Origin of the sequence: Aphanizomenon sp. UHCC 0183, assembly GCF_009712065.1 — a bacterium.
GTDB lineage: Bacteria > Cyanobacteriota > Cyanobacteriia > Cyanobacteriales > Nostocaceae > Dolichospermum > Dolichospermum heterosporum.
In genome coordinates this window covers 39,051-91,241 of sequence record NZ_VILC01000004.1, presented here as the reverse complement: position 1 = coordinate 91,241, position 52,191 = coordinate 39,051, and the positions used below count along the sequence as shown (strand labels likewise).

The following is a 52,191-nucleotide window of genomic DNA, read 5'->3' as shown; positions in this document are numbered from 1 at the left end:
ACCCCTACAATTCCTATTGAGAATAGCTGGAGTTACAATTTTTGAAACAATTGTTGTACCCATTCTAGCTGGGATGTTAATTGGGTTGTTTCTTTGACAATTAGGAAAATACCTAATCCTAAAAGTAACACTAAGCCAGTTTGCATCACACCTTCTTGAATTTTGTTAGGTAAAGGCTTACCAAATAATCCTTCAATGAGTAAAAATGCTAATTGTCCACCATCTAAAGCGGGAAGAGGCAAAATATTAATAATTGCCAAGTTAATACTAATAATTGCCGCAAAAGAAAATAAATTGGTACTATCACTAGCTGCTAATTGTGCGCCAATTTGGACAATTTTTACAGGTCCAGAAACTTGTCCCACCGTTTGTCCAAAATTAGTAATTAACTGCCCAAAACCTTGAAATGTTCCTACAACTAACTGTTGGAAGCGATTAGCAGCAACTTTGATAATCTCGACAATATCTTGAGGACGACGATAAATTGCTTTACCATTTGGACCCAATTCAATTCCTACCACACCTTTACCATCAGCACCTTGTTTGGGTGTTAGTTTCAGGTTGGTTTGTTGGGTTTCGTGTTGAATTTTCAGGTCAATTTCTTGATTAGGGTGGGTTTGGATTTCCTTGGTTAATAATGTGGTTGCATCTTTACCTAGTGGAATTTCTTGACCATTCACAGCTATAATAATGTCTCCTTCCCGAATCCCTGCTTGATAAGCGACGGATTGTTCGTTTACAGGTTTGACAAGTACACCTGGTTGATACTGAAATTCTTGGGGTATACCAACGATTCCCAGTTGTAAAGCCAACATTAAATACGCAAAGATTAAATTGGCGATTACACCAGCACTAATGACTATAGCACGGTCTAAAACTGGGCGGTTACGCAGCAAGTTTGGGTCATTGGGGGGAATTTCGCTATCTGGATCATCATCGGGAAAGCCGACAAAGCCACCCAAAGGGAAGGCACGGATAGTGTATTCTGTTTCTGATCCTTGGTACTTTAAAAGAATCGGACCAAAACCCAAGGAGAAGCGGTTAGCATAAATGCCTTGAGAACGGGCGGCTATGAAATGTCCCAACTCATGTACTAAGATCAAAATAGCCAAGACTGCGATCGCTGCTAAAACTGACATAGAGCAAATTAATCAAAATATTCGGATATATATTCTTATTGTAGTTTGGGAATGGGCAGACAGAACCCATTTCCTGTATTAGTTTTGTCTCAGTTGGGCTATCCTTGCCCAGATAATGCAGTTACGTTACTTTTTTGATATAATCATGGGCTGCAAATATGATATGGTGTGATCCACTTGAATGGAGTATAAAAATTAGGTCAAAAGCCATATATCACGGTACTCTTATGGTTAAACATAGCTAACTCACTCTACAATTTTATAGGCGGGTAAGTAGGTGAACACAATAAAACCAATCTGTGTAAAGAAAAGTAAAATCGCCCAAACCCTCTTCACTCTTGCCTCTTGCCTCTTGCCTGTTGCCTTGCCATAACGACGATTTTCAATGCTAACCTACTTAAATTATGATTCAAGCTTTACCTCAAACTAAATTAGTCAGCTTTGAAGAGTTTACAGAGTGGTATCCAAATACAGGAGTCCGCTATGAATTACATGATGGAGTAATTGTAGAAATGACACCACCCGTAGGAGATCATGAAGAAATTGTTGGATTTTTAGCTACACAAATTACATTAGAGTTTAGTCGGCTAAGACTTCCTTATTTCAGCCCCAAAACAGCTTTAATCAAATCAGCAAACAGCAAATCAGCATACTTACCAGACATAATACTGTTAAATCGGTCTAATCTCGTCAATGAACCTTTGTGGAAAAAACAGTCTACTATTAGTGAATCTGCGTCTGTTCCTCTTGTGGTGGAAATTGTCAGTACAAATTGGCGTGATGATTACCACAAAAAACTGGCTGATTATGAACAAATGGGGATTGTTGAATATTGGATTGTTGATTATGCTGCTTTAGGTGGTAGAGCATTTATTGGCAATCCCAAACAACCAACTATTTCTATTTATCACCTAATAGATGAAGAATATCAAGTTAGTCAGTTTAGAGATAATGACCTGATAATATCACCAAGTTGGCCAGAGTTAAATTTAACTGCTAATCAAATTTTTAAAGCCGGTGTTTAGATGACAATCACAAAAAAGCAATTACCCAATTTCTGGAAATTTCCCAAAAATCCTAGCCTCTCCCAGCGATTAATGCAGATTGGGTTGGGTATGACTCTATTTTTCATCTTTTTAGCCTTTTTTGCTCCTGTTTTTCAAGGTTGGGGGTGGTTGCAAAACCCGAAGGAATTTCTTGCTAACCCTATTCATGAAGCGCCTTCGGTTAAACATTGGTTTGGTACAAGTCGTTTAGGCTATGATGTCTTCTCTCGCAGTGTGTTTGGTGTGCAAGCGGCGTTGCAAGTTGTGACTTTAGCAACATCTTTGAGTATGATTATTGGTGTGCCATTGGGAATGGTTAGCGGTTATTTGGGAGGAAAATTAGATAAAGCTCTGTTGTTTCTAATGGATAGTATTTATACACTGCCAGGATTACTACTGTCGGTAACATTGGCTTTTGTCGTGGGGAGAGGTATCTTAAATGCTGCGATCGCCATTAGTATAGCCTACATTCCCCAATATTATCGCGTCGTTCGTAACCACACCGTTAGCGTCAAAACTGAAGTGTACATCGAAGCTGCACAAGCAATGGGGGCTTCTACCTGGGTTGTCTTATCTCGGTATCTATTTTTCAATGTTATTCAAAGCGTCCCCGTCCTCTTTACCCTCAACGCCGCAGATGCCATATTAGTCTTAGGCGGTTTAGGATTTTTAGGTTTAGGATTACCCGAAGAAGTACCGGAATGGGGATATGATTTAAAACAAGCTCTAGAAGCACTACCTACAGGCATTTGGTGGACTACCTTATTTCCTGGTTTAGCAATGACAACTTTAGTTGTAGGGTTATCACTACTTGGTGAAGGCTTAAATGAATTTGTCAATCCTCGTCTGAGAAGAGAAAATAGGCAATAGTCATTGGTCATTGGTCATTGGTCATTGGTCATTGGTCATTGGTCATTGGCAAAAAATAACTAATGACAACCAACAACTAACAACTAACAACTAACAACTAACAACTGACAACTGACAACTGACAACCTGAGAGAGTTTTGTGAACGATAATATTACTTTAATTGCGGCTGCTACAGGTGGATTCATGATTTCTGTAGCTTTATCTGGTATTTTAAAAGGCGCACCCATCACAGATTGGCAACAAGCACACAAAACTTCATACCCAATTGCAAATGTGCAAGTTATGAAAAAGGGTAATGGGTAATTGGTAATGGGTAATTGGTAATTGGTAATTGGGAAAAATAACAACTGACAACGAACAACTGACAACTAACTAATGACAAAACAAGTAATTGGAATTGACTTAGGGGGGACTGCGATTAAGTTGGGACGATTTACAGCAGATGGTAATTGTTTACAATCTTTATCTGTGGATACTCCCCAACCGGCAACACCAGAGGCGGTATTATCTGCTATTGTAGATGCGATCGCCGAAATTGACCCCAATAATGAAAGTATCGCCATTGGTTTGGGTACTCCGGGTCCTGCTGATGCTACGGGACGCATTGCCAAAGTTGCCATTAATCTCGTAGGATGGCATGATGTCCCCTTAGCAGATTGGTTAGAAGCCAAAACGGGTAAACCGACAATTTTGGCAAATGACGCTAACTGTGCAGGTTTAGGAGAAGCTTGGTTAGGTGCAGGTCGAAATTTCCCCAATTTGATTTTACTAACTTTGGGAACTGGCGTTGGTGGGGCAATTATTCTTGATGGTAAATTGTTTGTCGGACATCAAGGTGCAGCAGCAGAATTAGGTTTAATTACCTTAAATCCTGATGGACCGATGTGTAATAGTGGCAATCAAGGTTCATTAGAACAACATACTTCCATATCTGCTATCCGTCGCCGCACAGGCAAAGAACCAGCAGAATTAGGCGCACTTGCCCAAACCGGAAATCCAGAAGCCTTGACTTTTTGGCAAGAATATGGTAAAGACTTAGGAATTGGTTTAACCAGTTTACTCTATGTGCTGACACCCCAAGCAATTATTATTGGTGGTGGTGTCAGTGGGAGTTTTGAATTTTTCTTACCGTCACTAATAGCAGAAATCGAAAACCGAGTTTTACCAACATCTCGCGCAGGTTTGCAAATTCTCCCAGCAGAATTAGGAAATGCAGCAGGAATGGTAGGCGCTGCTAAGTTAGCATTAACAATTAGACAAATATGCGTATCCTAAAACCTTTGTAGAGACGTTCCATGGAACGTCTCTACATTATTTCTCGGAGATGTCTATTAAATAATGGGACAGAGTTAATTATACAACTGAATTTTTCTGTTCCCTGTTCCCTGTTCCCTGCTCCCTGTTCCCTGTTCCCTGTTCCCTGTTCCCTGTTCCCTGTTCCCTGTTCCCTGTTCCCTGTCACCTGTTCCCTGTTCCCTGTCACCTGTTCCCTGTTCCCTGTAACCTGTTCCCTGTCACCTGTAACCTGTTCCCTGTTCCCTGTCACCTGTCACCTGTCACCTGTTCCCTGTCACCTGTTCCCTGTCACACTTGTACAGGCTTAGGTGTAGCAGTTGCAGAATGAGATTGAGAAATGGCAGCGGTCATAAATCCTTTGAATAAAGGATGAGGTGCATTAGGGCGAGATTGAAATTCAGGGTGAAATTGACAAGCGATAAAGAAGGGATGTTTGGGATATTCGACAATTTCCACTAATCTACCATCTGGAGATGTGCCACTCACTAAGTAACCAGAATCTAATAATTGACTGCGGTAAACATTGTTGAACTCGTAACGGTGACGGTGGCGTTCGTAAATGACTTCTTCTTGATAAAGTTGGAAAGCTAGAGTGTTGGGAAGTACCCGACAAGGATATAACCCTAAGCGCATTGTTCCGCCTAAATCTACCACATCCTGTTGTTCTGGTAACAGGTTAATAACTGGATTGTCCGTATATGGGTCAAATTCGGCACTATTGGCATTAGATAAGCCTTCGACATTTCTCGCCCATTCAATCACGGAACACTGCATTCCTAAGCATAAACCTAAAAAGGGAATTTGGCGATCGCGTGCGTATTTAATCGCCGCAATTTTCCCGTCTATTCCCCGACTACCAAAGCCGCCAGGAACGATGATACCATCAACACCTGATAGATAGTTTTCCGGTGGTTCATTTTCCAAAACTTCCGAATTTACCCACCGCAGACGCAAATCACCATGAGTTGCAATAGCCGCATGACGTAAAGACTCAACCACAGAAAGGTAGGCATCACCTAACCGCACATATTTACCAACAATGGCGATTTCGACGGTGTGTTGAGGATTATACATCCGGTCTACCATCGTTTCCCATTGGGTCATATTGGGTTGACGTTGTTCCATTTGCAGTAAGTTGAGAACTTGTTCGGCTAATCCTTCCCGTTCTAAAATTACTGGGACTTCATAGATACTACGGGCATCTGGACTGGTAATAACACATTCTACAGGGACATCACAAAACTCTGATAACTTTTGTTTCAAGCCCACAGGAATGGGGCGATCGCTCCGACATACTAGAATATCTGGTTGAATGCCAATGGATCTCAATTCTTTCACAGAATGTTGAGTAGGCTTGGTTTTCATCTCTCCCGCCGCAGCAATCCAAGGCAACAAAGTAACGTGCATATATAACACATTACGCTTTCCTACTTCCTTTCGCAATTGGCGAATTGCTTCTAAAAAAGGCAGTGATTCAATATCACCCACAGTTCCACCAATTTCCGTAATCACGGCGGAAGGATTAGTTTCTTTAGCAACTCTGAGAATTCTGTCTTTGATTTCATTGGTAATGTGCGGAATTACCTGAACAGTGCCGCCATTGTAGTCGCCTCGGCGTTCCTTGTTAATAACTGACTGATAAATCAAGCCAGTAGTAACACTGTTTAATCGAGACATAGAAGTATCAGTAAAGCGCTCGTAATGTCCCAAATCCAAATCTGTTTCTGCACCGTCTTGGGTGACAAAAACTTCCCCATGTTGAAAAGGACTCATTGTGCCTGGATCAACGTTAATATAGGGATCGAGTTTAAGAATCGAAACCGAATAATCCCGCGATTTAAGCAAACGTCCCAGACTTGCTGCTACAATGCCCTTACCAATACTGGAAACAACGCCCCCAGTTACAAAGATAAACTTAGTCATAGTATTTTCAATTTCTAGCAACTCTTAATAGATTTTGTTCCCGCAGGAGAATTTGTGTAAACAATGTTGGAGGCTTGTATGCAGGATGAATTTTACCCGATTGAATTCTCTTATTTGAGACCAATGTATTGCCACTTTTGCATTCATATTTGATTCCATCTTGGCTATTGTGCCACAGTCTCTATCCTCAAATCTTCTGTGTTTGTCCATGAAAAAACTCTTAGGGTTAGTATTATTTAATTTCTTAGTCACCTCCTCAGTTGCATTAGCACAAGAACCACTTTTAGTAGTTTTTCCCCCGACAAACTACCAAACCAGCACAGAAAAAATATTTTTTATCGGTACAGCCCCCCCCAAAGGTCAGGTTTTAATTAATGGTAAGCTGATTAACCGTAGCAAAGCTGGGCATTTTTCCCCTAGTTTTCCCTTGCAGTTAGGGGAAAATATATTTAAAGTCCGTTACCAAAATCAAGAACGAGAGATTAAGATCATCAGGGTGTCTACTCAACCTGAGTTACCCCAAGGTTTAGGCTTTGCTAAGGATTCCTTGACTCCTGCTGCTGATATTGCCAGATTACCAGGAGAATTAATTTGTTTTAGTGCAGTTGCACCACCTCAAGCTACTGTCTGGGTGAATCTGGTAAATCAAAATATTGCCCTTTTACCCCAACCTTCCCAGGCACAATTACCTCCAAATTCAAGTGTCTTGACGGGGTTAAATCAGCCTAATCTTTCTAGTCTTACCAAATACCAAGGTTGTACAACAGTCACAAATGCTGCTGATTTAGGAAAACCTCAATTTAATTTACAAATTAATGATCAAAGAATAACTCAAACTGGTTTAGGCAAAATCGAAATTCTGTCCCCGACACAGTTACCAGTTGCAGAAATTGCATCAGAATCAGGCGTTACTCGCACGGGATCTAGTACCGATTATTCACGACTTACACCATTGCCAAAGGGAACTATGGCGAGTGTTACGGGTAAGAACGGTGAATGGTTGCGCTTAGACTATGGGGCTTGGATTAATAGCAAGGAAACTAAAATTATATCAGGTGCGGTTGCACCACAGACGGTGATTCGGAGTGTGGGTTATCGGCAATTAGCTGAAGCGACGGAGATTCGTTTCCCTTTAGAAACTGCTGTGCCGGTGAGTGTGGAACAGGGAAATAATGCTTTCACTCTTACCCTTTACAATACCACTGCCCAAACAGACACAATTCGCCTAGATGATAATCGCCTGATTTCTCGCCTAGATTGGCAACAGGTAAGTCCCACACAGATCAAATATACTTTTAACCTCAAAAACATCCAACAGTGGGGCTATAAGCTGAGGTATGACAATACAACTTTGGTTTTAACTTTACGTCATCCACCCGATCTGAAAAATAGCAAACGTTTACCTTTATCTGGCATCAAAATTGTACTTGATCCTGGGCATGGTGGTAAAGAATCTGGTGCTAGTGGACCAACTGGGTATTTAGAAAAAGATGTGAATTTGATAATTTCTCAATTGCTGCGAGATGAGTTGGTGAAGCGCGGTGCTAAGGTGGTGATGACGAGGGAGGATGATCGAGATGTGTCTTTGGTGGAACGTCAGACGATAATTAATAAACAAGAACCTGCGATCGCTCTTTCCGTTCATCATAACTCTTTACCAGATAATGGTGATGCGGAAAAAACTAAAGGCTTTGGTACTTTTTGGTATCATCCTCAATCACACAGCCTCGCAGTATTTTTACAAAATTACGTAGTTAAAAAACTTGGTAAACCTTCCTACGGTGTATTTTGGAATAATTTAGCCCTGACTCGTCCTAGTGCTGCACCGGCGGTATTATTAGAATTGGGTTTTATGAGTAGTCCTGATGAATTTGAAGAGATAGTTAATCCTCAAGCACAGAAGAAAATGGCTAATATTTTAGCTGACGGGATAAGTGAATGGTTTAAAACGGTGAAAGAATAAGAATCAGATCCCCGACTTCTCTAAGAAGTCGGGGATCTAAATATCACTAAGTTTCAAAATGTCGTCGAAACCGATTGTCAATGTTATTAGTTTTTTGCTGATTACAAGTTACAGCAAATTGTCATCAAACCTGGAACAAGAACCCCACCCCCAACCCCCTCCCCGCAAGCGATGAGGGGGCTAGGATGTACCTTATATGATTGGAAATCGCTGTAAGCAGAGAGTTTGTAAATTACTAATATCGTTTTTTCCCCCACGAGATAAGGGGATAATATGATCAATACTGAGTTGAGTTTCTTGGGAGATTTTACCGCAGCTTTGACATTGATATTTGTCTCTTTGGAAAACGTAGTTTCTGACTTCTTGAGGTATGGGAATGCGTGGGGTTTTATTCATAGATTAAAATTTCTGTCAGAATCAGGATATCCAGGATTTGAGGATGTACAGGATGTGATTTGGTGTTTATATTTTGGGATTTTTTGATTTGATATTTTGTCTGAATCAGGATGTCCAGGATTTGAGGATTTACAGGATGTGGTTTGGTGTTTATATTTTGGGATTTTTTGATTTGATATTTTGTCTGAATCAGGATGTCCAGGATTTCAGGATGTACAGGATGTAGTTTGATATTTATATTTGGGGATGTGAGGATTTCTTGATTTAATTATTTGAGAATAAAGGTTTTACTGTTTACTATCTTCACTAATCATACTAATAAATATATCATCAATTATCAATCTTAAAATAAATTAACTTTTTAGAAAATCCTGATTCAGACAATTAATAATCCTGTAAATCCTTAAATCCTGGACATCCTGATTCAGACAAAATATTAAATCGCATCTACACAAACAAAGTCCACCTGCGTGGACTAATTTATTTATGATGTAGCCTCATTTATCTTACGTCGTAAATCATCAAGAGGTGATTCAGGTTCTTTGATTTCTGTGTGTTCTTCTTCAACATAAAATTCAATGCTAAGTTTAAATCTCAATTTTCCTTTCTTCCAAGATTTAGAACCTAAGTTTAGCATTTTAACCTCCATACCTTCCTTGAAGCATTCAGTATTATAATGTCTGTCTTGTAAATAATGAATTTTTTGTCTTCGTAATGCTTCCCATAAAGAACTTAAAAAGTTTGTATCACTCCCTATAAATTCAAATGCTTGTTTCAATTTATTAACTTTGTAAGTTAAATCATTACATTCAATCACATCATCATCATTGCATTCTATCAACTTAAAATTATCTTCCATCTCTTTCTTCCTTTGCGTTTTTACATGATAAAACTCTGATTTGGACAATTAATAAATTAATAATCCTGAAAATCCTTAAATCCTGGACATCCTGATTCAGACAATTAATTAAAATCGCATCTACACAAACAAAGTCCACCTGCGTAGACTAATTAATTTATGATGTAGCTTCATTTAGCTTACGTTCTATCTCCTGAAGGAGTGATTCTGGTTCTTTGATTTCTGGTTCGTCAGGACAAAATTCTAGAGAAACTTTCATTCTTAATTTTCCTTTTTGCCAATTTTTACTAGGTTTTAAAATCTGACAATCAACACCATTATTTATCCAATCATCAGGTTTTTTCACAGATGGTAAAACACGACTATTTATAGATTCTAGTTCATGATTTAAGTGCTTTAAACTACCCTTATCTAAGATTACTTTTGACAAAGCTAAATCTAATTGACTGGCTTTTAAAATATAACCATCAAAATCAATCACAACATCACTTTGTTCAGAACTTATAATTTCAAAATTATCTTTCATCTCTTTCTTCCTTTGCGTCTTTGCGCCTTTGCGTGAGAAAACTCCTATTAGGTGAACACAGAAAAACCTCGTATTCACCTAAAATATTATACCTATTCTTCCCCAATTATCGGCAGTAAATGTTCATATAACTGCATCGCTTGTAAACAGCCATTAATTCCCGCAACTGCTGTATTATATTCCTCAATTTTCCCCTCAACCTGACTCAACAAACGTTGATTATTAGCAATCTTTTCCTCAGCTTCTTGTTGTAAAGTCTTCTCTAAATAACCCCGCGCATGAGTATATTGTTGTAATATCTCATCTGCTTGTTTTTCCCCCATTGGTAATAACTGAGTTTTGATAGTTTGGTTGATAGTTTGACGGAAGGATTTACGAATAGTATCAGAAACTTTCGGTTCAAAATCTAACTTCAATAATTGTCTAATTGCAGGTTCAGCTTCAATTACACTTCCTGCGTCGTAAGCTTGGGAAGTTTGTTCTAATACTTGTCGAAATTGATAGATAGAAAATGTGCCTTCGTTGTAAAATCTAGGACTTTCTCTGACAAATCTATCGCACTCCACTCTAGCAGCACTAATTAAAGCTTGAGAAACCCGTTCTTCTATGACTTTTACCTGTAATTCTATTCCTCCATCATTCCCTAGTAAGCGATATAATTGACGGTAATATTCTGATTTTCTAATCTTTTCCATTACCTGTTGAAATAGATTAGCAACAACTTGTTGACAAGACTCTATAAAAATGTCTTCTAACTCATTTGATAGATAATAAAAAGCCTCTACTAAAATAGCTAATAAAGGTGCAGTTGCATTGCGGGGATGACTCAAAGTAGCGCGACGGTAAGCATCAGCTACAGAAAAGGTATCTAATAATTCATCAAGACGACGAATCATCCGTGATTGTAATTGTCGAAAATCTGCTTCAAAGTCTTCGCAGTTATTATTAATAATCTTGTTGATTTCATCATTAATATGCTGATTAAATTCTCTTCCAACTTGCTGGAGTTGCTGATTTAATTTTTGCAACTCATATTCTTTCATACTCTCGATTTCTCGCGGTTGACTATCTAAATTAATTTGCACACTTTGATAGTGTTTTTTGAGTTTGATACAAATATCTTCTAAATCATCTGCGAGATTTTTGAATAATTGGGGACGTTTCTCTTCTGTGAGATAGCGAGTAATTGATGTGCGAAATTCTTCAATTCCACTATCTTGAATGAGTTGATTAATTAACGGTGTTCCCTGTTCGCTTAAAATTCTCACATAGTTGTGATTAGAAGTTTCATAATTATGGAGAGAAATTCTAAATTGACTGGGAGAAAGTTTACCTGAAGCAACGCAGTAGCGATTAAATTCATTGACAAATTGTGGTGTTTCTTCTCTACTATCTAAACCTTTAACACTTTCTGCAAAAATCGAATCTAATCCAAATCTATCCTGTATGCTTGTTTTTTTTAGTTGACTTCCATAAAATCCTAACAAACCACTGGTTTTATAAACTCTGTTAGTATCTCGAAATTGACTGTTAATTAAATCTTCTAAACGTTGTCTAAGTTGATTCTTGTACCAAGTTTCATCAATGCGATTAAAGATATAAAAAACCCTATCTCTAATCCCTGCATTTTCCCGCATTATTTCTAATAGTTCGGTTTCTTCTTTCGTCATATCTCCTGCTGACGCAGGTTTGAGAACACAAACTACTGCTGAGGTATCTGAATGTTGAATTTTTTGATATGTTAATTGTGCATCTTTTTCTACTGGTGCATCAATTCCTGGTGTGTCTATAATGACGTTACCATCTTCCAAAAGCGGATGATAACAATAATACTCAATTCGTTTCAAAACCGCGCTATTACTACCTCTTCTAGCATATCCTGCGGCTTCTTTGAGGTTAGTAAAATTAAATTGTTCCATCGAGTATGTCGCATTATTGATTGTATTAATGCGATCTCGATTTGTGACATATCCTTCTAATAGCAAAATTAATGCTTTTGCTTGTTTTGCACGTTCTGATTTACTTTCTCCTCCCTCTTGTTGAATAATTGCTGTACAACCTTGATGCAATAAATCAACTACATCTTGTTTATGGATATTCTCTACGGTATTAAATCCCAATTGTTGACACAAAAACACCGCTTGTTCTTGAATTTCTTTTTCACTCAAAAAGGTTAAAACAACTCTTTCTGAATCTACAGGTGCATATTCAATTTTACATTCTGTACCAGTTGCGTGTCCTTCTGCACTATATAATAATTCTCTCTCCAAAAGTGCATTAATCAACATTGATTTACCCGCACTAAAAGCACCCGCAAACACAATTTCAAACTTGGGAGAAATCGCTTTATCCAAAGAAATTTGCACAGATGTAATATCTTGAGAACGCAAAGCTGATTCTTGCTGTAGAAGTTGGAGAATAGATTCAACTTGTGCTTGCAATTGCTGGCACTGGGGCATTAAACTGGACATAAAAAGTAGTAATCAAGGTGCATAAGTATTGTAATACTACTTATTGCCATTTAGCTACATTATCCCCAATGCACCACGAGTCACACCTAATTGGTTTTGTAGCTTCAATTCTCTCCACAGTTGCGAACCGATGATTTCTCCTTGGAGTAATTTCTGATAGCTATGTATGGTTTTTTCCACTTGTTCTGGTGTTTCGCTGACAAATTCAATCCGTAAGTGCTGTAAACCCAATGAAATCAGCCGTTGTACGTATTCTGCTCCGGTTTGTGCTGTGGCGTTATATACTGTATTTCTGCATCCTGCGTCTGCTTTAAGAATGTGTTCACTACCTACTCTGTCTCTGATTATAACCGCTTGTGTATCACAAGGTCTACCACAATTGGTGTAATCTGTTCCTTCAGATAGAAAAGCGCAGAATACACAATGTTCCATGTGAAACATTGGTATATGTTGATGAATTGTGACTTCAAAATTTTGTGCTGGGTAATTGGTAATTAGATCTTCCAGTTGATTAATATTTAAGTCGTAAGATGCTGTTAATCGTTCTAAATTAAAGCGGTTTTTAAAGTAATCTGCGGTTAAAGGGTTAGCAATATTTAAGGAAAAGTCACCAACACATCTTTCATTCGCAAAATATTCTAATTGGTCATAATTTCTAATTAAATAACCATCAGCTTGGGAAGCAAGAACTTGTTTTAAAATCCAGGTTTCTCCAGGTTTGGTTATCCGGGGTGGTGCGACAAAAATACTAATTTCTTCCTGTTTTGATTCTCGCACTATTTTTACTGCTTCTTTATAATTGCGAGGATCTTCAAATTCACAATATATAGTTTTGATATCTGTTGTTAATACTGCTTTTAATTGTTCGATGTTTCTCACCAAAACAATCAGGGAAGGGGAAGCAGGAATTGGTGTAGATTTAGAACTAATTAAATCTTGCCATTTTCCGTGATGATTTAATTCCCAAAGTTTGGGTCTACTTCTTAATTCCTCTAATTTGCTAACTATTTCCCGACGCATTCGGTTTAACTCACTCACAGGTAACATAATATTACCGTTGAGATTATTTATAAAAGTATCTAAATGGAAAGGTGTATTTCCTAACCTGCCAAATTGTTCTTTTAATCTTTCTGTTGAGAGGGGTTTTGTATGTGCCTCAGCTATCAATATTTCTGATTCTACTTGCACTATATTCCAAGATTGATCACGGGATATAGCTATTAGTTTTTCGCCAATCTCTCCATGTACTTCGATATTAATCGGTCTGGTAAATTGGGGATGTTCTCCAGTATAACTTTGACGGATTTGTTTATCCAATTCTGGATCATTTGTCTTCCAAACTTTATCACCTATATGGATATTATGGAAATTTAAATCATTTCTGCCAAAAGTTAAGATGACATCCTGACCATTAGGAATAACTGCATATATTCGTCCCCCTTCTTCCTTCCTTTCTGGGTGTCCGCAATCAAAAACAATCCCATCTCCGGGTTTAACAGGTGCTTCTAGCTTTATTGTTATTTCGGCATTTCTAATTCGGGTAACTTCTCCCAAATAAACACCCCGTTTTTTACCAAATCTTCCATGTACCAATTCTTGATTATTAATTCCCTCAAACCAACCTGTATATAGTCCGCGAGAAAATGCCATTTCTAACTTATATTGGTCTTTCTTTCGACTAGAAAACGTCTCTACATTTGTTTCTAATAGTTGATTTAAAGCTTGACGATAAACGCGAGTTACATTAGCAACATATTCCGGTGCTTTCAACCGTCCTTCAATTTTCAAAGAAGTCACTCCAGATTTAACTAACTCTGGTAAAACGTCTAAACCTGCTAAATCTTGAGGACTTAATAAATATTTTCTATTACCTAAATTCACAACTTCCCCATCTGCAATTAAATCATAAGGCATTCTACAAGCTTGAGCGCATTCTCCCCGATTTGCAGAACGTCCTCCTAGTGATTCACTGGTTAAACATTGTCCAGAATATGCGACACACAAAGCACCATGAACAAAAACCTCTAAAGGTAAGGAAGTATTTTTTTGAGATATTTGTTGTTGAATTTTATTAATTTCAGAAATCGAACATTCTCTTGCCAAAACTACCAATTGACAACCCAAAGATTTAGCAAATTCTACCCCCGCAGCACTGGTAATAGTCATTTGGGTCGAAGCATGAATCGGAAAGTCAGGGGAAAGATGACGAATCAGCCGACAAATCCCCACGTCTTGCACGATCACAGCATCAACACCAGCAGAAATGATAGTTTTGAGGTATTGCTGTGCTTCCCTTAGTTCCTGGGGGAAAATCAAGGTATTCAGCGTGATATAACCTTTGACTCCCCGCAGGTGCAAAAATTCCATTAATTCGGGTAAATCTGCTTCTGTGAAATTTTCAGCCCGCATTCTCGCGTTAAACTTTTCTAAACCAAAGTAAATCGCATCTGCACCATTTTCTACTGCTGCTTGGGCGCATTCCCAGTTACCCGCAGGTGCTAGGAGTTCGGGGATTTTGAGGGTAGGGGTGGAGATGCTTGTCATTTTGGTTAAGTCAAGGTTATGTCAGCTTATAGATTGTACCTAAATTGAGGGAAAGTTGCCTACAAACTAGAAGTTAGACCCACACGGAAAGTAAAACCAGGACTATATATCCGATTCACTCGTTCATATTGTTCACCCAGAAGATTTTCTAAGTAAAAAGTTAATCCCAAGTTTTTATTTACAGGAATCCGTCCACTCAAATCTAAATTAAAGAAAGACGGGGCAAAATCTGTACTTTTTTCTCCTGCTGCTGCATTATTAAAAACAGAACGACGAGTACCGCTATTATAAGTAGCATATAAATTACCTTGCCATCCATTCTTTTGATAACCAATTCCAGTTTGTAGCCAAGAATAGGGAATTAATCCTAATTGTAATCCCTTTTCTCTGCCAGTTTTGATTTGAGCATCTGTGTAAGTATAGTTGAGAAAAGCTGACCATGCACTGGCAATTTTTAATTGCAATGCTGCTTCTAAACCATTGGTATCTACTAAACCAATATTTTCCCATCTGCCACTAATTATGCCCAAACGATTATCTAAACTATTACCAAAATAAGTAAATTGTCCTAACAAATTTGCAGACAATCTCACATCTATTCCCGCCGTCCAAGTAGAACCTGTTTCTGGTTTTAAATCGGGGTTAGGATTCCAATTATGAACCGTATCAAAAACATATAATTGATCCAACCCAGGATTGCGTTGCGCCCCTGCCCAACTTCCACGCACTGCAATGACTGGATTAACTGCATAACGTAATCCAACACTAGGATTAAAATAACTCCCAAATTGACTATCAAAGTTTTGTCTTACCCCTAAATCTGCTTGCACAGCATCGCTAAGTTGCCAAGTATTAACAGCAAATAAAGCCGTATTAAATGTACTTCTATCTTCTCTTTCGTTTTTAGCAATTAGGGCAGGATTCGTACTCAAAACATCGCCAATTAAATCGGTATTTTTTAAATCTAATCCCCAACGTAATTGATTATTCGGGGTAATTTTCCATTCATGATCTATCCTAGCTTTGAATTGTTGTGTATCTAAAATTCCGGTTCGGTAAAATGTCGCTCCCGTTGGTCCGTATGTGCTAAAATAATCTCGGTTGTAACCCAATGTAGTTGTTAAATTGGAATTTTCTCCCTTACCAAGTCGAGTTTTCCAAGATAAGCCAATATTCAAACCATCATGATCTAATCGGTCTCTTTGTAAAGGAAAACCGAAATAAATCAACCCCCGACGACTACTCAGGGTAGTTACATCTAAATTCAAGGAGTTTTTAGGATCTAAATCTACACCTATGCTACCAAAATAAGTGCTAGTAGCTGTATCTGCATTAAATAAGTATCCTTGAGCATCACGATTTGCAGCACCAACAGGAACGCGATAACGATTATCTATAAAGAACCTTTCAAAGCTAAAGTTGTATTTGACTTTATTCGTTGACCCACTATAAGTTACCTGTTGATTATTTAAGTTTAATGAGCCAAATTCAGCACTAGCATTTAGTTTTGGTTTGCCATAACCTTCTTTGGTAATGATATTGACAACTCCGCCAAAGGCTGAAGAACCATATAAAGAAGCAGCCGTACCGCTATATAATTCGACTCGTTCAATAGCCTCTATCGGAATACTATTTAAATCAGTTGCACCATGATATGTACTGATATTACTATTAATTGGTCTACCATTAATCAGGAATACAGATTGATTAATTGAAGCTCCTCGATAGTATGTACCTGTGTGAATATCTGCGCCATGTCCCACATCATTAATAGCAAAACCGGGCATTCTTTTTAAAACATCAGCAACACTCGTTGCACCCTGTTTTTGAATTTCTTCTTTTTCAATTACATAAGTGGGAGTAGATTCAGGGAGAACATCTTTTTCCCCAATGGTGTCTATGGAAATATCTGCATCGTCTGTAGGAGTTAAATCTGTTTCTGGGGCGGGTTCTGGCTTAACTTCGGTTACTGTTGGTTGTTGGGTTAATAATTGAGCATTTGTGGCGGTTAATTCAATTTCACTTAAATTAGGAATATCTAAATTGACTGCATTTTGATTATTTTCATTATCAGCAGCTACAGCAGGAAATGTCACCAGTAAACTTAGTAAATAAACTGGTAGGAAAAAATTCTTAGTCATATTTTTGGACTCACACCCGGTAATAAAAATCACTAATTTCCATTTTCCCTATAAATAGAAATTGTGTCAAAAGACAAGCTGTCATACTTATACTCATAAAGACTCAGATTTAAAAGGATGAAGTCCAAATTTATCTGCGTTTATCTGCGTCCATCTTCTTCCATCTGCGGTTAATTATTTCTTCTTGTACTTCAAAATATAGTGGTTATCGCTAGAATTCAATAAAATAGAGGGCGCAGACCCTGCGCCCCTACAGACTAAATTTCAGCGATCGCTCGTTCAATTAAACGTCGTGCTAAAGTCTGAGTTCCTGTGTGTTCATAGTAATTTGTAGACACATCTATAAATGCTGCTAGATAATCTAGCTTGTCATCAGCAATTTGTGTGAAAGATTGCAAATTACCAATTACTTTTTGTGGGGTTAAATTATTGCTTGTCACCAGCCCACTCATCCAACCGCTAACTGAATTAAAACTTTCCTCAATAAAGTTGAGTTTACCGGCATCGCCACTGCCAGGAATAGTATTTTTGATGCTTTGGAAAGTCGAGTTTTGGTTTAAATCCTGGGGATTCATTCGACTAATCCCAGATAAGGCTTTGTTAATAAAATCTGGTCCCAGGGGTATTAAACCATCAACACAAACTAATGCCACCATGCGGATAAGTGACTCACCACCATACTCACCTAAAGAGCCGACAAAATCGCCGATACTATCTCCAGGAATACCGTTAATTTGACAAAAGGCGACTACTTCAGCTACTAATTTCAGGGTTAAGTCAATGGTTTGAGCTTTGTCTGGTTTGGGAGTCAGAGAGTTTAAAAAACCGAGCATGGGAATGTTTTCCCCAATTTTATTAGCCAAAGCTGCTGCACCCAAAGCCTTATCTGCACCGTCAACGGTTTGATAAAGCCAGAGGGCGGTTTGATATCCTTGGGATTTATCGTTAAATAAATAAATTGCTCTTTCGCCAATTTGTTGAATTAAGTCTTCGTCAGTTTCCCCGGTAACAGTTTTAATGGTATTCACAAAACCAACTGTATTTTCCCATTCACCAGGAGCAACAAAATCTAAAGCGTTCAACATGGAAACAGTCAAGTTACTGGTTGGTAGTTCGTCAACTAGCTGCTGAATTGGTTTACTCACAAGATTCTCCTTATGTATGTTTTGTATTAACGTCGGTTGTTAGTTAGGGAAGCGATTAAACTATTTCAACGTTGCTAAACCATCAAGATTAAATTTTTCTATCCAGGCTGCGCGATCGCTCGCAGTAAATGATGGACTTTTAGAAATCACCTTCACTTGGTACTTATTCACTAGCACAGAAGTTTGAGTATTACCAACTTTTACTGCGGGATAACCACCTATTTTTTCGGTGCTATTAGCAAATTTAGCCGCTGCCCCTGGTATGCTACTGGTATCAGAAATAGCGAGTTGGGCAACTACATTACCACCCTTTTTCAAGTTTGCCTCAGAAAAGCCCTTTTTCTCTTGGGTGTAGACTCGATCATAGCCATCTCCGCCACTGGGGAAGAATTCATTTAATTTACTACCCTGAGTTGCATTTTTAACTACTGCCTGTCCACTTCTTTGCTTCGTACTTTCCTGTTGTACTTGATCAAAACGACTGGGTGCTTTTGTCGCGCAAGCTGTAGTCAGTAGTACAATTGATAGCAGTACAGCAGCTAAAACTCTCCGCCCACGATTTATCACCATTTTTGGCTTCTCCTTGATACTTGAGCTTGTGAGGCAATTATCAACTATTTTGTCACTTACAAACTAGAAAATTTACTTTTAAATAATGATTGGAGGTAGTGATCATCACAAAATATTTGGATATTTTTGTAGTACAAGACTACGCGAGACGTTGAGCTATCACTGCATAAAAAGGATCTCCACCTGCTACTCCCAACCACTGCAAGAAAATTGGTGCTGTTGAGGTCGAACAAATCACTTCCGGGGTCGTGAATCCAGGAACTGAGGTAAAATAGCCCTTGACCAATTCTACTCTAAAAGCTTCCGAACCATCTCGCCAGGCTTGAATTGCCTTTTGAAAAAACATCCGGTTAGAAAAACTAATAATTGCTATCCCACCGGGTTTAAGAATGCGGTGTATTTCCGAAAATATAGCCTCTGGGTATTGGATATATTGCACAGAAACACAGTTAATAACAGCATCAAAGTCTTGATCTGGAAAAGGTAACTGGAGATTTGTATTGAGATTTTGGACAAAATAATGATTTAATTGAGTATTTCGGGCTAGTTCTTCAGCATTTAGTCCATGTCCTTGTACATGAGCAAAATCTATCTCTGTAGGTAGATGCGATACCCAGCTACTCATTAAATCAAGAACACGCATATTTGCTCGAAGTCGCTGATAATATAAATCAGTTAATTGTTGAATAAAACCATTATCTACATGAGTGACAAAGCGAGGGTAATTATAGAATAACTGATCATCCGATTCATCTAACTTAATCCGTTGATTTGGTTGCAGTAGCATAAATGTCTTTTTTACCTGATCTAAAAATTTTGGCTAGTATTCTAATTGGTAAGTTAGTTTTGATAACTTCACTTATTTTACATGAAAAATACTATATTTTACAATTCATAAATGTTTTTTAAATCACCACGAATCATCAATATTATCCAATTAATTCGGCTATTTTGGCAATTCCCATATTGCAAGTTATTAATTTGGCTACTTCCTTTATTGTTATTTACTTCTGGGGAAACCAGTCTCATGGCTCATGATGAAACACTTTATGCTTTGAGAGCTAGACAAATGTTGGAAACAGGTGATTGGGTATCACCTTGGGGTCATCCTCATCATAAGACCCCTGGTTTTTATTGGTTAATTGCTATTTTTTATCAAATATTTGGCGTTAGTGATACAACCGCGAGAATACCGACAATGATTGCGGGAATTTTGAGCATATTTGTTATTTATAAAGTGGGAGAAATTCTTTTATCTCAAAAATTAGCATTTTGGGGAATTATTATTCTCAGCGTAGAATTTTTGTGGATACAATATTGTCGGTTATCAACACCAGATTTACCAACTATATTATTAGTATTTATAGGAATTTTCTTTTTATTAAAATCTGATATAAATCCTCAAGAACGATATTTATATGGTTTTATCACCGGGGTGAGTTTTGGCTTAGGTTTTTTGATGAGAAGTTTAATGATTTTTCTGCCAATGATGGCATTATTACCTTATTTAATCATAGATCATCGTCGTCATCGTCATTTAACTAACCCCATGTTGTATTTAGGGTTTTTGGTCGGTTTAATTCCTACCTTAATTTGGCTTTATTTTAGCTGGTTACGTTATGGTAGCGATAGTATTGCAGCTTTATTGGGATTTGTTATAGAACTAGGTAGTCATGAACAACATAGAAATGGCATTTTATTTTATGTATGGAATCTAGCTTTAAAATCTTTTCCTTGGTTCTTTTTTAGTTTATTAGGAATAACATTAGTAATTCGGTATTCAATTTCTAAATATCCATTAATATTAATCGGGTTTCCCGTTATCTTATTTACTGAATTGAGTATATTTTCCACTCGTTTATCTCATTATAGTCTTTGCATTTATCCATTTATTGCTTTTTTATCTGCGGTGGGTTTAGATTGGTTAGGAAAAATTTACCAAAAAGGATTTGATGATCAATATTCATCTCATCAGATGATTTATTTACCGAGAAATATTAGTTATGCTTGGGGAATATTAGGCATAATTTTAGTTTTAGCCGGAATAAGTATTTTAGTTTGGGGTGAGGTAAATATTCACAAATATGCAATTCTGATGATATGTTCTGGTTTTGGTAGCTTAATTGTGCCGTTAATCTGGATAGGTAAGTTTTATTATCACCGTAAGTTTTTAACTTCTCATTATTGGCTAGGTAGCTTATTAATTAGTTGTTGGTTATCTGTAGCTACAGCAGGTAATTTAGGTTTGTTAGGTGATTTCAACCCAGATTTTAGAGTATTTTACAAACAAGAAACAATTAATAAAGTTTTGCATAATCATCCGATTAACTTTGTTAAAGGTAAAGGATTTAATGATAAAGAATCTCTGCTAATTTACTTCTATACACCTCAATATGGGAAGAATGTAGATTTAGTTTCCCAGTTACCTATTTTGAGTTATGCTTGGATTTACCAACCGAGTTTTGTTGAGTTACCAATACATTATCGGGTTATTGGTAGTTTTAAAGATTATCAATTAATTCAGGTTGTATCTAAAAAAATTCTGATATAGGAGTAATATTTTATTTTTGATAACTAGTAGTCTGTCAAATAAATTTTGACGGATAAAGAAGAAATGAACCACGAAGGACGCAAAGAGCGCGAAGAAAGAAGGAAGAAGAAAAATTTATTTACCCGTCAATTAGTTCTTGACAGACGACTAAGGTATGTTAGCTACAGCGTAACTCACCATGATATTAAAATTTCTCAAATATCATTCATGATTTCTATTTTTATATGTGAAAATTCCTGATAAATATTAAAAGTATAATTTAGGTTTATGTTAAAATACGGGAATATTCTCGATTATTGTAACTTCACCATGAAAAAATTAATTCCCGTAATTGCTGTCATTCTTAGCTATGTATCTTTGATAGGTTGTGGTAACACACCCAAGGTTGCAGTTCAAGAAAATTCGAGTAATATTGTTACTGAAAGTCCAACGGAAACTTCTCCAGTAGCAGTCAGTGAAAAAGAAGATAAACAAGCATCAGAAACACAAAGAAATAAAGATAATAAAGAACATAAGAGAAAATTTGTTCGTAGTAATCTAGATAAAAATACTAAAACGGGTACAAGTATAAAACCCAAGGAGGGAACGGTTACAAAATTAGTCAATGGTGATTTAATGTGTTACGTCACTTTAGTAGATAAAAAAGGAATTGAACACAATGTTGGGGCGACTTTTGAAATGTGTGCTGATGAAAAAAAGGTGTTAAATAAAAAAGTTAATGCCGTTTATGAAATCCAATCAGTGAGTGATTGTCAAAGTGCAGAACCTTGTGGTAAAACTCGCAAAGAATCCATTATTACAAAAATGGAAGTTGTGAATGCAGGTGTAGAGGAAAAATCACCAAGCAGTAATTCCCAAAGTGGTAAATCACAAACTTTAAGTAATGATAAATGGACAATTACTTTGAGTAATACTGATTCTTGGAATGGAGTTAATGGTACGGGAGATGTCAGTTATCAAGGATGTGATACTAATGGTAAATGTCTCCAGTTAACAGGTGGTAAAGTCTCCTGTCGAGATGGTAAATGTATTACAGGTTGGAAAAATGGGGATTATGTCTACATTTTAGAACAACCTATAACTGAAGATGGAAATTCTACCTCCACTTTAATAGTGAGAAAAGATAATACTGAAATTTTAAACTCTCCGGGCTTAAAAGTTGTCTCTGGTAATTAGGGAACAAAAATTTGGCGTTGCTGATTAAGGGTATGAATTTTAGTCTCACGCCAAGGCGCAATCACGCACTGAGGTTTGAGTTTTAAAGGTTCAATTTGGGAATTTCATACCTCGATAAGTAGTGAGACAGAATTAATTACACAATTTTATTGGGAATGGAACGAATCGAAATGAAGCAATCGCAGGGGTTGTGATTGCTTCCCTTCGCTCGCAATGACTGTAAATATTTTTGTCCGATTACTTATGGCTACGCCACGCAGGCTATCAGCAACGCCAAAAATTTAAGCAAATCTGGGCAACAACCGGGGGGGTTTGTCCCTACTCTGGTGTAAAATTTTGATCAAGAAAATTCAGAGCATGATTGCGAAGTTCAAAATATTCTGTGGAGTTACGCATGGCTATTCTATCTCTGGGATGTTCAAAAGGAACTTTTAAAATTTCTCCTATTTTTGCCGATGGTCCATTCGTCATCAAAATAATTCGGTCTGACATATAAATTGCTTCGTCAACATCATGGGTAATCATCATGACTGCTTGACGATGATGTTCCCAAATATCTAATACTTGACGTTGTAATTTACCACGAGTTAAGGCATCTAAAGCCCCAAAAGGTTCATCCATTAATAACATTTTGGGACGAATTGCTAAAGCCCTAGCAATACCAACCCTTTGTTTCATTCCTCCAGAAATTTCATCAGGGTATTTATCTGCGGCTGGGGTTAAGTTTACCATTGCTAAATGTTCATTGACAATGCTAATTTTTTCGGCACGGTTGGCATTTTTCAAAACTTCATCTACTGCTAAACGGATATTTTCGCGGACAGTTAACCAAGGTAATAATGAATAATTTTGAAATACCATCATTCTATCGGCTCCTGGTTTACGAATCTCTTTTCCATCTAAGCGAACTGAACCAGATGTAGCTTTTTCAAAACCACCAATTATTTTTAATAATGTGGATTTACCACAACCAGAATGACCAATTACAGAAATATATTCATCTTCCTTAATAGTCAAATTAACATGATCTAAAACTGTGAATTTTCCTTTGTCCTGGGTTGGATAGGATTTAACTAAATTTTCGATTTCTAAAAATCCGTTACGGGGCAAAGTTTCTGTAATATTATGTTGGGATGAAGTTATATATTCCATAATTAATTACCTATTTTTTAGGATAAAAAAAACTGAGAAGGAGCGTTAGCACGGATATCAAAACTATGAAGATATCCTACAGGATTACTAGGATCAAATCCTTTTTTATCTATAAATGCTTCAGGAGGTTCAACTTTATAATCATCTTTGGGACATTCAATTCCCATTTCTGCGGCTATCTCTCGATATAAATCGGTTCTCCAACCTTTTGCGGCTACTTCTTCAGCATTTTTAGGAATTTCTTTGATTTGTCCCCACCGTGCTGCTTGAGTCATTAACCAAAGACTGCGAGAACGCCATAAAAATGTAGAATGTTCCCCTTTTTCGAGGGGAATACTGTTAGGAAGATCATAAAAAATTGTGGTGTCATCTGCTTTGATAGTGCGGTCTTTGCCATCAAAACCACCATAATTATAATTGCCAATAATTCCCGGTCCAGTAAATTTAGTAATAGGCACACCCGGCTTTTTAGGTTTCGCACCAGTAAATGATCTTTCTGTCAGTAATTCGGCTATTTCTTGACGATTTTCGGGTTTGCTACAATATTGACAAGCTTCAATCATTGCCTTTACCAAAGAACGGTAAGTTTTAGGATAATTAACAATAAAAGATTCCATTACACCCAGGAGTCTATCTGGATGTCCGTGCCAAATTTCCTTACCTTGAGCGAATGTAAAACCAATACCTTCATTACCTGTAATTGCTCTAGTATTCCAAGGTTCGGCGACCATGTAAGCTTGCATTGCCCCAATTCTCATGTTTGTTACCATTTGCGGTGGTGGAACAATTATGACCCGAAATTCTTTAAGAGGATCAACACCCGCAGCAGCAGAAAGATAGCGAGCAAAGTATTCATAAATGGCAGAACTGAGGACTACAGCCCAGATTTTCTTTTCTGGGGGTTGTTTGTCAAAATAGCCGCGAAAGTCCTTCCCAAAGGCTTCTAAAGCCCCATCACCGTATTTTTGTTGATATTCATACCAGGGACGAATGCCATAGTCCCACATATCCTTACTCATGGTCATAGCGTTACCATGTTGGTGAATGGTCATTGCTGCACACAAGGGAGCATGACGCGCACCTTCTGCACCTATTCTAGCGTTGGTAACAGCACCGGAGACGACGGGGGAAGCGTCGAGACGACCGAAAATTAAGCCGTCGCGGGAGGTAGCCCAACTGGCTTCGCGGTTGAGTGTAACATTTAAGCCATATTTGCGGAAAAATCCTTTTTTCCAAGCGATCGCAAATGGCGCACAATCATTAACAGGAACATAACCCACAGTAATGTCCGGTTTTTCTAAATCTTGGGATTTGACTACTGGTATCACCGCTAAAGCTTCTTCTGTTAGTCCCTTCGCAGATTTATCTCCCGAAACAGCACAGGATGATAATATTATTCCCGCAGTTGTCGCCCCTATTCCTGCAATAAAATCTCTGCGAGTTAAATGATTTTCAGTCATAATTTATCATTTGGGATTTTATGAAAGTACAAATTCATCTGCGTTTATCCGCGTTCATCATCTTCTATCAGCGTTTAAATCATTAATTTCCTGGACGGTGAGTAACTAACTCTTGAAGTTTGCCCACACCGTAATCTAAAACCAACCCAGTTAAGCCAATTATAAACACTGCTAAAAATACAGAACTCAGATTTAAACGACTCCATTCATCCCAAACAAAAAAGCCAATTCCTATTCCACCTGTCAACATTTCTACAGCCACAATTACCAACCAAGCAATACCTAAACTAATTCGCAAACCTGTAAAAATATAAGGCAAACTAGCAGGTAGAATAATTTTGGTAATCTGTCGCCAACGGGGCATTTCTAAAACTTGTGCTACATCTAAATAGTCTTTTGGTACACTAGAAACTCCTAATGCTGTATTAATAATAGTTGGCCAGAGGGAAGTAATGAAAATCACAAAAATAGCGGAAGGATCTGCTAAATTAAACAGAGATAAAGAAATTGGCAACCAGGCTAAGGGTGATACAGGTTTGAAAATCTGAATAATGGGATTAAAAGCCAGCATTGCGGGTCTCGAAATTCCAATCAAAAAACCCAAGGGAATTGCTACTAATGCCCCTAAACCAAATCCTAATATTACCCGCCGTAAACTGGCTAATAATAACCAACCAATTCCTAAATCACCTGGACCTCTCTCATAGAATGGATGTAAGATATAGTCCCAATTAGCAATTAAAGCTTCCGGTGGTGTGGGCATTAATTCATGGTTAGCTAGTGCTACTACCCACCACAATAAAATAATTCCTAAACAGCCCAGTGCGGGAAATATGAAAGTATCTTGAAAAATTACTGGTTTGGTTTTTCTCCAAATAGCTTTTCCAGCAACTGCGACAATGGCAGCTAAATTTAGTTGCAATATCATTTATTTCACCTCAGCAGAGTTAAGCTTGGATACGCAAATATTAACTAGTACCAACCTTGGACACTGATGAGATCAGAACATAATTAAAATTCTGTCTCTTCAGTCTCCTCTCAATGCCTACGAAGTTAGCTGACGGGCTAGGGTTGAGAGATACCCTTTTTTGCTTGATTTTAGATTTGATTTGAGTTTTAAATCTTAAATTCCTAAATTAGTCAAGACAAAAATACGCCCCACAATTTGGTTCCTCCGTTCCAGCACTATTAAATTAAATGTACTGGATTAAGCTGACTTACTTAATTCTGAATAATGATAGAACATTAACATTTATATTCAGTAATAACATCAGTATTCGTCATGAATAATAGTTTCCGGCGATTATAAATCGCTACTACACAGGCTAAGTCCACCTGCGTGAACTAATGAAAAATCAAGGGTTTGAAACCCATGTATCCCTTAGAGGATGTTTTAAAAGTGGTATCCCGTAATTTTCATCATATTGTTACCCCCCTTAAGTAGGTTGGCGTTGAAAATTGTCGTCATAGCAAGGCAAGAGGCAAGAGTAAAGAAGTTTTCAGGGATTTTACGTTTCTTTACACAGTTTGGTTTTATTGAAACAAGAAAATCCAGTTCCCTCCCCTTTATAAGGGGAGGGTTAGGGAGGGGTAAAACATTTGATACAGCAATCATGAATTTTCAAACACCCTCTCACGGGACAGCAGGAATAGATGGGTTCTGTCTGTGTAGCTGCGAATTATATTCGCCAATACAAGCAGAAAATCAACAATTATCAATTTAATAACCATTTTCTACAAGTTATCTAACGCATTTTCAGCAGCAGCTTTTTCTGCATCTTTTTTATTGCGTCCTTGTCCTTTTCCCCGCCATATTTCTTTCCCATTCACTACTTCAAAGACATCAGATTCAAATATTGGTGTATGAGATTGTCCACCTATTTGTCTTGTAACATATTTGGGTGGAGTTGTGTTACCACTACTTTGTACCCACTCCTGAAAGCGGTTTTTTGAGTCTACATTAGAGCGAGATACAACAATATTCTCAGGTACAGAGGCAAAAAGTTTTTCTACAATAGGGCGAAGTAATGCAATATTGCAATTTTTATCTCGATAATAAGCACCAATAACTGCTTCAAATGTGCTACTTAATAAATTAGGATTATTATATCCTCCATCGAGAATTGCACCTTGTCCTAAACGGATTCTCAAGTCTAAACCTACTTCAATCGCAAATTTTGCTAATTGTTTTTCATCTACTAATGCAGAACGACGACGAGTTAATTCATCTTCTCCTTTTTCTGGATGAAGTTCATAGAGATATTCACCGCTTAAAAAATTGAGAATAGCATCACCAAGAAACTCTAGGCGCTCGTTATGTTCTTCTCCTGGGTGTTCATTGACATAAGAACGGTGAGTTAGTGCTTGACGAAGAAGTTTTTCGTTATTGAATGTGAGAAGTTCGTGCATTTTAATCTTTTATCTTTTAGGGACTTATTGAAAAAAACAAAAAACCGCAAGGTGCGGTTATCATAAACCAGTTATATTAATAAACTGGAATTAACAAGACAAATTCAGGCAGGTATTTTATCTAATTATTCTAAAAATAAATCCTGATTTTGTCTGATGATTCTACCTTCCTTGACAACCATATCAACAAATTGTGTAAAGGTTTTGATTTTTTTGCCATTAGGTGTGGAAATAGAAGGAACACCTTGATATTTAGGCAAAAGTTGACGCATCAATTTACTAAGATAGCTGTAGTTTGTAGGTTTACCTTGAGTGACTGCTTTCTTGATAGCTTTTTTCAAACATTCTACAGCTTCATTATAACTAATCTGAGCATGGATATTAGTTATTTGAGGTTGATTTCTTTTCTGAACTAATTTAGGTAAATTGTCTATTAAATAGAAATTCTCATCTCCAACCAGGTTGATTAATCTTTGACTTGCACTACCTTTTTGAGCCAAAACAATTACTTTTTTTCCCATAGCTTTGAGAATTGTAATTAATCCAGCAAAATCCCAATCTCCTGAAACAAGAATAATCGTTTTTAGCAAAGGATTAACAGCAACTGTTCTGCAACATTCTTTATTAAGTTGCTTATCTGCACTATTTTTTGAATTATCAGGAATATCTACACAATTAAAACCAAGTAATTCAAATTTATTTTTAGCATCAACTTGACTTTTGTGCAGGGAATTATAGTAAAAATTCTTCCATTTTATAATTCCCTGCATTTTCGCAAAATCAAGCAATAAATCAGCATTTTTTGTGATTAAACCGACATTCTGAAAGTCACAAAAAATGGCAACAGAGTCTTGTTTTTGAACTGTTTCGGTGTTCAAAGGTAGATGACGCATAGTAAAATATCCAGTTTTTTAAGTTAACTGGACAGCTTCAACAAATCACACATTTATAGCAATATAACTAGACGAAGGAAAAAACTAAAAAATTAGCTTTCCCTCATTTAGTTGCTCTATGTTAACCAATTTCAGTGTTAAATCAGTTTCAGTCTCAGCAGCAAAATTCCTCCCTGGGAAAACCTGCGTTATGCCTTAGACTCAATATTTATCCATACAGCTTATTTCATTCGTACTAATTGAGTAATTAGCGACGCAACAAAACATCGGGATAAATATTGAAACTAAGCCACAACGCAAGATTTGCCATAAAGGAATCCTGCTTCTGAGACAACCACCGATGCTTTAGCCATAGAGTTCTAAGCTGTTGTACCATTTGTTTGGTTGTCCTGTTTAATTATTTACACATCTCATCTGAGGTGTCAATACTTAATTTAGATGTACTATATATAACGCACAAATACTTATTTGGGCTATTACGAGAATTTCAGTTAGGTGAGACGGAAAATATTATAATAATCATAGATAGAAATGACTTAATTGTAAGCTAATGTCTGCTAAAGATATTTTTCATGATGCTGTTAGGAAAGGATTAGAAAAAGAGAGTTGGGTAATCACGGATGATCCTTTGAGAATTCGCTCAGGTAGGGTTGATATGCAAATTGATTTGGGTGCAGAAAGAATCATAGCTGCTGAGAAAGGAGAAGAAAAGATCGCGGTTGAGATTAAAAGCTTTGTTAGTTCCTCAAATATTTCTGAATTTCATACAGCCTTGGGTCAATTTCTTAACTATCGTCTTGCTTTGAAAAAACAACAGCCTGATCGTTTTTTATATTTAGCAGTTCCGCAGGGGGTTTATGAAACCTTTTTTAACTTGCCATTTATAGAAGAAGTTATTGACCATTTTCAATTAAGTTTACTAATTTATGATCCAAATAATGAGGTGATTTCACTATGGAAAAAATAGAACAATATCGTGGGTATATCCAAAATTTATTAATTGAATATGCCCAGGGAAGTCCATCGGATGAAGAAGTAGAAACACAACTCATTTTTGATCAAGAAAGAGATCATTATCAGGTTGTTTATACGGGTTGGAAAAATCGCCACCCGATGTATGGTTGTGTTTTACATCTTGATATCAAAAACGGCAAAATTTGGATACAACAGAATGGAACTGAAATTGGTATTGCCGATGAATTAGTTAAATTAGGTGTACCAAAAGAAGATATTGTCTTAGCTTTTCATGAGCCTTTGATGAGACAATATACAGGCTTTGCAGTTGGTTAATTTCAGATCCCCGACTTCTTTGAGAAGTGGGGGATCTAACGGGATATAACTACTTATTCCAAGCAGGATGACACAACAGAGAAGACATCACCCGCACCCCGCGCAGTTGGTTAGAGAGGGGTAGATGACCTCTAGGGGCGCTTAAATCCCAGGTGAACCCGTTAGGATATCTTGTCCAGTTATTACCATTCTTCCAGTTAATTTTTGGCCATAAGTTGACCCAATTTTTACTTAAACCTAACCAAATTTCGCGCTGGACAGAGAAGCCAAATTTACCTTCTGAGTGAACTACCCAGAGTTGATTGATAGTGCGTAAGTCTTGAATTGGTAAACCTTCTACCTCGGTAAAGTATAGCCATTTTCTTTGTACTGCTTGGGGACTTGCCGCTTCACACATTTTTTGAATTGTCAAGAGATCAGCCGCTTGAAAATCCTGATTGGCAAGTAACTTTTGCAAAGAATTGTAACTGATCCCACAGTCCGATTTTAGAGGTACAATTCCTTCAGGAAAGTTAGTTTGTAGAAATTCTTGATCTGTCGGTGCATTAGTATTATAGATGACTTGGTAGACTTTACCATCAATCCAAGTTGCTGGGGTATCACGACGTTTCAGCAAAAATTCCTTCAACACATCTAACCCATCATTACCCAAGTCAGCTAACTGCGGGATGATTTGTTGTTGGACTTTTTCGGACCCAGCGATTAACTTTTGGCGGAGGGAGTCGAGATCATTTGTAGTGCCTGATACAATCATTGGGTCTGTCATGCCGTTACTCGTGTTAGCGTGAGCGTGAATAAACTATCTATTGCTATCGGTTATTCTACAAAATGAAGGACGAATAGCGAAGTGAATTTGCAAAGTCTTTGAGTGTGTGTCTGAAAAAATTACTCCCAGTGGACTGTGCAAATCCTAACTAACAATACTTTATCAGGTAAGGGGTCATAGAATCCAGGGGTTACTGTAATGATCTTAGGGCGCAAGACCTGGATCTTAGGGCGCAAGACCTGGATCTTAGGGTGCAGGCACTGCGCCCCTACGAACTTGTGAATTTCTTCTATTTGGAATGTGTGAATTATGTACGAAAAGATTACTCCTCCCACTATCGGCGCGAAAATTACGTTCAAAAATGGTGAACCGGTTGTTCCTGAAAATCCAATTATTCCTTTTATTCGCGGTGATGGTACGGGTATAGATATTTGGCCGGCGACGGAAAAGGTGCTTGATGTGGCGATCGCTAAGGCATACAAGGGCAAAAGAAAAATTAGCTGGTTTAGGGTTTATGCTGGTGATGAAGCCTGTGATCTCTATGGTACATACCAGTATTTGCCCCAGGATACATTGACGGCGATTAAAGAATATGGCATAGCTATTAAGGGTCCTTTGACTACTCCTGTCGGTGGGGGGATTCGGTCTTTAAATGTGGCATTACGCCAAATCTTTGATCTTTATACTTGCGTGCGTCCTTGTCGTTATTACGCTGGGACACCTTCTCCCCACAAAACTCCTGAAAAACTGGATGTGATTGTTTATCGGGAAAATACGGAAGATATTTATTTGGGGATTGAGTGGAAGCAAGGTAGTGAAATCGGCGATCGCCTGATAAAATTCTTGAATGAGGAATTGATACCTGCTACCCCAGAACATGGTAAAAAGCAAATTCCCCTGGACGCTGGTATCGGTATCAAACCCATCAGCAAAACCGGTTCTCAGCGTTTGGTGAGACGTGCCATTAAACACGCTTTGTTATTGCCCAAAAATAAGCAACAAGTCACCTTGGTGCATAAAGGCAATATCATGAAATACACAGAAGGCGCTTTCCGGGATTGGGGTTATGAATTAGCAACCAGCGAATTCCGTCAAGAGTGCGTGACAGAACGGGAATCTTGGATTTTGGGTAATAAGGAAAAAAACCCCAATATTTCCTTAGAAGAAAATGCCCATGAAATTGATCCTGGTTTTGATTCCCTGACTCCAGAGAAAAAAGCCCAAATTGTCAAGGAAGTTGAAACCGTTCTCAATACAATTTGGGACAGTCACGGAAACGGTAAATGGAAAGAGAAAATCATGGTCAATGATCGCATTGCTGATAGTATCTTTCAACAAATCCAAACTCGACCAGATGAGTATTCTATTCTGGCGACAATGAACCTGAACGGTGATTATTTATCCGATGCTGCTGCTGCTATTGTTGGCGGTTTAGGTATGGGTCCAGGGGCAAATATTGGCGACTCCTGCGCGATTTTTGAAGCTACTCATGGGACAGCACCAAAGCACGCGGGCTTAGACAGAATTAACCCCGGTTCGGTGATTCTTTCCGGTGTGATGATGCTGGAATATATGGGTTGGCAAGAAGCCGCAGATTTAATTAAAAAAGGATTGGGTGATGCGATCGTCAATGGTCAAGTTACTTATGACTTAGCGCGGTTAATGGAACCACCTGTACAACCATTAAAGTGTTCTGAATTTGCAGACGCAATCATCAAACATTTCGGTTAATTTCTACTATTCTCAAATTAAGATCCCCGACTTCTTTAAGAAGTCGGGGATCTAAGCATCACATAATTGAAATGATTGCTGTATCAAATGTTTTACCCCTCCCTAACCCTCCCCTTATAAAGGGGAGGGAACTGGAGTGTCAATCACCTCCTGTATTTTTGCTGCCCGCTCTTAAACGGGCTAAACTATCAATAGCATCACCTAAAGCTGTAGTAAGACTTTTTCGAGTTTGAGCGTGATTTTCTTGCTCAAGTTTCAAAGCTTGTAATAGACAATCACGTTCCTGTATGACTTCTAACAATTGAGTTTGTAACTCTTCTATAGAATTAAACTGGGAAATTTCTTGCTGAATAGCTGTAGTCATATCAGTTCCTGTTTCCCCATTAACAACCGAAAATTTTTGGACTTCAGCCTTTATAGACACCATAGCTTCTTGGTGCATTTTTGCGTCTACACGCCGTTGTTCTGCTTCGGTATTATAAAGTTGTCGCCATTTTTGCGAACTTTCCCAAGCTTCATCTCGTTCCCGCTGAAATTTCGTCATCTGTTGTGTGAGAGACTGAATTTCGGTTAACCATTTTTGTGTGAGATCTTGAGTCATAGAAGTTTTTTGTAGTAGAGATAGGTTTAACCTTCTTGATAGAACCAATAGAGTAGTAGACTAGAAAAAAATTATCAATGTTGATTGTCACCGAATAACTCAATCTAGTCAGAGCTTAAATATGTTGAGAGATAAATTTGCAAACAACTTGGGAATTAGTCAAGCTCGTAAAAAACAAGTATACCTGGATATATGTAGGGTTTGCTGATAGCGTAGCGCGGCGTAAGCCATAAAAGTTATCTGTGAGGGGAGGGAACTCTTAACTGGGTACAGGGAACAGTTTCAGCCTGGATAGCCTCAATTTCCCATAAGTAGGTTGGCGTTGAAAATTGTCGTTATGGCAAGGCAAAAGGCAAGAGGCAAGAGGCAAGAGTGAAGAAGTTTTCAGCGATTTTACGTTTCTTTACACAGTTTGGTTTTATTGTGTCCACCTACATATCCGATCAGGAAAAATGCAACTGTTTTGAGACACCATTAGCTAAAAACTTGCACTTTTTTGTGATAAAAATATGCAAAATCCTTATTGGTAAACGGTTCTAGCTTTATTCAGGCAGCCCTAAATATGAAAAAATTTGAGTTAAGAAAATGAGATAATAAGAAAGTTGATTACTCAGTCAGTGGAAATAATTAATAATGCCTAATTCTTCTGAACCATTTGTAATTACACCTGATGGTTATGCACCTCGATTAAAGCGTCTACGTCAATTTAGTGGACTATTAGATAATATAATTACTATTCCCGGAACACAAATAGGAGTTGGGTTAGATCCAATTATTGGATTACTACCCATAGGTGGTGATGCTTTAGGGTTAATATTTTCATTTTATATTATCATGGAAGCCGCACAATTAGGCGTACCCGTAGCCACATTAGGACGGATGGTAATGAATGTGATTGTAGATTCTTTAGTTGGGGCTATTCCCATGTTAGGAGATTTGTTTGATTTTGCTTGGAGAGCGAATAATTACAATATCATTTTATTGGAAGCAGCTTTAAAATCTCCGCATCAAAATCAAAAAGCAGATAATTCATTTATCCTCATTTTTAGTATTGGCTTATTTCTACTGGCTATTGTTTTAATATCCATACCCGTGATATTAATAAGAATATTATGGCAAGTTTTTACTGGTAGTTAAATGACTTATCTATAAAATCATGAAAGATTGGTGGCAAGATAATTTTCCTCAAGGGCGGCAAAATCTGATTATTAATGATTCTCAAGGTTATCCAATTCAAATAGCCTATGGTGAAAAAGGTAACGGGAGACCGCTGATTTTATTACATGGTTTAGGCAGTTGGAGTTATAATTGGCGGCATAGTATTGAACCATTATCTCGATATTTTCGAGTAATTTGTTGTGATTTTAAATGTTTTGGTTTTTCAGAAAAGCCCGTATCTCGTCGAGAAGAAACAGGACATCAAATTATTGAATTAAAACGCATTATTCAAGCTTTATGTGATGAACCACCGATAATTGTCGCCGAATCTATAGGGGCATTAATTTCTCTGGGATTAGCTGGTAAAAGTCCTGATTTAATCGGACGGTTAGTAGTAATTAACGCTCCTATTTTTACAGAAACTTTACCTCATTGGTCTATGGGTTTACTGGCACAAACACCAATAGAAATTATCCATGCAATTGATGATTTACGTCTTGCATATTGGTTTGCACCTTTAGTCAGAGAAGTGATGGGAGCAGAAAGACGCAAGGTATTATATAATCCTTCATTATTAACAGAAGAAGATATTTATTGGATTACTTACCCATTCATTGAAATTCCGGGGACTTTGGTAAAAGTGGCTGAAGAGTTACAAATTGCTGCTCAAGAAATTGAGAATTTGCGAAAAAATCAGCCAAGTATGCTGAAAAATATTCAAAATAATCTCAAAAATATTGAATGTCCAACTTTGGTTTTATGGGGTGATCAAGATAGTTGGTTTCCTGTTAGTCATGGAGAAAAATTACATCAACATTTGCCTAATTCTCGCTTACAAATTTTGCAAAACTGTTATCATGATGCGTCAACTGGTTCTGCTGATGTGGTGAATGCAGCAATTTTAGAGTTTTTAAAAGAGACCGATTTCTGTTGAATTTTGAAAATTGACTAATGATAGAAATTCAGGCAATTTTCCGTACCTGCCTCGTACCTGCGCTAAAACCCTCTAAGATACAAGGTTGTTATAAATAAAAAGAGAGTGGGAGAAGGCATACCAAAAGCCTAAAATCTCCCACTCTACATTTACTGCTGTAGCGTTTGGGAACATATATAAATACTGCCAGTTATTTAGGGGGGTTGATTTAACAACGACAGTATTGATATGCGGTTAATATTCCCTTTGCAGCAAATGTCAAATCTGATTATTGTGATTATTTTTGATTCAATTAATGGTCAATCAAGTGTTTATAAATCATTGTTATTTACGCTGAAAAATGTGAGCATAAATTAAGGGTAAGGGATTGTTTGAAATAATCAATATTTAGTAAACGTTAATAACCACAGAATTGAGGTTGTTTATCTTGCATCAATGTAACTTAGGTAATTAAAACTTGGTTGCCAAGTTGGCATTTTCTTGAAAGTCTTGTATTGCTAGGTTTTCAGAGAAATCGTGAATCTTGTCTGTCTTTGACAAATTCTGTATTGGCATGAAGGGGATAGATTTTTTCTGGAGGCGAAATTATGAGCAAATTTTTACTATTAGTGGGTTTATAACGCTTTCGGGAGGGCATTTTTTGACTATTGCGATGGCGTTGACTAGTTCTTGTGCTTTCTTTGGAATTTTGTAATAGGTAGAAAATTACCAACGAACCGCTGGAACAGCAGAAGATGACGGCAATGATCAACCATAGAGGTAGGGGATTACTAGTATCGGAAAATGTAGAAATGGTTGATTGTACGGGGATATATGGAGTTTCTGCCTGTTTTACCTGTGGCACATAGCCAATATAAATTAGTTGATTATAGGCAATAATTACAACTCCTATCGGAATTATTAACAAACTCAAGAACCAGATTCCAGGGTATTTTTTCAGTAGATTTACTGGAATTCTTCCAGTCTTTCGCTTTTCTTTTAACTCTTGTTCATTATCCATCACATTAATCACATAAATCATATTTATGACAATAGGAAAAAGAAATATTTTCCCCTTTTAACTAATCCGCTATCTCCTATCCCTAATCCCCTTAATTAATGGGAGAATGCCTGGCGATCGCTAGTTGAATTAACTGATGTACTAATTGGGCAAAGGGTATACCCGTATTAGCCCAGAGTTGGGGATACATACTTGTGGAGGTAAACCCTGGGAAAGTGTTAATTTCGTTAATAAAAAGTTCTCCGGTAGCTTCTACATAGAAAAAGTCTACTCTGGATAAACCAGCGGCATCAACAGCCGCAAAGGCTTGTAAAGCCATGTCTTGAATTTGCTGTGCCACTGTATCTGGTAAATTTGCGGGAATGAATAAATCGGCTTTCCCAGGGGTATATTTGGTTTCGTAATCGTAAAAATCACTATTAAAGGTAATTTCACCAACAACGGAGGCTTTGGGGTTTTCGTTACCTAAAACGGCACATTCGACTTCTCTGGCTACAACTCCAGCTTCGACAATAATTCGCCTATCATGGGTGGCGGCATTATCTAAAGCTGTTTCTAATTCTTGACGCGATCGCACTTTGGCAATTCCCACCGACGAACCTAGATTAGCAGGTTTGACAAAGCAGGGATAGCCCAATGTGGCTTCAATTTCATCACACAGCTTGGGAAATACACAAGCATTTGACCAAACTTGCTCTCTGCTGACAGCAATATATTTTACTTGAGGTAATCCCGCTTGGGCAAAAGCCATTTTCATGGCAATTTTATCCATTCCTATGGCTGAACCCAAGACTCCAGAACCCACAAAGGGAACTTGCATCAAAGTTAGTAAACCTTGAATTGTACCATCTTCGCCATTAGGACCATGAAGCACGGGAAACCAAAGATCAACTTCTTGAGTTTCTGGAGGAAATTGCCATAAATTAGGGGTTATGGAGGGGATTTCATGGGGAACACCAGATGTTAAAACCTGTTGTGCAGTAACTCCTGCTTGCCAACTGCCATTCTTTTGAATGTAGAAAGGTAAAACTTCGTATTCTTTAGCATTTTCTTCTAAACTGAGGGCATGGGCGATCGCCCGGGCTGAAATTATTGAAACCTCATGTTCTCCAGAACGTCCACCAAACAGTAAACCCACCCGTAACTTAGTCATTTTCTTCTATATCTCCACAGATTCGCAATTTCTATTATCACCAAAAAAAGGGAACAGGTCATATCAAATCCGGTTAAATTCACATAGTAAGTAACTGAACAAAAATATTGACAGTCATTGCGAGCGAAGGGAAGCAATCACAACCCTTGGAATTGCTTCATTTCACTTCGTTCCATATGGCTAACGCCACGCAACGCTTACGCAATGACATTGTGTAATTAATTTTGTCTCACTACTTAAAGCTGTGGTTAGTTTGCGTGGACATATTTTCTATTTTCATACTTCAATTTACCAATATCGGGGTTTCTGGTTTTTTGGCGATCGCTCTCAGCAAGTAAGTAGGTTGGTATTGAAAATTGTCGTTATGGCAAGGCAAAAGGCACTCATGCAAGAGGCAAGATTGAAGAGGGTTTGGGCGATTTTACATTTCTTTACACAGTTTGGTTTTATTGTGTTCACTTACTTATAATAAAGTAGATGAGGTCATCTCAAAATATTTTGATGTTCCTTTACCTGAAGATATTTTGAATAGTTTCGCCGATAAATGAAACTATTACAAAACCTCTTCGCGCCTCTGCGTCTGGAGTGTGAACTTAGTCCTGAATTAACCCTTCCAACATCACTTGTAAATCCTGCGTCAACTCACTTACACCCTTTCGCAAAGCTTGTTTATTTCCTTGACAATTTTCCCATCTTGTATTCACATTAATCGGTTCACCAACAAAAATCATAGCTTGTTTTAAACCTAAACGTGGTCTTCCTGGTAAAGTAGAATTCTGAATGCGAGACAACATATCAAACATTAATAAAAGCGTTTCTGCAAATCTTTCTGGTGTGGGTTTTTGGAGAATATAATCAGCAGTAACCGCCACAAAACTTTCAGCAATTCTCATGTGCTGCATTTTTAAATCTGCTTCTTCAGCTACCCAATCAGCTAGACCCCGTTTAAAAGGTGGTAAACTTGGAATATCGGCAATATCATCTCGATAAATATAATTCCAACCAGCATCCTCTAAACGGCGACATCTATCAATAAAATTACCTTGAGGCTGGATATTAAAATACTTTTCCGTAATTTTCAAAGCAGTGTCCATCAAACTGTGTAATCTAGTAGTTAACAATTCATTTATAGGAACTTCTGAACTGATAATTTCTGGAAAGTCTTGATGATAGAAACGGCGATAAAATTCCTCCATTTCCGAAATTAGATATTCAGCTAAACGTAAAACCCGCTGATATAAAATTCCTTCCCGTTCCTTTCCATTTGTACTAAGTTCCGTCCCAGGTAAACCGCTATCAGCTTCCAATTTAGATAAAAGCCAATCTATTTTTTGCCAAGGGGGATTAACATAACTATATTTAATGCCAATAGGAATAATAAAAACCTGTTCTTCGCGGTTAGCCTTTTTTAAATCTTCCACACACCAAAAACCCAATTGCGCCACACCCGGTTCTAAAGGACTGACTATACTACTATGTCCATTTGTACCACCTTCAGGAGCGATCGCAATCGGCATTTCGGCATTAGCAAATAATTCTCTGGCCGTTTGGATAGCATTTCTATCTACGCGTTTCCCTCTACGAATAGGTACACCACCAAGTCTAGAAAATAACCATCCCAACCAATTTCCTGCCCATAAAGTCATTCCTCGTTCATACATAAAATGACTGTGAACAGGGTATTTGAGACTAATACCTTTTTCCCTGGCTGCCTGGGGGACAATTCGTGATAGTAGGTATAACATAGATAGAGGATCTTCCACCTCTGGGTGACGGAAAGCAATTAAAAATCGGACTTTACCTGCTTGAAATTCGTGGTATAATTTAGCTAAAACTTCGGCGTTTTTAGCTTCAATATTGACAATACCCGCAGGTAGCCAAGGTCTAGTTCTTACCCGCAAAATCAAAGGCAAAAACCAAGACACGACTTTAACAACGAAGGGATTATGACGTTGAGGAATAAATTTTAGGGGAGGTTGGGTAGAATGAATAGACTTAGGCAAATTGTTCTCCTGTAGTGTGGCGAAAAAAGCTAAAATTGAGCGATCGCTGCTAATTTAATTATGATAGTGAATGCTCACCCAATATGAACACACCCGCAGACCAGCGAAGATTTGCCCCCGCAACCCAGCGCAACCGCGAACCGATTCTAGAATTGCTTTTACAAATATTGCCTCAACATGGGACTATTTTAGAAATAGCCAGTGGCACAGGTGAACACGCCACATTTTTCTCTTACCACCTCGCACCTCGACAATGGCTACCTTCAGACCCTAACCCAGAACTGCGTGCTAGTATTAGCGCCTGGACTGAATTTTTCCCCTGTAAAGCCATGCAGCCACCCCTAGATTTAGATGCAAGTTCACCAATTTGGCCTGTGGAAAAAGAGATAATACCACAACCACCTATTTCTGCCATTGTCAATATTAACATGATTCATATTTCCCCTTGGTCATCCTGTTTAGGACTAATGGCAGGGGCTGGACGGATTCTGCCACCTGGTGGTATACTCTACTTGTATGGTCCCTATAAACAAAATGGCGAACATACCGCACCCAGTAACGCTGATTTTGATGAGTCTTTACAAGCACAGAATCCAGACTGGGGAGTGCGTAATTTAGAAGATGTAGTAAAAGCTGCTGAAGCCCAAAATCTGATATTGCACCAAACTTACCCCATGCCAGCAAATAACTTTTCCCTAGTATTTAAACATAATTAGGGCTTGCTGGATTGAAATGTGGCTTTTATTCTTTGCGCCTTTGCGCCTTTGCGTGAGACGTATTTCGTAAATCAATGGAGGTTAGCGGACTCGAACCGCTGACATCCTGCTTGCAAAGCAGGCGCTCTACCAACTGAGCTAAACCCCCAAGTGTGTTTTTTATGTAAAAAGGGTTAATTTTACATAACTAAGTCATCATAAACTATTATTATTAATTTGCCAAGACCATGAACCAAGAAAATCAGACAGTTGTTGCTGCACTATATAAATTCGTGAATCTCCCTGATTGTAGAGAACTACAAGCAGCCTTATTATCCCTTTGTCAGTCACAAGGAATCAAAGGAACTATCTTACTAGCACAGGAAGGAATTAACGGCACAATTGCCGGTTCTCGTCAGCAAATTGACACAGTTCTAGCCTTTCTTCGCAATGATTCACGGTTTGCAGATTTAGAACATAAAGAATCCTACACAGAAATTCCCCCATTTGAGCGGTTAAAAATCCGCTTAAAGCCAGAAATTGTCACTTTAGGCTTACCAGAAGTAAACCCAGCGGAAAAAGTAGGAACTTATGTCAAACCCGAAGACTGGAATGATTTAATTTCTAACCCAGAAGTCACAGTCATTGATACCCGCAATGATTATGAAGTCACCATTGGGACTTTCAAAGGAGCAGAAAATCCGCAAACTCAGATATTTCGAGATTTTCCCGAATATGTCCAAAAACATCTTGACCCCAAAAAGCATAAAAAAGTAGCAATGTTTTGTACTGGAGGAATTCGTTGCGAAAAAGCCTCATCTTATCTACTTTCTCAAGGTTTTGAAGAAATTTATCACCTCAAAGGAGGCATTCTCAAATATCTAGAAGAAGTTCCCCAAACAGAAAGTTTATGGGAAGGAGAATGTTTTATTTTTGATGAAAGAATCACAGTTAGTCATAACTTAGAAACAGGAAATCAAGAATTATGCTTTGCTTGTGGATATCCCGTTTCCGAAAAAGATAAAACCTCCCCAGAATATGAAAAAAGTATTTCCTGTCCCCACTGTTTCCATACCTTAACACCCGAAAAAAGAAAACGACTACAGCAAAAATGGAAACATTACCAAACAATAAATTCAACCAATCCTTAATTTCTTCCTTTCCTCTCTGCGCCTCTGCGCCTCTGCGAGAAAAAAATCAAGATATAGAAAAAACCCTAATATCCAAAAGTGATCATTACAATATATTAATACAGAAACCTTTGGAGAACGATTTGTGGTAGCTAATCCCCCGCGCACTCAACCTCACACTAGTCAAAAATTAGGCAACTTTGCACAAAGACACATTGCACCAAAACCCGATGATGTTCAGCAAATGCTAGATTCATTAGGTCTTTCCAGCCTTGATGATCTGATTGATAAAACAGTACCACAGGCAATCCGGTTTCATCAAACCCTTAATCTACCAGCAGCGCAAAGCGAATACGCAGCACTGGCAAAATTAAAGCAAATAGCCGATAAAAATCAAGTTTATCGCTCATTTATCGGCATGGGATATTATGACTGTATTACCCCTACCGTCATTCAACGCAACATCTTAGAAAATCCCGGTTGGTATACAGCATACACCCCTTATCAGCCAGAAATTGCTCAAGGACGTTTGGAAGCGTTGTTAAATTTCCAAACCATGATTATTGACTTAACGGGTTTAGAAATTGCTAACGCTTCTTTGCTTGACGAAGGGACAGCAGCCGCAGAAGCCATGAGTATGAGTTATGGTGTGTGCAAAAATAAATCCCATAACTATTTTGTGTCTAGTGAATGTCATCCTCAAACCATTGATGTATTGCAAACACGCGCCAAACCTTTAGGCATAAACATCATTATCGGTGATCATCAAACTTTCGATTTTACCGAAACTATCTTTGGTGCAGTTCTGCAATATCCCGCAACTGACGGTACAATTTACGACTACTGCGATTTTATCACAAAGTCCCATGCTCAGGGTGCATTGGTGACAATAGCCGCAGATCCTTTAAGTTTAACATTACTCACACCCCCCGGTGAATTAGGGGCTGATATTGCTGTAGGTAGTACCCAACGCTTCGGTATTCCCTTGGGATTTGGGGGACCACACGCTGCTTATTTTGCCACGAAGGAAGAGTATAAACGGCTCGTTCCAGGGCGTATTGTCGGGGTATCAAAAGATATTCATGGTAAACCTGCATACCGTTTAGCTTTGCAAACCCGCGAACAACACATCCGCAGAGATAAGGCCACCAGTAATATTTGCACGGCACAGGTTTTATTGGCAGTGATGGCGAGTATGTATGCAGTGTATCATGGACCCGATGGACTGAGAGCGATCGCTCAAAATATCCATGAACTTACCGCAACTTTAGCCGCAGGACTGAAAAAGTTAGGTTATAAAATCACTTCGGAAAACTTCTTTGATACCTTGCGGGTAGAATTAGGAAATACCAAATTAGAAGCAATTCTCGACGCTGCGAATGAGAGAAATATCAACTTGAGAATTTTTGATAATTCCACAGTTGGTATTTCCTTAGATGAAACTACAACAGAAACAGATTTAATTGATATTTGGCAAATTTTCGCACTCAAAGATCAACTACCTTTTACTGTGGAAGAATTACCAATTACCAATTCTCAATTATCACGTCAAAGTAAATATCTCACCCATCCAGTTTTTAACCGTTATCATTCTGAAACTGAGTTATTACGTTATTTGCATCAACTAGAAAGCAAGGATTTATCATTAACCACCTCAATGATTCCCTTGGGTTCTTGTACCATGAAATTAAACGCGACTTCGGAAATGATTCCCGTCACTTGGGCGGAATTTGGTAAAATCCATCCTTTTGCGCCAATTTCCCAAACTAGAGGTTATCAAATCCTCTTCCAACAACTAGAAGCATGGTTATCAGAAATTACAGGTTTTGCGGGAATTTCCTTACAACCAAATGCAGGTTCTCAAGGTGAATATGCGGGACTTTTGGTAATTCATGAATATCATCAAAGTCGGGGGGAAGGACACAGAAACGTTTGTTTAATTCCCCAATCTGCACATGGTACAAATCCCGCGAGTGCGGTAATGTGTGGAATGAAAGTAGTGGGAGTTGCTTGTGATGATCATGGTAATATTGATGTTGAAGATTTAAAAGCCAAAGCTGAAAAACATAGTCATGAATTATCAGCTTTAATGGTGACATATCCATCAACTCATGGGGTATTTGAAGAAGCAATTCAAGAAATTTGTGCGGTAATTCATTCTCACGGTGGACAAGTTTACATGGACGGCGCTAATATGAATGCCCAAGTAGGTATTTGTCGTCCTGGTGATATTGGTGCAGATGTCTGTCATTTGAATTTACACAAAACTTTCTGTATTCCTCATGGTGGTGGTGGTCCGGGAATGGGTCCCATTGGTGTCGCTTCCCACCTTGTCCCGTTTTTACCAGGACATTCTGTGGTGAGAATGGGTGGTGATTTGGGTGCTGTTTCTGCTGCACCTTGGGGTAGTGCAAGTATCCTAGTGATTTCTTGGATGTATATTATCATGATGGGTGCAGATGGGTTGACGGAAGCAACCAAAATTGCCATTTTGAATGCTAATTACATGGCTAAGAAATTAGAGTCATATTATCCAGTTTTGTATCAGGGAAAAAATGGTTTGGTGGCACATGAATGTATTTTAGATTTGCGAAGTTTGAAGAAATCAGCGCATATCGAAATTGATGATGTTGCGAAGCGGTTAATGGATTATGGTTTTCATGCACCTACTGTTTCTTGGCCTGTTGCTGGGACAATTATGGTAGAACCAACGGAAAGTGAATCTAAACAGGAATTAGATCGTTTTTGTGATGCTTTGATTGCGATTCGTGAGGAAGTTGCCGCAATTGAATCTGGTAAAATGGACATTGAAGATAATCTTTTGAAAAATGCCCCTCACACTGCGGAAAGTTTGATTATTGGTGAGTGGAATCATCCCTATTCCCGTGAACAAGCTGCTTATCCTGCACCTTGGAATAAGGAATATAAGTTCTGGCCAAGTGTGGGGAGAATAGATGCTGCTTTTGGGGATAGGAATTTTGTTTGTTCTTGTTTACCGATGGAGGCTTATAGTTAGTTAATTGTAGGGTGCGTTAATGAAATGTAACGCACCTTACGAACTCTTTCAATTTGAATTACAATCCCATTCATTTTCTATAACGAATATATTTTCATTTATTAATCCTCCTCTCGGTGAATATAAATCACCTTTCAGATAAATACCTGTATCGTTATTAATAATTTTTTTTGCTATTAAACTCCAAGACATTCCAATATAGCTTTCACCTTTCCAGTCAGGATGAATATCGTTAGGATTCGGACTTGATAGTATTCGAGATTGATTACTCTTAGGCGCACAACCCATATCTACTTTGTCTGAAGTTTCTATACTCGAAATAATCCATTTATTTGAGTTTTTTGGAGTTTGTGATAAGCCAGGACTAGGAAAAATGGTATTAGAGGCTACGATAATTCCTAAAACACAAATTATTTCTAATTGCTTCTGAAACATAATGTATCTTCTTTACTTTTATAAGGATTCAAAACCTGGTACTAACATTTCTATCTCTGAATTAGTTACATTCTTTTGATTTAAGGAATTAATACTTTCTTCAAATTCAGATTTAATTCTCTCTTCTTCTTCTTTCATTTCTGGTGTTTCTGAGTATTCTAAATATTTTCTTATTTCTTCCAAAAACTCCCAAAACGTAGAAAATGCGTTTTTGCAATGATCAATTTCTAATTCAATTTCATTTTTTGCAGCTTTCTGAATATGTACAGAGTTTCTTAAATTATAAATGTTGAGTATTGACTTTTTAGTCTGATCAGAGATAATTCCTATTTCAACAGCAGCCTCTAATTTCTCTTCCATTCTTAAAAGTTCTACATTCTTATAAGATTCTTTTTTCTTACACAAATATAAGGATTCTATTTGACCTGATTTTTTATCTTGTTGTTGAATTGATACCCCTTTAGCTAAAGCTCCTTCTTGGTGGATATATTCGGGAGTTTTAGTCTTATTTCTGACGGCTACATGATCAATATTTTTCCGTAGAAAATAAACAATGATTGCTTCAAAAATACCTCCATATTGAACAATTTGTAATTTTAAACAACCAAATAATTCAAAAGATTCTTGATTCCATACTGGTTTAAAGGCAAACTGAAGTTTACAAAAATACCTTGCTACGTAAAGTTCTTTAGCGATTCTTGTTTTTAGTGCGTCATCATCTATAAAGTCAAACAATTTTAAATTAGATGTATGGGTATCCATATGATTTTGGCAAAACCAGTGAATATATCTAGCTTGTTCGTGAGTATCTTGGCGAATATCTGTAAAATTTCTTAGGCTATATGGATACATCAATTACTACACTCCTTTTAACAGATAATTACAGGTTGTTTGGATATCAGTGGTATTTTTCTTAAAATCTAGCTAAATTACTTAAAAAATCAAGTAATACCCCCAATGGTATAATATCATATCACAGTATAATTTGATTATGTATATTTATTTTATAGTGCGATCGCTCATTTTCTAGCTTAGATTAAGGAACGCAACCCAACATAATGAAAATATCTGATTCATATTTTTTGTCTGAATCAGGATGTCCAGGATTTTAGGATTTTCAGGATTGTTATTTGTAAGTTGTTGGTGGGATGCTGAAATTGTAATTGTCTGAATCAGGATGTCCAGGATTTTAGGATGTACAGGATTGTTATTGATGAATTGTCTGTGAAGATTTGAAGATTATAAAATCCAGTTACAGTAATAGTCAAGAAGTAACAGCGGATAATTTAACTGATAACTTATCTATCATCCCAAAATCTCTATATTTTATAGACAATCAAACAACTACATCCTGAAAATCCTCTAATCCTGGTTATCCTGATTCAGACAGATTGTAATTAATAAATTGTCTGTAAATATTGAAAGATGATAAAATACAGTTACAGTAATAGTCAAGAAGTAACAGCAGATAATTTAATAATTTAACAAATAATTTATCTTATCAATTATCCCAAAGTCTCTATTTCTCATAGACAATAAAACAACCACATCCTGAAAATCCTCTAATCCTGGACATCCTGATTCAGACAAAAAAATCCTCAAAATCCCCACTTCAAATCAACAACAACATCCTGAAAATCCTTAAATCCTGGACATCCTGATTCAGACAAATTAACCCTGATATCTAGGATTAAAAACCTTCTTATATTCCAACTTTAACGCTCCAAAATTAATCAATAAACCCACAGGAAAATTATAAGCTACCAAATAATTTTTCGCTTGCGCTAAATGAACATCTTCCAAAGAAATAACCGCTTTCAACTCCACCGCAACCTGATTTTCAACTATAAAATCCGCCCTTCGTGTTCCTACTTCAATTCCTTCATAATAAATTACTTGTTCTACCTCCCTTCCAAAACCTAAACCTGATTTTTTGAGTTCAATTTCCAGACATCTTTGATAAATAACTTCCTGAAAACCATTTCCCAAAGTTCGGTGTATTTTCATTGCACAGCCATTTATTATATATGTAATTTCGTCTAATTTTTTATTTTGGGTATTAGGTGTGTTCATGGATTTACATGATTGTTATTTGTAGGTTGTTGGTGGGATGTTGAAATTGTAATTGTCAGAATCAGGATGTCCAGAATTTTAGGATGTACAGGATTGTTATTGATAAATTGTCTGTGAATATTGAAAGATAAACAATGATAATTACAATCACAGGATATTATCTATCATCAAAAAATCGCCATTTTTCCTCAATAATAAAAAAATCATATCTTAGTTATTCATCTTTTAATTACTTATTCGTAAATTTAACTTATATAGAAATTTCAGAGCAATCAAGGAGAATATGATAAACAGTGATTGGACTTCCTGTTGAGCGATCATGTTGACTCACCAACTCATTGGGTAAAGAAGCAATAACCTCAACTTGTGTCAATTCTTGTATTATAGAAAGGCCATTGTTAGATTCAGTAAATTTTCTAGTTAGTTCTCGAATCCAATATTCATAATTATCACTTTGAATGTAGCCAATCATAGCAGCTTCTGGATACTGAGCAGCATAAGCAGTTCCATCTACAAATGGTTGTAATCCGTCTTCACCTGTGTACTTACTTATGGGATATCCCTGTTTACGTAAACGTTTTGCTTCAAAAACATATTTGGGACGTGGTTTACACCCACTCCATTCAATTACAAGATCCAATCTGCGCCTAGATTTTCCAGTTCTACCTTCACCCGTTATTGGCTTATCTTCACCTAAATAATAACGTTCAAAACGAGATGGAGTATCAGGATCATCAAACCTTTTATCTATTTTTTCAGCTATGAAGCCTGTGATTTCAGTTTCTTCTAATGTGGGATTAATATTAGTTCGAGCATCTTCATAACCCCAAGCAAGCAATTGATGTGCGTCCCTGCGAAAGAAACTATCATAAGTGGCAATCCAATTTGGATCAGGCTGTCTTTGTGTCATTTATATCTTGCTCCATTATCATTAGTTTTTACCTCTATCTGTAAGAAAGTATTTCAGCAATAATATCATCAGAGTCATTTAACGCTTGTGTTTTTGTCCAATCAATCAGGCGAGGAGATTTACAAATATGAATTTTTGAACCATCTATAATACGTATACCACGTTGAATGTACACCCATTGACTAAATTGTTCTCTTAGTTTTTGATAAATTTCTACTAAGAAGGATGATGATTCTTTATTTGCTCGTTCAACAGTAACATTTATTGAACTATTTGATTTAATCATTTCTACTGTACAAACAATCATATTCTCTGAGTGAACTATAGAAACTTTATGATGTATATGACTACTATCTGCAAAATCATCTAATTCATTTGCTAAACATTGCCCATAATTTAGCAATGCTTCTTCTGTTGGTATTACAGTAGCTAAACTAACTGCTTTACCTTTGTTAAGTTTGAATTTAACCCGCCAAAAATCTCTTGCCAAAATACTTATATTTTTAGGGATTTTAATTATGTTTTCTAATTCTTCATCAAGCTTTTCTTGCAGTAGCATATCAACATTTTCTGGCACTGATAAAGATTCTTGATAAAAAGCCATTTCAGAAGAAGCTAGTTCTTTCTGAAGTCGAGATAATTCTCTAATTTGGTCTGAGGATAAATTAGGGATAGGAATATTTTTGATATCTTTATGGCTAATAAAACTTCTGGCGATACCCCATGATGAACTTTGAAAGAATAAGTAGTATTTGCTGATACTAGAACTCAGAAAAACTGAAAGAGCGCGTAATAAATCAGCATCTGATTTACTTCCAGATAAACCAACTTTAGGATGGGGAATGACAAAATTAATATCACTATAGATAAAGTAGTTAGGAGATAGAATTAAATGTGGAGCATAGGCAACGGTTAAGCCTATTATTCTACCTTTTCTTATAAAATACTTTTCCGGTGGAATTAATCGTAAAAATTCTTCCGGGATTGAAAAGCGATTCTTCGATTGTGCCATTAAATTGGCATTAAGTATCTCTAAGCCTTTAAGATAGTAAGCTTCATCTATGGAATCACTTTCTTGATTGTGCAAAATTGAACCATCTCTAAGTTCTAATCCCTGATGAAGATACCAACCTTTTTCTTCAATTAATTCACCTAAATTAATTGTAAATAATCGGCGTAAACGCTTAATAGCTCTTTTGTCTCGGTAGCTACCCCACAAAGCTAATTTCCAAACAATAGCTTCTCCACTTTCTGCGTCATCAGGTGAAACAGTTTGTATTTCATTCTCATTAATAGTGATTATCCAAGTTGAATTTTTTTTATCTGCTTTCCAAGATCGATTAGAAATTTGATTAATGACAAAAGGAGAATAATGAATAATCGGTGGTTTTTCTTGTTCTGGTTTAGCTTTGCTATAAACTACAGTTGCAGCAGGAGCTTCTCCCCTTTTACCAAATAGAACATAAGCTAAATTAGAAAAGTTAGTAATTCGTACAACTTCGTGTTGCTGAAAAAAGCTTCTACGGTACTTTTCAGACTCATGGTTAAATAAACTCTTGGCGTGTATAAGTAAACCTGCACAACCTTTATCATCTAGTAGATCAGTTACTCGCCAAGTAAAAGCTTCAGAAACTCTGTTACCTGTAGCTGGCCGATTAACAGAATTATTTTTAATCCAATTTAGTGCTAATGCTTCACCTTTTGTATCTGGTTTAAGTTCTATCCAGGGTGGATTACCTACAATCCAATTAAACTTTAAATTACTTTGAAAAATTTCAGATTCATTATCGAAGAAATCACATTCAAAAATTCTATAATTATGTAATGCAGGAAATTGGAAATCTTTATTTTTATGTAAATCTGGAGGCTCAATATAGTTGAGCATCGTTAAAATTAAACTAAATTCTGTTACATAGCAAGCATCAGCATTTCGCTCAATACCATAAACACTGTCTACAAGAATTTGACTAAGTTGTGTAGGACTTAATTTTTTATTTTTACTATTAGCTAATTCTATTTCTATTAATCTGCGATAAGCTAAGACTAAGAAAATTCCAGAACCACAACATGGGTCAAGAATTTTCATTCCTTTTTTGAGATTTTTAGTATAGTTAAGTTCCGAAATTAAATAGTCAGCTAAAGGCTCAGGTGTATAAACAGCACCAACTTTTTTTCCTTTACCTTGTGCATGGAGGAATTGCTCATAGATAGAAGATAATGTTTCAACAGGAATATAAGAAAAATCATATATATCAAAGTCAAGGTGAAGTTGACCAGAAATAGGATCATCTCCTTTAAATACAGATGCTACTAAGGCAATAATTTCATCTTCTGGTAGTTTTTTATTTTTTAATGGTAGAGGAAAAATATCACCATTGAAGCGTTTCTCTAAAGCCTCAACTAGCTTCCTGAAACCTGTTAAAGTTGCATTGCGGCTAAATACACTATCCAAGTTGATATTATTTTCTTCTAACCACTGATTAGATAAAATCCCTCTATCCCAAAGATAACGAATGTAGACGTATTTGCCAATTAAAGCATGAGCAATCGAGAGGTTAACCCCTTTTTCTTCTAATCTCTCCCCTAACTTTTTAAGATTTTTTAATAAATGTAGATCAACGCGCTTTTCAGGAATAAGATTTTTAGCTTGAGTTTGCCACAGTTTACCCGAATCTATGGAATCAGCAAAAAGATAATCTAATTTAGCTTCAATATCAGTAATATTAGAATCAACTGTATCTATTAAGCCTTGATTCTTATTTTTTTGATCGTAATCAAAACCTGTATAAACTCTAATTTGATTGGGAAGTATTACTATTAAGAATGGTGCGTTACCAAGATTCCAGAGTTTACGATGAATATCCCTAGCTTCGTCTGGTGTTTTAGCTTCTGCAACATGAACAGCGGGTCTAACAGGTAGAATTTCATCATTAGGTGGGCTAGTGTGAAAAACATAAGTTCCCTTTACACCAGCTTGTTTTGCAGCACGAAATGTATGCTCAGTCGTGGGGTCATGTTTAACACTGCTATTACAGTAGTTTGGTGACTGAGTATATTTAAGTACGTCTAAGAGTTGTTCTAGCTGCAAAATAACTCTTCCTTGTTCTTAGTTAACTGAATCCATTAAACTCATAACAAATTTTTGGTAAATCTATTATTTATATTCTAAATTCTATAACAAGAGTATTAGGAAATGTATACAAAGTCAATACTATAACTTATAAATGGTCAGAGGGGTAACTAAAAATAATGCAAAATGCTGTGTAATATGAATGCAAGTATGTTTTAATGCGATCGCTCATCTTCTAGCTTAGATTAAGGAACGCAACCCAATATAATAAAAATATCTGATTCATATTTTTTGTCAGAATCAGGATATCCAGGATTTTAGGATTTACAGGATTGTGATTTGTAGGTTGTTGGTGGGATGCTGAAATTGTAATTGTCTGAATCAGGATGTCCAGGATTTGAGGATTTACAGGATTGTTATTTGTAAGTTATTGATGAGATGCTGAAATTGTCATTGTCTGAATCAGGATGTCCAGGATTTAATGGATATTCACGATAATCTTTTAAAAAATGCCCCTCACACTGCGGAAAGTTTGATTATTGGTGAATGGAATCATCCCTATTCCCGTGAACAAGCTGCTTATCCTGCACCTTGGAATAAGGAATATAAGTTTTGTCCAAGTGTGGCGAGAATTAACACGGCTTTTGGGGATAGGAATTTTGTTTATTCTTATTTACCAATGGAGGCTTATAGTTAAATAGTCTCACGCAAAGGCGCAAAGACGCAAAGGGTTTTTTATTGCGTTTTTGTGTCTTTGTTAAAAGACTAATTATCAATTGTCTCAATATTTGTATTTTCTTCATCTAATCAAATTGACACTCATAAGCCATGAAAGCAAGTTCTTCAACAGGTGCAGCTTTTATCACCACTGGAATGTTAACAGGTGCGCGTATTTCCTCTACTGTGGGAGGTATTGGCATTGCTGGAGGTTTTGGTGCGGTAGGAATAGGCGCAACTTCTGTAACGGCTGTAGGCACGGTTGTTGGTGCTGCTGTTTATGGTGCTTTTACAGGAATTATAGAAGGAGATTCCACCGTTTTTGGCACAATGGGAATAGGTGCTATTAGTGGTTTTGGTATTTCTAATATTATCGGTAATATCGGATTTGTTGCCCCTAAAGTTGGTTTAGCTTTTGGTATTGGTACTGTACCAATGTACCAATGGCAGGAATTGGTGCGGTTTTGGGACTCGCTAGTTATGGTGTAGTAAAATTATTAGATAATTCGCAGTTCCAAGAAACTCCCATGCAACTTTTTGAACGTATGGAGGAAAAAGTTGTGCAAAATGATTATTATTTTGAAGCATTAATAGAGTTATCTGGTGATGATCTAAATGCTAAATTTACAAATTTAGAAATTGATGATGAATTACAACAATTAAAAGCTAAATCTCATGATAAATTACCTGAAAATGAAGAAAAAATATCAGCCGTAAACCCCCCATACAAGGAAGTTCGGCAATGTGTAAAAACTCTGAAAGGACACAAATCTAATGTTAATGATGTAGCTATTCATCCTGATAATAAGACCTTAGTTAGTGGTAGCGATGACAGACAAGTGAATTTATGGAATTTGCTAACTGGAAAACTACTATATACTTTTTCTGGACAAGCTGAAGCTGTGTTATCTGTAGCTATTAGTCCTGATGGTAAACAGTTAATTAGTGGTAGTGTAGATCGGAAAATTAGCAAGTGGC

The 52,191-nt window shown here is 37.2% G+C and carries 43 protein-coding genes, 1 tRNA gene, 2 pseudogenes and 1 riboswitch; of the genes and pseudogenes, 19 read left to right on the top strand and 27 right to left on the bottom strand.

From position 1 onward, the window contains the following. Positions 1-32: 32 nt before the first annotated feature. Positions 33-1,139, bottom strand: coding sequence for an RIP metalloprotease RseP (gene rseP, locus FJR37_RS02205; protein WP_039200560.1), 1,107 nt, complete (start codon positions 1,137-1,139; stop codon positions 33-35). Positions 1,140-1,543: 404 nt separating this feature from the next. On the opposite strand from rseP, the gene FJR37_RS02200 reads away from it, so the two are divergent. From FJR37_RS02200 to FJR37_RS02185, 4 genes are all read left to right on the top strand, one after another. Beyond that, positions 1,544-2,164: a Uma2 family endonuclease gene (locus tag FJR37_RS02200; protein ID WP_168465170.1), complete on the top strand. Its 621-nt coding sequence runs from the start codon at positions 1,544-1,546 to the stop codon at positions 2,162-2,164. Beyond that, positions 2,165-3,055 carry an ABC transporter permease gene (locus tag FJR37_RS02195; protein ID WP_168465169.1) on the top strand — a complete coding sequence of 297 codons (891 nt, stop codon included), beginning with the start codon at positions 2,165-2,167 and terminating at the stop codon, positions 3,053-3,055. It abuts the gene before it with no gap. A gap of 139 nt (positions 3,056-3,194) precedes the next feature. Next, positions 3,195-3,359, top strand: coding sequence for a hypothetical protein (locus FJR37_RS02190; protein WP_168465168.1), 165 nt, complete (start codon positions 3,195-3,197; stop codon positions 3,357-3,359). Positions 3,360-3,431: 72 nt separating this feature from the next. Beyond that, positions 3,432-4,331, top strand: a complete 900-nt coding sequence (locus tag FJR37_RS02185; RefSeq protein ID WP_168465167.1) for an ROK family protein — start codon at positions 3,432-3,434, stop codon at positions 4,329-4,331. 309 nt (positions 4,332-4,640) lie between these two features. On the opposite strand, the gene FJR37_RS02180 is transcribed toward FJR37_RS02185, so the two are convergent. Continuing rightward, a complete protein-coding gene (locus tag FJR37_RS02180) occupies positions 4,641-6,275 on the bottom strand; it encodes a CTP synthase (RefSeq protein ID WP_168465166.1) in 1,635 nt (544 codons plus the stop codon). A 208-nt stretch (positions 6,276-6,483) separates the two neighbouring features. On the opposite strand from FJR37_RS02180, the gene FJR37_RS02175 reads away from it, so the two are divergent. After that, a complete protein-coding gene (locus FJR37_RS02175; protein WP_168465165.1) occupies positions 6,484-8,238 on the top strand; it encodes an N-acetylmuramoyl-L-alanine amidase in 1,755 nt (584 codons plus the stop codon). Positions 8,239-8,430: 192 nt separating this feature from the next. On the opposite strand, the gene FJR37_RS02170 is transcribed toward FJR37_RS02175, so the two are convergent. The 9 genes from FJR37_RS02170 to FJR37_RS02130 form a co-directional block, all read right to left on the bottom strand. Then, a complete protein-coding gene (locus tag FJR37_RS02170; RefSeq protein WP_168465164.1) occupies positions 8,431-8,634 on the bottom strand; it encodes an HNH endonuclease in 204 nt (67 codons plus the stop codon). A gap of 484 nt (positions 8,635-9,118) precedes the next feature. Beyond that, positions 9,119-9,493, bottom strand: a complete 375-nt coding sequence (locus FJR37_RS02165; RefSeq protein ID WP_168465163.1) for a KGK domain-containing protein — start codon at positions 9,491-9,493, stop codon at positions 9,119-9,121. 157 nt (positions 9,494-9,650) lie between these two features. After that, positions 9,651-10,019, bottom strand: coding sequence for a KGK domain-containing protein (locus tag FJR37_RS02160; protein WP_053539401.1), 369 nt, complete (start codon positions 10,017-10,019; stop codon positions 9,651-9,653). Between the two features lie 92 nt (positions 10,020-10,111). Beyond that, a complete protein-coding gene (locus tag FJR37_RS02155; protein ID WP_168465162.1) occupies positions 10,112-12,490 on the bottom strand; it encodes a dynamin-like GTPase family protein in 2,379 nt (792 codons plus the stop codon). A gap of 54 nt (positions 12,491-12,544) precedes the next feature. Beyond that, positions 12,545-15,034, bottom strand: a complete 2,490-nt coding sequence (locus FJR37_RS02150; RefSeq protein WP_168465161.1) for a U32 family peptidase — start codon at positions 15,032-15,034, stop codon at positions 12,545-12,547. A gap of 59 nt (positions 15,035-15,093) precedes the next feature. Continuing rightward, a complete protein-coding gene (locus tag FJR37_RS02145) occupies positions 15,094-17,175 on the bottom strand; it encodes a TonB-dependent siderophore receptor (protein WP_168465160.1) in 2,082 nt (693 codons plus the stop codon). Between the two features lie 257 nt (positions 17,176-17,432). After that, positions 17,433-18,320, bottom strand: a complete 888-nt coding sequence (locus FJR37_RS02140; protein ID WP_168465159.1) for a hypothetical protein — start codon at positions 18,318-18,320, stop codon at positions 17,433-17,435. 60 nt (positions 18,321-18,380) lie between these two features. Then, on the bottom strand, positions 18,381-18,890 hold the full coding sequence (locus FJR37_RS02135) for a hypothetical protein (protein WP_168465158.1): 510 nt from the start codon (positions 18,888-18,890) through the stop codon (positions 18,381-18,383). Positions 18,891-19,029: 139 nt separating this feature from the next. Further along, complete coding sequence (locus tag FJR37_RS02130; RefSeq protein ID WP_053539394.1) at positions 19,030-19,677, bottom strand: class I SAM-dependent methyltransferase; 648 nt, start codon at positions 19,675-19,677, stop codon at positions 19,030-19,032. Positions 19,678-19,788: 111 nt separating this feature from the next. Here FJR37_RS02130 and FJR37_RS02125 point away from each other — a divergent pair, with 111 nt between their 5' ends. Both FJR37_RS02125 and FJR37_RS02120 read left to right on the top strand, forming a co-directional pair. Further along, positions 19,789-21,441 (top strand): glycosyltransferase family 39 protein, encoded by a 1,653-nt coding sequence (locus FJR37_RS02125; RefSeq protein WP_168465157.1) that lies wholly within the window; start codon positions 19,789-19,791, stop codon positions 21,439-21,441. 267 nt (positions 21,442-21,708) lie between these two features. Continuing rightward, complete coding sequence (locus FJR37_RS02120) at positions 21,709-22,617, top strand: hypothetical protein (protein WP_235335023.1); 909 nt, start codon at positions 21,709-21,711, stop codon at positions 22,615-22,617. A gap of 318 nt (positions 22,618-22,935) precedes the next feature. Here the strand turns inward: FJR37_RS02120 and FJR37_RS02115 are convergent, their stop codons facing one another. From FJR37_RS02115 to FJR37_RS02095, 5 genes are all read right to left on the bottom strand, one after another. Next, complete coding sequence (locus FJR37_RS02115) at positions 22,936-23,769, bottom strand: ABC transporter ATP-binding protein (RefSeq protein WP_053539391.1); 834 nt, start codon at positions 23,767-23,769, stop codon at positions 22,936-22,938. Positions 23,770-23,786: 17 nt separating this feature from the next. After that, complete coding sequence (locus FJR37_RS02110; RefSeq protein WP_168465156.1) at positions 23,787-25,229, bottom strand: ABC transporter substrate-binding protein; 1,443 nt, start codon at positions 25,227-25,229, stop codon at positions 23,787-23,789. A gap of 82 nt (positions 25,230-25,311) precedes the next feature. After that, positions 25,312-26,157, bottom strand: coding sequence for a nitrate ABC transporter permease (gene ntrB / locus FJR37_RS02105; RefSeq protein WP_027401592.1), 846 nt, complete (start codon positions 26,155-26,157; stop codon positions 25,312-25,314). Between the two features lie 99 nt (positions 26,158-26,256). Beyond that, a riboswitch (cyclic di-AMP (ydaO/yuaA leader) is annotated at positions 26,257-26,453 on the bottom strand. Between the two features lie 510 nt (positions 26,454-26,963). After that, entirely contained in the window at positions 26,964-27,638 is a 675-nt protein-coding gene (gene rnc, locus FJR37_RS02100; protein ID WP_039200756.1) for a ribonuclease III, read from the bottom strand. A gap of 125 nt (positions 27,639-27,763) precedes the next feature. Then, positions 27,764-28,531: an NYN domain-containing protein gene (locus FJR37_RS02095; RefSeq protein WP_039200757.1), complete on the bottom strand. Its 768-nt coding sequence runs from the start codon at positions 28,529-28,531 to the stop codon at positions 27,764-27,766. A gap of 550 nt (positions 28,532-29,081) precedes the next feature. Between FJR37_RS02095 and FJR37_RS02090 the strand changes: the two genes are divergently transcribed. Then, positions 29,082-29,498: a XisH family protein gene (locus FJR37_RS02090; RefSeq protein ID WP_039200758.1), complete on the top strand. Its 417-nt coding sequence runs from the start codon at positions 29,082-29,084 to the stop codon at positions 29,496-29,498. After that, the gene (locus tag FJR37_RS02085) at positions 29,486-29,821 is read left to right on the top strand and encodes a XisI protein (protein WP_039200759.1); all 336 of its coding nucleotides are present in this window, start codon (positions 29,486-29,488) and stop codon (positions 29,819-29,821) included. Before FJR37_RS02090 ends, FJR37_RS02085 begins: the two co-directional genes overlap by 13 nt. Positions 29,822-29,870: 49 nt before the next feature. On the opposite strand, the gene FJR37_RS02080 is transcribed toward FJR37_RS02085, so the two are convergent. Further along, positions 29,871-30,587, bottom strand: a complete 717-nt coding sequence (locus FJR37_RS02080) for a GUN4 domain-containing protein (protein WP_168465155.1) — start codon at positions 30,585-30,587, stop codon at positions 29,871-29,873. A 309-nt stretch (positions 30,588-30,896) separates the two neighbouring features. Between FJR37_RS02080 and FJR37_RS02075 the strand changes: the two genes are divergently transcribed. After that, complete coding sequence (locus tag FJR37_RS02075; RefSeq protein WP_168465154.1) at positions 30,897-32,318, top strand: NADP-dependent isocitrate dehydrogenase; 1,422 nt, start codon at positions 30,897-30,899, stop codon at positions 32,316-32,318. A gap of 139 nt (positions 32,319-32,457) precedes the next feature. Here the strand turns inward: FJR37_RS02075 and FJR37_RS02070 are convergent, their stop codons facing one another. Continuing rightward, positions 32,458-32,919, bottom strand: a complete 462-nt coding sequence (locus FJR37_RS02070) for a hypothetical protein (protein ID WP_039200761.1) — start codon at positions 32,917-32,919, stop codon at positions 32,458-32,460. Between the two features lie 633 nt (positions 32,920-33,552). Between FJR37_RS02070 and FJR37_RS02065 the strand changes: the two genes are divergently transcribed. After that, complete coding sequence (locus FJR37_RS02065) at positions 33,553-34,056, top strand: DUF4112 domain-containing protein (protein WP_027401598.1); 504 nt, start codon at positions 33,553-33,555, stop codon at positions 34,054-34,056. 19 nt (positions 34,057-34,075) lie between these two features. Continuing rightward, on the top strand, positions 34,076-35,011 hold the full coding sequence (locus tag FJR37_RS02060; protein WP_039200763.1) for an alpha/beta fold hydrolase: 936 nt from the start codon (positions 34,076-34,078) through the stop codon (positions 35,009-35,011). Between the two features lie 505 nt (positions 35,012-35,516). On the opposite strand, the gene FJR37_RS02055 is transcribed toward FJR37_RS02060, so the two are convergent. Together FJR37_RS02055 and FJR37_RS02050 are read right to left on the bottom strand one after the other, a co-directional pair. After that, complete coding sequence (locus FJR37_RS02055) at positions 35,517-36,032, bottom strand: hypothetical protein (RefSeq protein WP_052149817.1); 516 nt, start codon at positions 36,030-36,032, stop codon at positions 35,517-35,519. A gap of 70 nt (positions 36,033-36,102) precedes the next feature. Then, positions 36,103-37,164 carry a D-alanine--D-alanine ligase family protein gene (locus tag FJR37_RS02050; RefSeq protein WP_168465153.1) on the bottom strand — a complete coding sequence of 354 codons (1,062 nt, stop codon included), beginning with the start codon at positions 37,162-37,164 and terminating at the stop codon, positions 36,103-36,105. A gap of 244 nt (positions 37,165-37,408) precedes the next feature. Here FJR37_RS02050 and FJR37_RS02045 point away from each other — a divergent pair, with 244 nt between their 5' ends. Continuing rightward, positions 37,409-37,633: a hypothetical protein gene (locus tag FJR37_RS02045; RefSeq protein WP_168465152.1), complete on the top strand. Its 225-nt coding sequence runs from the start codon at positions 37,409-37,411 to the stop codon at positions 37,631-37,633. A 124-nt stretch (positions 37,634-37,757) separates the two neighbouring features. On the opposite strand, the gene FJR37_RS02040 is transcribed toward FJR37_RS02045, so the two are convergent. Then, complete coding sequence (locus FJR37_RS02040) at positions 37,758-39,167, bottom strand: 1-acyl-sn-glycerol-3-phosphate acyltransferase (RefSeq protein ID WP_174763374.1); 1,410 nt, start codon at positions 39,165-39,167, stop codon at positions 37,758-37,760. Between the two features lie 83 nt (positions 39,168-39,250). Between FJR37_RS02040 and FJR37_RS02035 the strand changes: the two genes are divergently transcribed. After that, positions 39,251-39,883: a DUF938 domain-containing protein gene (locus FJR37_RS02035; RefSeq protein WP_168465151.1), complete on the top strand. Its 633-nt coding sequence runs from the start codon at positions 39,251-39,253 to the stop codon at positions 39,881-39,883. Between the two features lie 75 nt (positions 39,884-39,958). Here FJR37_RS02035 and FJR37_RS02030 read toward each other — a convergent pair. Next, positions 39,959-40,031 (bottom strand) — tRNA-Ala (locus FJR37_RS02030). 79 nt (positions 40,032-40,110) lie between these two features. Between FJR37_RS02030 and FJR37_RS02025 the strand changes: the two genes are divergently transcribed. Both FJR37_RS02025 and gcvP read left to right on the top strand, forming a co-directional pair. Further along, a complete protein-coding gene (locus FJR37_RS02025) occupies positions 40,111-41,013 on the top strand; it encodes a rhodanese-related sulfurtransferase (protein ID WP_168465150.1) in 903 nt (300 codons plus the stop codon). Positions 41,014-41,137: 124 nt separating this feature from the next. After that, entirely contained in the window at positions 41,138-44,008 is a 2,871-nt protein-coding gene (gcvP, locus tag FJR37_RS02020) for an aminomethyl-transferring glycine dehydrogenase (RefSeq protein WP_168465149.1), read from the top strand. A gap of 48 nt (positions 44,009-44,056) precedes the next feature. Here gcvP and FJR37_RS02015 read toward each other — a convergent pair whose 3' ends face one another. The 5 genes from FJR37_RS02015 to FJR37_RS01995 all read right to left on the bottom strand — a co-directional run bounded on the left by FJR37_RS02015 (position 44,057) and on the right by FJR37_RS01995 (position 50,514). Then, entirely contained in the window at positions 44,057-44,443 is a 387-nt protein-coding gene (locus tag FJR37_RS02015) for a hypothetical protein (RefSeq protein WP_168465148.1), read from the bottom strand. 18 nt (positions 44,444-44,461) lie between these two features. Further along, complete coding sequence (locus FJR37_RS02010) at positions 44,462-45,295, bottom strand: hypothetical protein (RefSeq protein WP_217355155.1); 834 nt, start codon at positions 45,293-45,295, stop codon at positions 44,462-44,464. Between the two features lie 819 nt (positions 45,296-46,114). After that, positions 46,115-46,516 (bottom strand): GxxExxY protein, encoded by a 402-nt coding sequence (locus tag FJR37_RS02005; protein ID WP_168465146.1) that lies wholly within the window; start codon positions 46,514-46,516, stop codon positions 46,115-46,117. A gap of 250 nt (positions 46,517-46,766) precedes the next feature. Further along, positions 46,767-47,426 (bottom strand): hypothetical protein, encoded by a 660-nt coding sequence (locus FJR37_RS02000; protein ID WP_039200772.1) that lies wholly within the window; start codon positions 47,424-47,426, stop codon positions 46,767-46,769. A 34-nt stretch (positions 47,427-47,460) separates the two neighbouring features. Further along, on the bottom strand, positions 47,461-50,514 hold the full coding sequence (locus FJR37_RS01995) for a class I SAM-dependent DNA methyltransferase (protein WP_168465145.1): 3,054 nt from the start codon (positions 50,512-50,514) through the stop codon (positions 47,461-47,463). Positions 50,515-50,977: 463 nt separating this feature from the next. Between FJR37_RS01995 and FJR37_RS01990 the strand changes: the two are divergent. From FJR37_RS01990 to FJR37_RS26720, 3 genes and pseudogenes are all read left to right on the top strand, one after another. Beyond that, a pseudogene (locus tag FJR37_RS01990) lies at positions 50,978-51,193 on the top strand (hypothetical protein); the annotation flags it as partial. A gap of 131 nt (positions 51,194-51,324) precedes the next feature. Then, complete coding sequence (locus FJR37_RS26725) at positions 51,325-51,702, top strand: hypothetical protein (protein WP_052149818.1); 378 nt, start codon at positions 51,325-51,327, stop codon at positions 51,700-51,702. Continuing rightward, positions 51,657-52,191 (top strand): annotated as a pseudogene (locus FJR37_RS26720) (hypothetical protein); the annotation flags it as partial. The gene FJR37_RS26725 and the pseudogene FJR37_RS26720, both read left to right, overlap by 46 nt.

What these genes read in the sequence shown, in the direction of transcription:
- rseP (WP_039200560.1), bottom strand. Translation starts at nt 1,139, where the DNA reads ATGTCAGTTTTAGCAGCGATCGCAGTCTTGGCTATTTTGATCTTAGTA.
- FJR37_RS02200 (WP_168465170.1), top strand. Translation starts at nt 1,544, where the DNA reads ATGATTCAAGCTTTACCTCAAACTAAATTAGTCAGCTTTGAAGAGTTT.
- FJR37_RS02195 (WP_168465169.1), top strand. Translation starts at nt 2,165, where the DNA reads ATGACAATCACAAAAAAGCAATTACCCAATTTCTGGAAATTTCCCAAA.
- FJR37_RS02185 (WP_168465167.1), top strand. Translation starts at nt 3,432, where the DNA reads ATGACAAAACAAGTAATTGGAATTGACTTAGGGGGGACTGCGATTAAG.
- FJR37_RS02180 (WP_168465166.1), bottom strand. Translation starts at nt 6,275, where the DNA reads ATGACTAAGTTTATCTTTGTAACTGGGGGCGTTGTTTCCAGTATTGGT.
- FJR37_RS02175 (WP_168465165.1), top strand. Translation starts at nt 6,484, where the DNA reads ATGAAAAAACTCTTAGGGTTAGTATTATTTAATTTCTTAGTCACCTCC.
- FJR37_RS02170 (WP_168465164.1), bottom strand. Translation starts at nt 8,634, where the DNA reads ATGAATAAAACCCCACGCATTCCCATACCTCAAGAAGTCAGAAACTAC.
- FJR37_RS02165 (WP_168465163.1), bottom strand. Translation starts at nt 9,493, where the DNA reads ATGGAAGATAATTTTAAGTTGATAGAATGCAATGATGATGATGTGATT.
- FJR37_RS02160 (WP_053539401.1), bottom strand. Translation starts at nt 10,019, where the DNA reads ATGAAAGATAATTTTGAAATTATAAGTTCTGAACAAAGTGATGTTGTG.
- FJR37_RS02155 (WP_168465162.1), bottom strand. Translation starts at nt 12,490, where the DNA reads ATGTCCAGTTTAATGCCCCAGTGCCAGCAATTGCAAGCACAAGTTGAA.
- FJR37_RS02150 (WP_168465161.1), bottom strand. Translation starts at nt 15,034, where the DNA reads ATGACAAGCATCTCCACCCCTACCCTCAAAATCCCCGAACTCCTAGCA.
- FJR37_RS02145 (WP_168465160.1), bottom strand. Translation starts at nt 17,175, where the DNA reads ATGACTAAGAATTTTTTCCTACCAGTTTATTTACTAAGTTTACTGGTG.
- FJR37_RS02135 (WP_168465158.1), bottom strand. Translation starts at nt 18,890, where the DNA reads ATGGTGATAAATCGTGGGCGGAGAGTTTTAGCTGCTGTACTGCTATCA.
- FJR37_RS02130 (WP_053539394.1), bottom strand. Translation starts at nt 19,677, where the DNA reads ATGCTACTGCAACCAAATCAACGGATTAAGTTAGATGAATCGGATGAT.
- FJR37_RS02125 (WP_168465157.1), top strand. Translation starts at nt 19,789, where the DNA reads ATGTTTTTTAAATCACCACGAATCATCAATATTATCCAATTAATTCGG.
- FJR37_RS02120 (WP_235335023.1), top strand. Translation starts at nt 21,709, where the DNA reads ATGTTAAAATACGGGAATATTCTCGATTATTGTAACTTCACCATGAAA.
- FJR37_RS02115 (WP_053539391.1), bottom strand. Translation starts at nt 23,769, where the DNA reads ATGGAATATATAACTTCATCCCAACATAATATTACAGAAACTTTGCCC.
- FJR37_RS02110 (WP_168465156.1), bottom strand. Translation starts at nt 25,229, where the DNA reads ATGACTGAAAATCATTTAACTCGCAGAGATTTTATTGCAGGAATAGGG.
- ntrB (WP_027401592.1), bottom strand. Translation starts at nt 26,157, where the DNA reads ATGATATTGCAACTAAATTTAGCTGCCATTGTCGCAGTTGCTGGAAAA.
- rnc (WP_039200756.1), bottom strand. Translation starts at nt 27,638, where the DNA reads ATGCACGAACTTCTCACATTCAATAACGAAAAACTTCTTCGTCAAGCA.
- FJR37_RS02095 (WP_039200757.1), bottom strand. Translation starts at nt 28,531, where the DNA reads ATGCGTCATCTACCTTTGAACACCGAAACAGTTCAAAAACAAGACTCT.
- FJR37_RS02090 (WP_039200758.1), top strand. Translation starts at nt 29,082, where the DNA reads ATGTCTGCTAAAGATATTTTTCATGATGCTGTTAGGAAAGGATTAGAA.
- FJR37_RS02085 (WP_039200759.1), top strand. Translation starts at nt 29,486, where the DNA reads ATGGAAAAAATAGAACAATATCGTGGGTATATCCAAAATTTATTAATT.
- FJR37_RS02080 (WP_168465155.1), bottom strand. Translation starts at nt 30,587, where the DNA reads ATGACAGACCCAATGATTGTATCAGGCACTACAAATGATCTCGACTCC.
- FJR37_RS02075 (WP_168465154.1), top strand. Translation starts at nt 30,897, where the DNA reads ATGTACGAAAAGATTACTCCTCCCACTATCGGCGCGAAAATTACGTTC.
- FJR37_RS02070 (WP_039200761.1), bottom strand. Translation starts at nt 32,919, where the DNA reads ATGACTCAAGATCTCACACAAAAATGGTTAACCGAAATTCAGTCTCTC.
- FJR37_RS02065 (WP_027401598.1), top strand. Translation starts at nt 33,553, where the DNA reads ATGCCTAATTCTTCTGAACCATTTGTAATTACACCTGATGGTTATGCA.
- FJR37_RS02060 (WP_039200763.1), top strand. Translation starts at nt 34,076, where the DNA reads ATGAAAGATTGGTGGCAAGATAATTTTCCTCAAGGGCGGCAAAATCTG.
- FJR37_RS02055 (WP_052149817.1), bottom strand. Translation starts at nt 36,032, where the DNA reads ATGATTTATGTGATTAATGTGATGGATAATGAACAAGAGTTAAAAGAA.
- FJR37_RS02050 (WP_168465153.1), bottom strand. Translation starts at nt 37,164, where the DNA reads ATGACTAAGTTACGGGTGGGTTTACTGTTTGGTGGACGTTCTGGAGAA.
- FJR37_RS02035 (WP_168465151.1), top strand. Translation starts at nt 39,251, where the DNA reads ATGAACACACCCGCAGACCAGCGAAGATTTGCCCCCGCAACCCAGCGC.
- FJR37_RS02025 (WP_168465150.1), top strand. Translation starts at nt 40,111, where the DNA reads ATGAACCAAGAAAATCAGACAGTTGTTGCTGCACTATATAAATTCGTG.
- FJR37_RS02015 (WP_168465148.1), bottom strand. Translation starts at nt 44,443, where the DNA reads ATGTTTCAGAAGCAATTAGAAATAATTTGTGTTTTAGGAATTATCGTA.
- FJR37_RS02010 (WP_217355155.1), bottom strand. Translation starts at nt 45,295, where the DNA reads ATGTATCCATATAGCCTAAGAAATTTTACAGATATTCGCCAAGATACT.
- FJR37_RS02005 (WP_168465146.1), bottom strand. Translation starts at nt 46,516, where the DNA reads ATGAACACACCTAATACCCAAAATAAAAAATTAGACGAAATTACATAT.
- FJR37_RS02000 (WP_039200772.1), bottom strand. Translation starts at nt 47,426, where the DNA reads ATGACACAAAGACAGCCTGATCCAAATTGGATTGCCACTTATGATAGT.
- FJR37_RS26725 (WP_052149818.1), top strand. Translation starts at nt 51,325, where the DNA reads ATGAAAGCAAGTTCTTCAACAGGTGCAGCTTTTATCACCACTGGAATG.